At 71.6% G+C, this 57,671-nt stretch carries 44 protein-coding genes and 1 pseudogene (1 of these 45 running past the window's edge); 18 read left to right on the top strand and 27 right to left on the bottom strand.

Annotated features, from left to right (window positions below):
- Positions 1-395: the end of an aminoglycoside phosphotransferase family protein gene (locus ACFWYS_RS39415; protein ID WP_384780151.1), read on the top strand. It extends 754 nt beyond the left edge of the window; 395 of the gene's 1,149 nt are visible here — the last part of the coding sequence; its start codon lies beyond the left edge, outside the window; its stop codon occupies positions 393-395.
- Positions 396-712: 317 nt separating this feature from the next.
- Positions 713-2,611, top strand: a complete 1,899-nt coding sequence (locus ACFWYS_RS39410) for an N-acetylmuramoyl-L-alanine amidase (protein ID WP_384780148.1) — start codon at positions 713-715, stop codon at positions 2,609-2,611.
- Positions 2,612-2,624: 13 nt separating this feature from the next.
- Here the strand turns inward: ACFWYS_RS39410 and ACFWYS_RS39405 are convergent.
- Both ACFWYS_RS39405 and ACFWYS_RS39400 read right to left on the bottom strand, forming a co-directional pair.
- Positions 2,625-4,858: pseudogene (locus ACFWYS_RS39405) on the bottom strand (glycoside hydrolase N-terminal domain-containing protein).
- Positions 4,859-5,148: 290 nt separating this feature from the next.
- Positions 5,149-5,646: a hypothetical protein gene (locus ACFWYS_RS39400; RefSeq protein WP_272118777.1), complete on the bottom strand. Its 498-nt coding sequence runs from the start codon at positions 5,644-5,646 to the stop codon at positions 5,149-5,151.
- 171 nt (positions 5,647-5,817) lie between these two features.
- Here ACFWYS_RS39400 and ACFWYS_RS39395 point away from each other — a divergent pair, with 171 nt between their 5' ends.
- Positions 5,818-6,741 (top strand): phosphotransferase family protein, encoded by a 924-nt coding sequence (locus ACFWYS_RS39395; RefSeq protein ID WP_384780145.1) that lies wholly within the window; start codon positions 5,818-5,820, stop codon positions 6,739-6,741.
- A 38-nt stretch (positions 6,742-6,779) separates the two neighbouring features.
- Here ACFWYS_RS39395 and ACFWYS_RS39390 read toward each other — a convergent pair whose 3' ends face one another.
- The 6 genes from ACFWYS_RS39390 to ACFWYS_RS39365 form a co-directional block, all read right to left on the bottom strand.
- Entirely contained in the window at positions 6,780-7,685 is a 906-nt protein-coding gene (locus ACFWYS_RS39390) for a universal stress protein (protein WP_384780142.1), read from the bottom strand.
- 178 nt (positions 7,686-7,863) lie between these two features.
- On the bottom strand, positions 7,864-8,109 hold the full coding sequence (locus ACFWYS_RS39385) for a DUF397 domain-containing protein (RefSeq protein WP_384780139.1): 246 nt from the start codon (positions 8,107-8,109) through the stop codon (positions 7,864-7,866).
- Positions 8,110-8,227: 118 nt separating this feature from the next.
- Positions 8,228-9,394, bottom strand: a complete 1,167-nt coding sequence (locus ACFWYS_RS39380) for a thiolase domain-containing protein (protein ID WP_384780136.1) — start codon at positions 9,392-9,394, stop codon at positions 8,228-8,230.
- Entirely contained in the window at positions 9,391-10,440 is a 1,050-nt protein-coding gene (locus tag ACFWYS_RS39375; protein WP_384780133.1) for a thiolase domain-containing protein, read from the bottom strand. The genes ACFWYS_RS39380 and ACFWYS_RS39375 overlap by 4 nt, the downstream gene beginning before the upstream one ends.
- Positions 10,437-11,408: a Zn-ribbon domain-containing OB-fold protein gene (locus ACFWYS_RS39370; protein ID WP_384780130.1), complete on the bottom strand. Its 972-nt coding sequence runs from the start codon at positions 11,406-11,408 to the stop codon at positions 10,437-10,439. The genes ACFWYS_RS39375 and ACFWYS_RS39370 overlap by 4 nt, the downstream gene beginning before the upstream one ends.
- Positions 11,409-11,421: 13 nt before the next feature.
- Positions 11,422-12,222, bottom strand: coding sequence for a crotonase/enoyl-CoA hydratase family protein (locus tag ACFWYS_RS39365; RefSeq protein WP_384780127.1), 801 nt, complete (start codon positions 12,220-12,222; stop codon positions 11,422-11,424).
- Positions 12,223-12,401: 179 nt separating this feature from the next.
- Here ACFWYS_RS39365 and ACFWYS_RS39360 point away from each other — a divergent pair, with 179 nt between their 5' ends.
- From ACFWYS_RS39360 to ACFWYS_RS39350, 3 genes are all read left to right on the top strand, one after another.
- Complete coding sequence (locus tag ACFWYS_RS39360) at positions 12,402-14,048, top strand: acyl-CoA synthetase (protein ID WP_384780124.1); 1,647 nt, start codon at positions 12,402-12,404, stop codon at positions 14,046-14,048.
- A gap of 116 nt (positions 14,049-14,164) precedes the next feature.
- Positions 14,165-16,234: a sulfatase gene (locus ACFWYS_RS39355; RefSeq protein WP_384780121.1), complete on the top strand. Its 2,070-nt coding sequence runs from the start codon at positions 14,165-14,167 to the stop codon at positions 16,232-16,234.
- Between the two features lie 150 nt (positions 16,235-16,384).
- The gene (locus ACFWYS_RS39350; protein WP_384780118.1) at positions 16,385-16,846 is read left to right on the top strand and encodes an excalibur calcium-binding protein; all 462 of its coding nucleotides are present in this window, start codon (positions 16,385-16,387) and stop codon (positions 16,844-16,846) included.
- A gap of 64 nt (positions 16,847-16,910) precedes the next feature.
- On the opposite strand, the gene ACFWYS_RS39345 is transcribed toward ACFWYS_RS39350, so the two are convergent.
- The 3 genes from ACFWYS_RS39345 to ACFWYS_RS39335 all read right to left on the bottom strand — a co-directional run bounded on the left by ACFWYS_RS39345 (position 16,911) and on the right by ACFWYS_RS39335 (position 19,601).
- Entirely contained in the window at positions 16,911-17,636 is a 726-nt protein-coding gene (locus ACFWYS_RS39345; protein WP_384780115.1) for an alpha/beta fold hydrolase, read from the bottom strand.
- Between the two features lie 201 nt (positions 17,637-17,837).
- Complete coding sequence (locus tag ACFWYS_RS39340) at positions 17,838-19,109, bottom strand: cation:proton antiporter (protein ID WP_384780112.1); 1,272 nt, start codon at positions 19,107-19,109, stop codon at positions 17,838-17,840.
- Between the two features lie 6 nt (positions 19,110-19,115).
- A complete protein-coding gene (locus tag ACFWYS_RS39335; RefSeq protein WP_272118804.1) occupies positions 19,116-19,601 on the bottom strand; it encodes a cation:proton antiporter regulatory subunit in 486 nt (161 codons plus the stop codon).
- 240 nt (positions 19,602-19,841) lie between these two features.
- On the opposite strand from ACFWYS_RS39335, the gene paaK reads away from it, so the two are divergent.
- On the top strand, positions 19,842-21,137 hold the full coding sequence (paaK, locus tag ACFWYS_RS39330) for a phenylacetate--CoA ligase PaaK (RefSeq protein WP_384780109.1): 1,296 nt from the start codon (positions 19,842-19,844) through the stop codon (positions 21,135-21,137).
- Positions 21,138-21,153: 16 nt separating this feature from the next.
- Here the strand turns inward: paaK and ACFWYS_RS39325 are convergent, their stop codons facing one another.
- A complete protein-coding gene (locus ACFWYS_RS39325; RefSeq protein WP_384780107.1) occupies positions 21,154-22,665 on the bottom strand; it encodes an acyl-CoA synthetase in 1,512 nt (503 codons plus the stop codon).
- A gap of 120 nt (positions 22,666-22,785) precedes the next feature.
- On the opposite strand from ACFWYS_RS39325, the gene ACFWYS_RS39320 reads away from it, so the two are divergent.
- The 4 genes from ACFWYS_RS39320 to ACFWYS_RS39305 all read left to right on the top strand — a co-directional run bounded on the left by ACFWYS_RS39320 (position 22,786) and on the right by ACFWYS_RS39305 (position 31,096).
- Positions 22,786-25,233 (top strand): penicillin acylase family protein, encoded by a 2,448-nt coding sequence (locus ACFWYS_RS39320; protein WP_384780104.1) that lies wholly within the window; start codon positions 22,786-22,788, stop codon positions 25,231-25,233.
- A gap of 434 nt (positions 25,234-25,667) precedes the next feature.
- Complete coding sequence (locus ACFWYS_RS39315) at positions 25,668-26,954, top strand: cytochrome P450 (RefSeq protein ID WP_384780101.1); 1,287 nt, start codon at positions 25,668-25,670, stop codon at positions 26,952-26,954.
- A gap of 5 nt (positions 26,955-26,959) precedes the next feature.
- Positions 26,960-27,967 carry a (-)-alpha-amorphene synthase gene (locus tag ACFWYS_RS39310; RefSeq protein ID WP_384780098.1) on the top strand — a complete coding sequence of 336 codons (1,008 nt, stop codon included), beginning with the start codon at positions 26,960-26,962 and terminating at the stop codon, positions 27,965-27,967.
- 219 nt (positions 27,968-28,186) lie between these two features.
- Positions 28,187-31,096, top strand: a complete 2,910-nt coding sequence (locus ACFWYS_RS39305; protein WP_384780096.1) for an ATP-binding protein — start codon at positions 28,187-28,189, stop codon at positions 31,094-31,096.
- A 28-nt stretch (positions 31,097-31,124) separates the two neighbouring features.
- On the opposite strand, the gene ACFWYS_RS39300 is transcribed toward ACFWYS_RS39305, so the two are convergent.
- Positions 31,125-32,684, bottom strand: a complete 1,560-nt coding sequence (locus tag ACFWYS_RS39300) for an acyl-CoA synthetase (protein WP_384780093.1) — start codon at positions 32,682-32,684, stop codon at positions 31,125-31,127.
- Positions 32,681-33,790 carry a nitronate monooxygenase gene (locus ACFWYS_RS39295; protein WP_384780090.1) on the bottom strand — a complete coding sequence of 370 codons (1,110 nt, stop codon included), beginning with the start codon at positions 33,788-33,790 and terminating at the stop codon, positions 32,681-32,683. Before ACFWYS_RS39295 ends, ACFWYS_RS39300 begins: the two co-directional genes overlap by 4 nt.
- 167 nt (positions 33,791-33,957) lie before the next feature.
- Here ACFWYS_RS39295 and ACFWYS_RS39290 point away from each other — a divergent pair, with 167 nt between their 5' ends.
- Positions 33,958-35,745: a serine hydrolase gene (locus tag ACFWYS_RS39290; RefSeq protein ID WP_384780087.1), complete on the top strand. Its 1,788-nt coding sequence runs from the start codon at positions 33,958-33,960 to the stop codon at positions 35,743-35,745.
- A 50-nt stretch (positions 35,746-35,795) separates the two neighbouring features.
- Here the strand turns inward: ACFWYS_RS39290 and ACFWYS_RS39285 are convergent, their stop codons facing one another.
- From ACFWYS_RS39285 to ACFWYS_RS39270, 4 genes are all read right to left on the bottom strand, one after another.
- Complete coding sequence (locus ACFWYS_RS39285; RefSeq protein WP_384780084.1) at positions 35,796-37,373, bottom strand: phytoene desaturase family protein; 1,578 nt, start codon at positions 37,371-37,373, stop codon at positions 35,796-35,798.
- A gap of 81 nt (positions 37,374-37,454) precedes the next feature.
- Complete coding sequence (locus ACFWYS_RS39280; protein ID WP_384780081.1) at positions 37,455-39,695, bottom strand: tetratricopeptide repeat protein; 2,241 nt, start codon at positions 39,693-39,695, stop codon at positions 37,455-37,457.
- A 63-nt stretch (positions 39,696-39,758) separates the two neighbouring features.
- Positions 39,759-40,646 (bottom strand): oxygenase MpaB family protein, encoded by an 888-nt coding sequence (locus ACFWYS_RS39275; protein ID WP_384780078.1) that lies wholly within the window; start codon positions 40,644-40,646, stop codon positions 39,759-39,761.
- 46 nt (positions 40,647-40,692) lie between these two features.
- Positions 40,693-41,877, bottom strand: coding sequence for a PucR family transcriptional regulator (locus ACFWYS_RS39270; RefSeq protein WP_384780075.1), 1,185 nt, complete (start codon positions 41,875-41,877; stop codon positions 40,693-40,695).
- A 149-nt stretch (positions 41,878-42,026) separates the two neighbouring features.
- Between ACFWYS_RS39270 and ACFWYS_RS39265 the strand changes: the two genes are divergently transcribed.
- A complete protein-coding gene (locus tag ACFWYS_RS39265) occupies positions 42,027-43,514 on the top strand; it encodes a long-chain fatty acid--CoA ligase (protein WP_384780073.1) in 1,488 nt (495 codons plus the stop codon).
- On the opposite strand, the gene ACFWYS_RS39260 is transcribed toward ACFWYS_RS39265, so the two are convergent.
- Together ACFWYS_RS39260 and ACFWYS_RS39255 are read right to left on the bottom strand one after the other, a co-directional pair.
- Positions 43,511-44,689, bottom strand: coding sequence for an acyl-CoA dehydrogenase family protein (locus ACFWYS_RS39260; protein ID WP_384780071.1), 1,179 nt, complete (start codon positions 44,687-44,689; stop codon positions 43,511-43,513). The genes ACFWYS_RS39265 and ACFWYS_RS39260 overlap by 4 nt on opposite strands.
- Positions 44,690-44,825: 136 nt before the next feature.
- The gene (locus ACFWYS_RS39255; RefSeq protein ID WP_384780068.1) at positions 44,826-45,200 is read right to left on the bottom strand and encodes a ferredoxin; all 375 of its coding nucleotides are present in this window, start codon (positions 45,198-45,200) and stop codon (positions 44,826-44,828) included.
- Between the two features lie 106 nt (positions 45,201-45,306).
- Here ACFWYS_RS39255 and ACFWYS_RS39250 point away from each other — a divergent pair, with 106 nt between their 5' ends.
- Genes ACFWYS_RS39250 through ACFWYS_RS39240 form a run of 3 tightly spaced genes read left to right on the top strand, consistent with a single transcriptional unit; the run spans position 45,307 to position 47,564 of the window.
- A complete protein-coding gene (locus ACFWYS_RS39250; protein ID WP_384780065.1) occupies positions 45,307-45,672 on the top strand; it encodes a DUF6479 family protein in 366 nt (121 codons plus the stop codon).
- Positions 45,673-45,714: 42 nt separating this feature from the next.
- Positions 45,715-46,011, top strand: a complete 297-nt coding sequence (locus ACFWYS_RS39245) for a hypothetical protein (protein ID WP_384780062.1) — start codon at positions 45,715-45,717, stop codon at positions 46,009-46,011.
- A 41-nt stretch (positions 46,012-46,052) separates the two neighbouring features.
- Positions 46,053-47,564, top strand: coding sequence for a cytochrome bc complex cytochrome b subunit (locus ACFWYS_RS39240; RefSeq protein ID WP_384780059.1), 1,512 nt, complete (start codon positions 46,053-46,055; stop codon positions 47,562-47,564).
- Here the strand turns inward: ACFWYS_RS39240 and ACFWYS_RS39235 are convergent.
- From ACFWYS_RS39235 to ACFWYS_RS39225, 3 genes are all read right to left on the bottom strand, one after another.
- Positions 47,507-47,950, bottom strand: a complete 444-nt coding sequence (locus tag ACFWYS_RS39235; protein ID WP_384780056.1) for a cytochrome c oxidase subunit 4 — start codon at positions 47,948-47,950, stop codon at positions 47,507-47,509. The two genes, ACFWYS_RS39240 and ACFWYS_RS39235, sit on opposite strands and share 58 nt — an antisense overlap.
- The gene (ctaD, locus tag ACFWYS_RS39230) at positions 47,950-49,605 is read right to left on the bottom strand and encodes a cytochrome c oxidase subunit I (RefSeq protein ID WP_384780053.1); all 1,656 of its coding nucleotides are present in this window, start codon (positions 49,603-49,605) and stop codon (positions 47,950-47,952) included. Before ctaD ends, ACFWYS_RS39235 begins: the two co-directional genes overlap by 1 nt.
- A gap of 65 nt (positions 49,606-49,670) precedes the next feature.
- Complete coding sequence (locus tag ACFWYS_RS39225; RefSeq protein ID WP_384780050.1) at positions 49,671-50,042, bottom strand: hypothetical protein; 372 nt, start codon at positions 50,040-50,042, stop codon at positions 49,671-49,673.
- 127 nt (positions 50,043-50,169) lie between these two features.
- Here ACFWYS_RS39225 and ppk2 point away from each other — a divergent pair, with 127 nt between their 5' ends.
- On the top strand, positions 50,170-50,973 hold the full coding sequence (gene ppk2, locus ACFWYS_RS39220) for a polyphosphate kinase 2 (RefSeq protein WP_384780047.1): 804 nt from the start codon (positions 50,170-50,172) through the stop codon (positions 50,971-50,973).
- A gap of 3 nt (positions 50,974-50,976) precedes the next feature.
- Here the strand turns inward: ppk2 and ACFWYS_RS39215 are convergent, their stop codons facing one another.
- The 4 genes from ACFWYS_RS39215 to ACFWYS_RS39200 form a co-directional block, all read right to left on the bottom strand.
- A complete protein-coding gene (locus tag ACFWYS_RS39215; RefSeq protein WP_384780044.1) occupies positions 50,977-51,858 on the bottom strand; it encodes a universal stress protein in 882 nt (293 codons plus the stop codon).
- Positions 51,859-51,976: 118 nt separating this feature from the next.
- On the bottom strand, positions 51,977-54,376 hold the full coding sequence (locus tag ACFWYS_RS39210) for a glycoside hydrolase family 65 protein (protein WP_384780040.1): 2,400 nt from the start codon (positions 54,374-54,376) through the stop codon (positions 51,977-51,979).
- Positions 54,373-55,146 carry an HAD family hydrolase gene (locus ACFWYS_RS39205; protein ID WP_384780037.1) on the bottom strand — a complete coding sequence of 258 codons (774 nt, stop codon included), beginning with the start codon at positions 55,144-55,146 and terminating at the stop codon, positions 54,373-54,375. Before ACFWYS_RS39205 ends, ACFWYS_RS39210 begins: the two co-directional genes overlap by 4 nt.
- Before the next feature lie 494 nt (positions 55,147-55,640).
- On the bottom strand, positions 55,641-56,495 hold the full coding sequence (locus tag ACFWYS_RS39200; protein WP_384780034.1) for a LysR family transcriptional regulator: 855 nt from the start codon (positions 56,493-56,495) through the stop codon (positions 55,641-55,643).
- 194 nt (positions 56,496-56,689) lie between these two features.
- Between ACFWYS_RS39200 and ACFWYS_RS39195 the strand changes: the two genes are divergently transcribed.
- Positions 56,690-57,502 (top strand): DMT family transporter, encoded by an 813-nt coding sequence (locus ACFWYS_RS39195; protein ID WP_384780198.1) that lies wholly within the window; start codon positions 56,690-56,692, stop codon positions 57,500-57,502.
- Positions 57,503-57,671 lie beyond the last annotated feature (169 nt).

The raw sequence follows: 57,671 nt of genomic DNA, 5'->3' as shown, positions 1-57,671 counted from the left end.
TGCTGTCGAACATCCTGCTCTCACCGGCCGGTCCAGTGCTGGTGGACTGGGAGCACGCGGGCTGGTACCTGCCGGGCTACGACCTGGCGACGCTGTGGTCGGTGCTCGGGGACGCGCCGGTGGCGCGGCGGCAGATCAGCCAGATCGCGCAGTCGGCGGGCCCGGCCTCACGGGACGCGTTCCTGGTGAACCTGATGCTGGTGCTGACGCGTGAGATCCGTACCTATGAGACGGCCCTGCAGCGTTCCATGCACGACTCGACCCCGGCGGCACCGGGAGTGGCCCACCCGGGTGCTGCGCCGTCCGGCGAGGAACAGCGGCTTCTGCTGAGGCGGCTGCACGACGACTGCCAGCTGGCCCGCCGGGCCGTACGAGCGGCGGTCGGTACTCGCTGACGGGGACGAAGGCCCGCGGTACGCGCTGAGACAGCGACGTACCGCGGGCCTTCGTGTGTGCGTTCTCGTGCACGGCGGCGACGAGTTCCGCCATCTGGCCGTACGGCGCCCACAGGTGTACGCCACTGACGCCGCGCAGGCCCGGCGGCCGTCGCGGCGAAACTCCCGGGAATCACGGTTGACAAGGGAATTCTCCCGCCCCTTGGCATGATTGACGGATCGTCGGACAGCCGGTACCACTGACGCACGCCCGGCCCCGCACGGCTCATCGCGCCCGACCGTCCCAGGAGGCTGCATTGCGAGGATCCGTCACCGCCATGGCCGCCGCGACCCTGCTGGTCCCGCTGCTCGGCGCGGCCCCGTCCGACGCCCGGAACACCGGGGACCGTCTGCAGTCGGCCTTCGCGTCCGCCGCCGCCGAGTACCACGTCCCGCAGAGTGTCCTGCTCGGCGTCTCCTATCTGCAGTCCCGCTGGGACGCGCACGACGGGGCGCCCAGCGTGACCGGCGGCTACGGCCCGATGCACCTCACCGACGCGCGCACCGCGCTCGGCGAGCAGGTCCCGCACCACAGCGAGGGTTCGGAGGACCCGCGCGGCGACAGCGCCCGCCCGCCCCTGCACCCGAAGGCGGAGCCGCCGAAGAACTCGCAGCTGCCGGCCCGCCTCAGGACGCTGCCCAAGGCGGCCGAACTGACCGGACTGAGCGCGGAGCGGCTGCGCAAGGACCCGGCCGCCAACGTGGCCGGCGGCGCAGCCCTGCTCGCGGCCGAGCAGAAGGCGCTGGGCCGGCCGCTGAGCTCCGATCCGGCGGACTGGTACGGCGCGGTGGCCCGCTTCTCCGGCGCCGACGACACCGCGACGGCGGCAGCGTACGCGAACGACGTCTACGCCGTGCTGCGCACCGGCCAGAGGCGGCACACGGACGCGGGCCAACTGGTCGCCCTGGCCGCCCAGCCGCGCCTCTCCCCCGACACGGGGCAGTTGCGGCGGGCCGGACTGCGCACGCTGGACACCGATGAGACCGAGTGCCCGCCGACGGTGTCCTGCGAGTGGGTCCCGGCGCCGTACGAGCAGTTCGGGGAGGGCGACTACGGCAACCACGACCTGGGGAACCGTCCGGCGTCGCAGAACATCCGGTACATCGTCATCCATGACACGGAGGGCACCTGGGACGGGGTCCTCAAGATGGTGCAGGACCCGACGTATGTGTCGTGGCAGTACTCGCTGCGCTCCACCGACGGCCATATCGCCCAGCATGTGAAGGCCAAGGATGTGGCCTGGCACGCGGGCAACTGGTACATCAACGCCAAGTCGATCGGCCTGGAGCACGAGGGCTTCCTGGCGCGGCCGGACGCCTGGTACACGGAGGCGATGTACCTGTCCTCGGCCCGGCTGGTGACGTATCTCGCCGCCAAGTACGGCATTCCGCTGGACCGCCAGCACATCCTCGGCCACGACACCGTGCCGGGCGGGACCGCGTCGGCGGTGCGCGGCATGCACACCGACCCGGGCCCGTACTGGGACTGGCGGCACTACTTCGAGCTGCTCGGCCGCCCCATCGTGCCCACCGCGGGCCCGTACGGCGGCCTGGTGACGATCCGTCCCGACTACGCCGCCAACCGGCCCGAGTTCACGGGCTGTGTCACCGCGGGCGAGCCCTGCGCCGATCACGGTTCCAGCGCGGTGCGGCTGTACTCCGGGCCCGGCGAGTCGTATCCCCTGATCAAGGACGTCGGTCTGGGCACGACCCCGGGCAAGGGCGTGAACGACCTGTCCTCGCGGGTCTCGACCGGCCAGCAGTACGCGGTCGCCGGCCGGGAGGGCGAGTGGACGGCGATCTGGTATCTGGGCCAGAAGGCGTGGTTCAAGAACCCGCGGAAGGGCCCGACCGCGGTGAGCGCGGCCGGGCCGGTGGTGACGCCGAAGGACGGCGCGACCAGTGTCCCGGTGTACGGGCGCGCCTATCCCGAGGTCTCCGCCTATCCGGCGGACGTGCCCGCCCAGGAGGTGTCGCCGCTGCCGTACACCCTGCCGGCCGGGCAGCAGTACGCGCTGGGTGACAGGGTGTCGGGCCAGTACTACTACGCGGTGGGGTTCGACGATGCCTCTCACCGGGTCGTGATCGGCAAGGACCAGTACTACGAGATCCAGTTCGGTCACCGGGTGGCGTTCGTGCGGGCGGAGGATGTGCGGGTGGTGCCGTCGGGCTGGTGACGGCAGGTCCGCGTCAGTCCTCCCGTTCCCAGGTGTAGTGCCGCCCGGCGACCGCTCTGAAGGTGACGTCCCCGTCCTTGAACAGGTCGCTGCGGACGGTGAGTCGACGGGTGCGGGATGCCTTGAGGGTGATGCGGGTGGCCCGGCCGTGGGCCCACTCGATGTCGAGGGTGGCGCCGCCGCGGGCGCGCAGTCCGCGCACCGAACCGGCCGGCCAGGCGGTGGGCAGGGCGGGCAGCACCTCGATGACGTCGTGCTGGCTCTGCAGGAGCATCTCCACAATGCCGGAGGTGGCGCCGAAGTTGCCGTCGATCTGGAACGGCGGGTGGGTGTCCCAGAGGTTGGGCAGGGTGGAGGACTTCAGCTGCTCGCCGAGCATCTTGTGGGCGTGGTCGCCGTCGCGCAGCCGGGCCCAGAAGTTGATCTTCCAGGCCTTGGACCAGCCGGTGCCGCCGTCGCCGCGTGCGGTCAGGGAGACCTTGGCGGCCTGCGCCCACTTGCTGCCGGGTTCGATCTGTCGTCCGGGATGGAGGGCGAACAGGTGGGAGACATGCCGGTGGGTGTCGGCGGGGTCGTCCAAGTCCTCCTTCCACTCCTGGAGTTGGCCCCAGGAGCCGATGCGCAGCCCGGGGTCGAGCCGGTTCAGCGCCTCCTCGACGCGGCGGCGGAAGTCGGGTGTGTCGCCCAGGATCCGGGCCGCTTCGAGGGTGCTGGTGAACAGGTCGTGGACGATCTGCTGGGACATGGCGGCACCGGCCGTGAAGTCGCCGTGCTCGGGCGAGTAGCTGGGGGTGACGACCAGGGTGCCGTCGCGTGGGTCGGTGCGCAGGTTGTCGAGCCAGAACTCGGCGGCCTCCTTCATCGCCGGGTACGCGGTGCTGCGCAGGTAGTCGGTGGAGCCGCTGAACCTGTAGTGCTCGTACATCTGCTGGGTGAGCCAGGCCGCCGCCTCGGGGAACCAGAACGCGGTGGCCCAGTCGTGCACGCCGGTGAACCCGTACGGGTTGGTCTCGTTGTGCACGACCCAGCCGCGCGAGCCGAACATCTCCTGCGCGGTGCGGCGCCCGGGCGCGCGCAGGGCCTCGACGAAGCGGTCGTAGGGCGCTGTCGTCTCGGCGAGGTTCGCGGCCTCGGCGGGCCAGTAGTTCATCTGGATGTTGATGTTGGTGTGGTAGTCCGCCGACCACGGGGGCGAGGTGCTGTTGTTCCAGACGCCCTGGAGGTTGGCGGGCAGTGAGCCGGGGCGCGAGGAGGCGATGAGCAGGTACCGGCCGTACTGGAAGTAGAGGGCTTCCAGGGCGCGGTCCGCCGCACTCGTCCCGCCGGTGTACGAGGAGAGCAGCCGGTCGGTGGGTACGTCCGCGGGGAGTGACTGGCCGATGTCCAGGCCGACCCGGCCGAACAGGGCACGGTGGTCGCTCAGGTGCCGGGCGAGCAGTGACTCGTAGCGGTCACCCGCCCGCTGGACGGCACGGGTGACGGCGGCGTGCGGGTCGGGGCCGCGGTAGCCGGGGGAGGTGTCGGCGTAGTCGGTGCCCGCGGCCAGCACGAACCAGGCGCTGTCGGCCCCGGTCACGGTGACGGTGCCGCCGGCTTCGGAGGTCACGGTGCCGCCCTGGGCGCGGACCCGGACCTGTGCCTCGAAGCGCAGCCCGTTGTCGGCGAGTGCGCCCCGCACGGTCAGGGTGCCGTCGGCGGCGGTGGCGGTGAAGTCGGCGCGGGGTGAGGTGTGGCGCAGGGTGAAGGTGACGCTGCCGGGGCGGTCGGCGTGGAGTCGGCCGACGATCACGCCGTCGGGGTGGGAGGCGAAGAAGTCCCTTTGGTGGCGGACGCCTTGGTGGGTGTAGGCGACCGAGGCGACGGCGGTGTCGAGGTCGAGCGCGCGACGGTAGTCCTCCGGGGTCGTGGCCGGTGCGCCGGGCAGGTCGAGGTGGAGGTCGCCGAAGGTCTGGTGGGCGCCGTAGCCGGTCCGTGGCTGGCCGAGCCGGTCGGCCACGGACTCGGGGTCGAGGGTGGTCCGCGCGTCGAGGTCGTCCTGGACCGCGGTGACGCGCCGGGGCGGGGCTCGCGCCAGTTGCCGTGGTCGTAGCCCTGCGCGGAGCCGGGGCCGCCGGTCCAGAGGGTCTTCTCGTTGAACTGCAGCCGTTCGGAGGCGAGGGTGCCGAACACCATGGCGCCGAGCGCGCCGCTGCCGATGGGCAGGGCCTCGCGCTCCCAGTCGGCGGCCGGGGCGGCGTACCAGAGCACCGACGGTCTCGTCGACGCATCGGCCGACCCATTGACCGACACATCGGAGGAATCATCGGCGGCGGCTTCTACGACCCCTGCACCAAGGGCCAGCCCACCGGCTCCTCCGACGGCCCCGCCTACCGCCGCCTTTAACGTATTTCTTCGGGTGATCCCCTGCGACTCATGCGACTCATACGACATGACCCCTGACGCTAGAGATCCGATGACTCTGCGGCAAGGGTCATGACAACACAAACAAGGCCCCGATCAATCGGGGCCATGGCTGTCCGGGGGGGGTGATCGGCGGTTCAGCCCTGCTGGAAGAGCTCCGCGGGCAGCGGCTTCAACAGGGCGTACAGATCGTCGGTGATGGGGCGGTCCCAGGCCGCGATGGTGACCAGGACGTTGTCGCTGCGGTCGAACTGCACGCAGGAGATCCGGCTCTCGGAGAGCTTCAGACGGCGCACGATCAGGAGGTTGTCGCCCTGCATCACCGGCACGTCCTCGCTGCCGACGACGGTGATCTCCTCGTCGTTCTCCAGGGCCAGCAGCAGCTGCGCGACCTCGAACGGGATCTCGCCCTCGGTGACCTCGCGGGCCGGCGAGCCCTCCGGGAGGTTGCCGATGATCATCGCGGGGCCGCGGCCGCCGAAGAGGTCGTATCGCAGGAAGACCCCCTGACAGCTGCCGTCCGGGGCGGGAAGCAGCCCGGCGCCCAGATTACCCGGCCAGTCGCCCGGGTCCATGGCCAGTACGTCGAAGTCGGGCCCGGCGGGCGTGGCACTGCGGCGGCGGAGGAACGACATGCCGCCATGGTACGTGGCCCAACCTGCTCCATGACGTGCGGGCGGAGGTTCGGGCGTTGCTCCCCCGCCGCTCCCGCACCCGTGAGCGCGGGTGCTCGGGTGCTCCACCGCACGGCCGGAGGCCACGCAAATCCGTTGCCGCCCGGCAGGCGGCGCCCTACGGTCGCGATCATGCTGCCTCCGGTGGAAACGGACGAGGAATGGGACGCGGTCGTCCCCGACGAAACCGTCATGCGGCCCGGCACGGAGGACCTGTGCGCCCGCCTCGGTCTGGCCGGCATCCCGCTGAGCCGTTTCCCCGACGGCTCGCAGCCGGTGTACGCCGTGGGCGACGAACACGTCCTCAAGCTGTTCCCCGGCGCCGCCGCCCGGGACGGCGAGGCCGAGGGCCGGGTCCTGTCCCATCTCCAAGGGCTCCTGCCGGTACCGACGCCGCAGGTGCGCGACGCCGGCGTGTACGAGAACGGCTGGCGGTACGTGCTGATGTCGCGGCTGCGCGGCGAGAACCTGGCCGGCGTCTGGAACCGCGTTCCGCGTGCCGACCGTGAGCGCCTCGTGGCCGAGATCGGTGAGGCTCTGGCCGTGCTCCACACGGTCGATCCCGGGCCGCTCGAAGACGTCCTGGGGCCCGGGGACTGGGGCGTGTTCGTGGACCGGCAGCGCGCCGGGGCCGTCGAGCGGCAGCGTGGGCGCGGGCTGTCGGCCCAGTGGCTGGAGCAGATCACCGAGTTCCTCGCCTCGGTCCGGCTGCCGCGCACTCCGGGGCGTTCCTTGCTGCACACCGAGGTCATGCGGGAGCACTTCCTCGTCGATCCCGACGGCTGGCGGCTGACCGGCCTCTACGACTTCGAGCCGGCCATGATCGGCGACCGGGCCTACGACTTCGTCGGCGTGGGCGTGTTCGTCACGCGGGGCGATCCCCGGCTGCTGGCCCGCCTCGCCAAGTCGTACGGCACCGTCTTCGAGCCGGACCACCTGCTGGCGTACGCGCTGCTGCACGTGTACAGCAACCTGCCCTGGTATCTACGGGAGTTGGGCGCACCGGCCGACGGCACGCTGCCGTCGCTGGCCCGCGCCTGGTTCGGCACCGGCTGACGGGGCCGGGGCACTCGGCCGCCCGAGGGCCGGGCCGCTCACCCCTGTGGCGGAGCGGGCGGCACCACCGCGATCGGGCTCGCGGCGTGCAGCAGGACCGCGTGGGTGACCGAGCCCATCATGCGGGCGGGGGCCAGCAGGCGTCGCCGGTGCCGGCCCACGACGACGAGGTCCGCGTCCTTGGAGGCGGCGACGAGATGGCCCGCCGCGTCGCCCGGGACCACGTACGACTCGGTGTGGACCTCCGGGTGGCGTTGGCGGTGCGGGGCGAGGAAGCCTTCGGTGAGGGTGCGGGTCGCGGCCTCGACGGCGTCCTGGTCCTCGGACGGCTGCATGACCTGCGCGGTCACCGCCGTCCAGAGGTGCAGGGGCCACGGGTAGGCGGCGACGACCTGGAGGCGGGCGCCGCGCAGGGCTGCCTCGGCGAAGGCGAAGGACAGCGCGGCCTCGTCGGGGCTGTCGACCTGAAGGCCGACGACGACCCGCGGCCCCGGCTCGACGGGCATCCCGTCGTGGACCGGGCGCCCCGGCTTGGGCACCACGACGACCGGGCACTCGGCGTCTCGTGCGGCGGCCATGCCGTTGGAGCCGAGCAGCAGTCCGGTGAAGCCTCCCCGGCCGCGACTGCCCAGCACCAGCAGTTCGGCGATGGAGCTCAGTTCGAACAGCACCGCACCGGGCGTCCCCTCCAGGGCGACGTACTCCAGGACCGGCCGCTCGGTACGGCCCTCCAGATAGCGGCGTACCCGGTCGAGCACCGGATCGTCGTCCGGTGTGGGCCGCCCGGCGGGCAGGACCTCGGGCCCGGCCCAGGATGCGTACTGCTGGACATGGACCACCCGCAGCGGCGCCTTGCGCACCAGGGCGGTGTCGAAGGCCCAGTCCAGCGCGACGAGGCTGTCGTCCGAACCGTCGACCGCGGCGATGACCGGCAGGGTGCTCATGGGTTCCTCACCTCCGGAGTACGACCTTCCCGCTCCCGGGGCCAGCCTGGCTCAGGCGTCGCCCTCTGCGGGGTTCTCAGGGTCGCGTGTCCGGAAAAACGGGCGGAACACACCCGGATCGGCCCGATGGCGGCCGGCGCGCGGGGCGACCGCCCGCCGGCTCACCCGGGCCCGTGCGTCACGTCAGGTCGAACTCGCCCTCCCTCGCATCCGACACGAAGGCACCCCACTCGGCGGGAGTGAAGATCAGGGAAGGGCTCTCCGGGCGGCCGCTGTTGCGCATCGCGATGAATCCCTCGACGAAGGCGATCTGCACATCGCCCACGCCACGGCTGCTTGAGTGCCACTCGGCGCTGCTGAGGTCCAGCTCCGGCTTGTCCCAGCCCGCGAGCGGCGGCTGCTGCTGGATGGTGCTCTCGGCCACGTCCGTGCTCCTCCCGGTTCGTCGTCCGCGGCCAGCCTAGCGATCGGTCCCGAGTGCCAACAGGCCACGTGAGGGGGACCTTTGTGGAGGCGTCTCCACCGCCCTTCGGTGAAGGGGCTCAGGCGTCCGGGGGCGCCGAGCCCACGAGCCACATCGAGAAGAACTGGGACCCACCGCCATAGGCGTGTCCCAGTACCTTCCGGGCCCGCTCGACCTGGTGTTCCCCGGCCTGTCCGCGCACCTGGAGGGCCGCCTCCGCGAAGCGGATCATGCCGGAGGCCCCGATGGGGTTGGTGGACAGGACGCCGCCGGACATGTTCACCGGCAGGTCACCGTCGAGTTCCGTCACCCCTGACTCGGTGAGCTTCCAGCCCTCGCCCTCGGCGGCGAAGCCGAGGTTCTCCAGCCACATGGGCTCGTACCAGGAGAACGGCACGTACATCTCGACGGCGTCGATGTCCCGGCGCGGGTCGGCGATCCCGGCCTGCCGGTACACGTCCGCCGCGCAGTCCTTGCCGGCCTGCGGCGACACGGCGTCCTTGCCCGCGAAGAGGGTGGGCTCGCTGCGCATGGCGCCGCCGAGCATCCAGGCGGGCGGCCGGGGTGCACGGGCGGCTCCGGCCCGGTCGGTGAGGATCATCGCGCAGGCGCCGTCGGAGGAGGGGCAGGTCTCCGAGTAGCGGATCGGGTCCCACAGCATGGGCGAGGCCTGGACCTTCTCCAGGGTGATGTCGTGCTCGTGCAGATGGGCGTACGGGTTCTTCAGCGCGTTGCGCCGGTCCTTGTACGCCACCAGGGAGCCGACCGTGTCGGGTGCGCCGCTGCGCCGCATGTACGCGCGCACGTGCGGCGCGAAGAAGCCGCCCGCGCCGGCCAGCAGGGGCTGCTGGAAGGGGATCGGCAGGGACAGTCCCCACATGGCGTTCGACTCGGACTGCTTCTCGAAGGCCAGCGTCAGCACGGTGCCGTGCACCCGGGCCGCGACCAGGTTGGCGGCGACCAGGGCCGTGGATCCGCCGACCGACCCGGCCGTGTGCACCCGGAGCATGGGCTTGCCGACCGCGCCGAGCGCGTCGGCGAGGTACAGCTCCGGCATCATCACGCCCTCGAAGAAGTCGGGCGCCTTGCCGATGACCACGGCGTCGACGTCCGCCCACGTCAGCTCGGCGTCGTCCAGAGCCCGCCCGGCGGCCTCCCGGACCAGTCCCGCGATCGACACGTCCCGGCGCGCCGCGACGTGCTTGGTCTGACCGACGCCTACGACGGCCACGGGCTCCTTGCTCATCGCGGATCCCCTTCGAGTACGGCGACCAGGTTCTGCTGGAGGCACGGGCCGGACGTGGCGTGCGCGAGGACGCGGTCGGACTCGCCCCGGTGGACCCGGGCGGCGGCCTCGCCGATGCGGATGAGCCCGGCGGCCATGACGGGGTTCGCGGCGAGCGCCCCGCCGGACGGGTTGACGCGCACACCGTCGTCGAGCTTGAGCGCCTTGCGCAGGACGACTTCCTGCGCGGTGAAGGGCGCGTGCAACTCGGCGGTGTCCACGGGCCGTTCGAACGCGCCCGCCTTCTCGGCGGCGAGCCGGGTCGAGGGTGAGTCGGTCAGGTCGCGCACACCGAGACTGTGTGCCTCGATGCGGTGATCGATGCCGCGGATCCAGGCGGGCCGGTCGCACAGCTCGCGGGCCCGCTCCCCCGCCGCGAGGATCACGGCGGCGGCTCCGTCGCCGATGGGCGGGCAGTCACCGGTACGCAGCGGTCGTACGACGTACTCGCCGTGCGGCACCGAACCCCGCAGCTGGGCATGGGAGTTGTCGGCGGCGTCCGCGCGGCTGCGGGCGGCGACCGCGGCGAGGGCGGGTTCGTCGGTGTCGCCGGCGTCGATGAGGGACTGGGCCTGGAGGGCGGCGAGGGCGACGGAGTCGGGCCAGAGCGGGGCGACGTAGTAGGGGTCGAGCTGGCGGGTGAGGACGTCGCGCAGGGGGCCGGGTGAGGACTTGCCGTAGGAGTAGACGAGCGCGGTGTCGGCGTCCCCGGTCAGCAGCTTGGTCCATGCCTCGTACAGCGCCCACGCGCCGTCCGTCTCGACGTGCGACTCGGAGATCGGCGGCCAGGCGCCGACGCCGTCGAGGGCGAGGGTGAAGGAGAAGGCGCGGCCGGCGAGGTAGTCGCTGGAGCCGGAGCAGGTGAAGCCGATGTCGGCGGTCTTCAGGCCGGTCTGCGCCAGCACCTCGTGCAGCACGGGCATGAGCATCTCTACCTCGGAGAGCTCCTCGCTGGTGCGCCGGTGGTCGGTCTGTGCGAAGGCGACGACGGCGATCTCGCGGTTCACAGCAGCTCCCGGTAGGTGTCGTAGTCCGCGTCGGGCTCGCCCGTGGGCCGGTAGTGGTCGGGGTAGCGGGCGCCCTGTGTCCACACCGGTTCGACCCGCAGGCCCATCCGCACCTGGTCGTAGGGGATCCCGCCGATCCGGCCGTGCAGGGAGAGGCCGGCGCCGTCGAGGGCGATGTGGCCGTAGACGTAGGGCACTTCGATGTCCAGGTTCTTCGCCTTGATGTTGACGATGCAGAACGTGGTGACTGTGCCGTGGGGCCCCACTTCGACCTGTTCCGATGTGGCGAGGCCACATGTGGGGCACGCACCCCTCGGCGGGACGTACACCTTGCGGCAGGACGGGCAGCGCTCGCCGACGTTGCGGTGTTCGGCCAGCGCGTTGATGTAGGCGGTCTGGGCGCGGCCGGGTGAGTAGGTGTAGTCGAGACGGGCGGGGGCGATGATGCCGGTGACCGGGTCCTCGAACTGGCCGGTGTGACGGGCGGGTTCGGCCACGCCGCCACCGCTTCGGCCGTCGTTGCCCAAGCCGGCGTCGTACGGCTCGAAGCAGGCGATGTCGGTGATCGCGCCGACGCGTTCCCCGGCCCAGCGGATCCGGACCCGCATGCCGGCGTGCACGGCGTCGGGGCCGGGAGCGTCGAGGGCGTGCAGGAGGGCGGTGTCGGCGCCGTCGAGGCGGACCAGGACCCAGGCGAAGGGCGTGTCGAGGGGCTGGTCGCGGCGCGGGGCGTGGTTCCAGGCCCAGGTGGTGACCGTGCCGGTGGGGGCGACCTCGACCAGGTCTCGGATCTCCTCGGCGGTGACGGGGTCGTACTCGACGGGTGGGACGAGGGTGCGGCCGTCGCGGGTGCGCACCCCGAGGACGGCGCGTTCGCGCAGGCCGGTCAGGAAGGCGCTCTGGACGGGGCCGAGGGAGCGGGTGAAGGGGAACTCGACGACCAGGGGGGCTTTGAGAACGTCCGGCACGGTGGCTCCCTCGTCAGGCTCGCTTGTAGTCGGGTGACCGCTTCTCCGCGAAGGCGCGGGCGCCTTCCTTCGCGTCGGCGGTGTCGAAGATCGGCCAGCCGCGCTTCAGTTCGGCGGCGAGACCGTCGGTCTCGGTCATCTCGGCGGTCTCGTACACGGACGCCTTCACGGCCTCCACGGCGAGCGGTCCGCAGGCGTTGACCAGGTCGGCGATCTCCAGGGCCTTGTCGAGGGCCGTGCCGTCGGGGACGACATGGCCGATCAGACCGATGCCGGCCGCCTCGCGAGCGCTGTAGGGGCGGCCGGTGAGCAGCATCTCCAGTGCGTGGGTGCGCGGGATCTGCCGTTGCAGGCGGACCGTGGAGCCGCCGATCGGGAACAGCCCCCGCCTGACCTCGAAGAGCCCGAAGGTGGCCGACTCACCGGCGACCCGGATGTCCGTGCCCTGGAGCATCTCGGTGCCGCCCGCGACGCAGTGCCCCTCGACGGCCGCGATCACCGGCTTGCGCGGGCGATGGTGGCGGAGCATCGCCTTCCAGTGCAGGTCGGGATCGGCCTTGAGCCGGTCGCGGTACTGCTGGCCCGTCATGCCGTTGCCGGCGAGGGCCTTGAGGTCCATGCCCGCGCAGAAGCAGCCGCCCGCTCCGGTGAACACGATCGAGCGGACCGAGTCGTCGGCGTCGGCCTCGACCCAGCCGTCGTGGAGACCCACCAGCATCGGCAACGAGAGCGCGTTCTTCGCCTCGGGCCTGTTGAGCGTGAGCACCAGTGTGGCGCCCTCGCGTCGCATCGTGAGGTGTTCCGTCCCACCCATGAGCCCTCTCCCCTCTGACAGAACGAGAACAGGTTGCAGTAGGCGGCAGAGCACTTCAAGGGTTTTCTGACAGACAGTCAGATTCTTTTGCGCGGAGGCTTCACAGTTGTGCCGCCCTTTGCTCTGATGACCGGCGAACCGTCGGAGAGCCAGGCCGTGACCGAGGTCCAGGAGGAACGGTGGAGTACAACCTTGCCGACCTGTTCGAGTCGGTCGTCGACGCGGTTCCCGACCGCGAGGCACTCGTGTACGTCGACCACCCGGGCACGGGTGCGGAGCGCCGTCTGACGTACGCGGAGCTGGACGCGGCCGCCAACCGGATCGGCCATCATCTGATCGACAGCGGGATACGTCCCGGCGAGCACCTCGGGCTCCACCTCTACAACGGCGTCGAGTATCTGCAGACGGTACTGGGCTGCCTGAAGGCGCGGATCGTTCCGGTCAACGTCAACTACCGCTATGTGGAAGAGGAGTTGGTGTACCTCTACCGGGACGCCGATCTGGTGGCCCTGGTCTTCGACGCCGAGTTCACGGAGCGGGTGGCGGCGGCGCTGCCCCGGGTGGACCGGCTGCGGCATCTGGTGCGGAAGGGCGAGGCTGCGCCGGGTGCGGCCGATGCACCGGGCGCGCGGGTCGGGCCCTCCTTGCCTGCCGTCGCCTTCGCGGACGCCGAGGCCGCCGGGTCGCCCGAGCGCGGGTTCCCGGCACGGTCCGGGGACGACCAGTTCATCATCTACACCGGCGGCACCACCGGGATGCCCAAGGGTGTGATGTGGCGCCAGGAAGACCTGTTCTTCTCGGGGCTGGGAGGCGGAGCGCCGACCGGTGAGCCGGTGCAGAAGCCGGAGGAGCTCGCCGAGCGGGTGGCGGCGGGCGGCGACGGGATCACCTTCTTCCCCACCGCCCCGCTGATGCACGGGACGTCCACCCTGACCGCCTTCATCGGCTTCAACTTCGGCCAGCGTGTGGTGATCCACCGCAAGTACGTGCCGGAGGAGGTCCTGCGGACGATCGAGAAGGAGAAGGTCACCAGCATGTCGCTGGTCGGCGACGCGATGCTGCGGCCGCTGGTCGACGCGCTCAGCGGGCCCATGAAGGGCACGGACTGCTCGTCGATGTTCAGCGTGTCGTCGTCCGGCGCGATCATGTCCGACACGGTGCGCCGGCAGTTCCAGGAGCTGGTCCCCAACGTAGTGCTGCTGAACAACTTCGGCTCCTCGGAGTCCGGCTTCAACGGCACCGCGACCGAGGACTCCGGCCCGAAGCGCGGCTTCCGCATCCGCGTCAACTCCCGTACCCAGGTGGTCGATCCGGCCACCCACGAGCCGGTCGCGGTGGGCGAGGTGGGCCGGGTCGCGCAGTGCGGCCATGTGCCGCTCGGCTACTACAACGACCCGGGGAAAACCGCCGAGACCTTCTTCGAGAAGGACGGTGAGCGATGGGTGTTGCTCGGCGACATGGCCACGGTCGACGAGGAGGGCGTCGTCACCGTGCTGGGCCGTGGCTCGCAGTGCATCAACACCGGGGGCGAGAAGGTGTACCCGGAGGAGGTCGAGCAGGCCCTCAAGTCCCATCCCGATGTGTACGACGCGCTGGTGGCCGGGGTACCGGACCCCAGGTGGGGACACCATGTGGCGGCCGTGGTGCAGCTGCGGGCGGGTGCGGCGCGGCCTTCGCTGGCGGACATCCAGACGCACTGCCGCTCCCATCTCGCCGGGTACAAGGTCCCGCGCCAGCTGGTGCTCACCGAGGCCATTCGGCGCTCGCCCAGCGGCAAGGCGGACTACCGGTGGGCGCGTGAGGTGGCGGCGGCAGCGGACGGATGAATTCCGGGCAGCTCTCATTGAACCTAAGGTGACGTGCGGACGTACTCGTGGTGGCAGGCTCGGTCATCGGGCGCTGTTCGCCATGCCATCGCAAGACCGCACGGGAGGTCCTCCGGGTGTCACAGGAGGCAACAGAGGAAGCAACGCAGGACACGGAAGAGACGGAGACGAAGGAAGCGGGGGCGAAGGAAGCGGGCGGGGCGGGCGGAGCAGCCGCCGCGGGTGGGACGGCCAAGGCGGCTGAATCGGCCAAGACGGCTGCGACGGCCGACGGAGCCGACGCGTCCGACGCGGCTGAGACGGCACAGGCAGTCGAGTCGGACGATGTGGACGAGGCGGCCGAAGCGGCCACGGCGGGCGATGAGGCTGAGGCAGGCGAGGCGGCCAAAGCGAGCCATGAGGGCAAGGCAGGCCAGGCGGTCGCAGCGGGCGATGAGGCTGAGTCGAGCGAGGCCGCCAAGGCGGGCGATGACGCTGAAGCGGGCGACGAAGCCAAGGCGAGCCCTTCCGAGGAGCCGTCCGGCTCCCCCTCCCCCGGCTGGTTCGGGTGGCGGCGTCGCTACCCCCGTACCGCTCGCGGCGTCAGCGTGGGGACGACGGTCCTGGCCGGCGCGCTGGTGCTCTTCGCGCTCCTCGTGCCGAACCGTCTCGAACGGCTCACCCCCGATGCGTTCTTCCGCCTCCCCGCCGAGGGGATCCTGCTCGCGGGCCTGCTGCTGGCGCTGCCGACGCGGTCCCGGCGGCTGATGGCGGTGGTGTCGGGCGCGCTGCTCGGTCTGCTCACCGTGCTGAAGTTCGTCGACATGGGCTTCTACCAGGTCCTGGCCCGCCCGTTCGACCTGGTCCTGGACTGGATCCTGCTCGACGACGCGGCGGAGTTCGTCCGGGAGTCGTTCGGGCGCACCGGTCAGGTGCTCGCGGTGGTCGGGGTGATCGTCCTGCTCGTCGCCGTGCTCGTACTGATGACGCTCGCGATGGTGCGGGTCACGAACTTCATGGTCCGGCACCGGCCCGTCGCCGCCCGTACGACGCTGATCCTCGGTACCGCGTGGATCACCTGTATGACCCTCAGCATCCAGATCACCGGCGTCCCGCTCGCCACCAAGGGCAACGCCGAGTTCCTCAACAACCGTGTCGAGCAGGTGCGCGCGGGCCTGAGGGACGGGCGGGTCTTCCAGAAGCAGGCGGCCGTGGACGCCTTCGCGAAGACGCCGCCGGACCAGTTGCTGACGGGGCTGCGCGGCAAGGACGTGCTGTTCACGTTCATCGAGAGCTACGGCCGGGTCGCGATCGACGACCCGGCGATGGCCCCGCAGATCGACGCGACGCTCAAGGAGGGCACGAACTCGCTCAAGGCGGCCGGGTTCCAGTCACGCAGTGCCTGGCTGCGGTCGCCGGTGACGGGGGCGGGCAGCTGGCTGGCCCACTCCACCTTCCTCTCCGGCCTCTGGATCAAGAACCAGCAGCGGTACCGGAGTCTGACCACCAGCGACCGCGCGACGCTGAACAGCTACTTCCGCAAGACCGGCGCCTGGCGCACGGTCGGTGTCGTGCCCGGCGTGCGGCGGGCCTGGCCCGAGGGCAAGTTCTTCGCCCTCGACCACATCTACGACTCCGAGCACCTCGGCTACCAGGGCCCGTACTTCAGCTGGACGCCCGTGCCCGACCAGTTCAGCCTGGAGGCCTTCCAGCGCCTGGAGCACGGCAAGAAGGACCGCGAGCCGATCATGGCGGAGATCATCCTGGCCTCCAGCCACAACCCCTGGTCGCCCATCGCCCGCATGGTCGACTGGGACGACCTCGGTGACGGCTCGGTCTTCCATCAGATCAAGAAGGAGGGCACCGACCCCAAGGAGGTCTGGAAGGACCCCGAGCGCGTGCGCACCGAGTACCGCCGTGCCATCGAGTACTCGATCCACAGCCTCACCGAATGGGTCCAGCGCTACGGCACCGACGACACGGTCCTCGTCTTCCTCGGCGACCACCAGCCCGTCCCGACGGTCACCGCCGGCAGCACCAGCAAGGACGTCCCCGTCACGATCGTCGCCCGCGACCAGAAGGTCCTGGACCGGATCGCCGACTGGAACTGGACGGACGGCCTCAAGCCTGCCCAGAACGCCCCGACCTGGGGCATGGACAGCTTCCGGGACCGGTTCATGACGGCGTACGGGCCTCACGCGGGCTGAGTGCGCGCATTGCGCCGTACGGGCGTCACCGATGGGCGGTGACCTCGTGCGGCGTAATTCGTACGGCGTAACCGGACGCGACGGTGAGCGGGGGCGTCCCTACGGTCGCAGTGAGGGTCGTGGAGACCTCAGGACCGAAAGGGAACGTCCGTGAACAGACGCATACCGGTGCTGTGCGCGACCGCGCTCACCGCTCTCGTCACAGCCGGCCCGGTGGCTCCCCTGGCCTACGCCGCCCATGCCCGGACCGACCTGGACTGCCGGGACTTCGCCTTCCAGGAGGACGCGCAGGCGGAGTTCAACCGCGACCTCGGCGATCCCCACCGCCTGGACGAGGACCAGGGCGTGGACGACGGCATCGCCTGCGAGATCCTGCCGCGGCGCGGAGTGACGGTGCCGTCGCCGCCTCCCACGCTCTCACCGGCCACACTGTCACCGACCACAGTCCCGCCGGCCACCCTCTCGCCGGTTCCCACGCAGGGAGTGAGGGGTGGCCTGGGCGGTGCCACGGGGCCGGCGGACTTCGAGGTTGCTCTGGGAACCGGCCTCGCCGTCGGCGCGCTGGGGCTCACCGCCGGTTATGTCCGGTACCGGCGCCGGGCCGGCCGCTGAGGCGCACCCGGCGCCCTCGCCCGAGCCTCGCAGCCTCGCAGCCTCGCCCGCAGGCCTGCTGCCGTTACCCCGCCAGAAACTCCTCGACGGCCGCCAGGAAGTCCTCGGGCCGGCTCTCGTGCACCAGATGCCCGGCGTCGATCGTCACCACCCGGGCGTCGGGGACGAGGCCGGCAAGTACGGCGATCTGGTCCTGCGGGATGAGACTGGTGGGCCCACCCCCGATCAGCAGCGTCGGCATGGTGATCCGCCCCATGTGGTCCCACCACACAGGATCAGGGGCGTTGCGCTCCATGTCGGTCGCCAACACCATCGCCCAGTCGAACGGCAGCTCACCGTCGGGCCGTTCGGCGGGCGGCCGGGGCGGATCGAGCGGGATCGGGGCCGGTACGTCCTCCAGGACCAGCCGTCGTACGAGCTCCGGCGACTGCTGCGCGAGGAGGTAGGCCACCGCACCGCCCAGTGAGTGGCCGATGACATCGACCCGGTCGAGTCCGAGGGCGGTGAGGAAGGCGCGTATGTCGTCGCGCATCACCTCGTACCGGTACACCTCCGGTCCAGAGCCAGGATCCGTGCCCGGCCAGTCGCTGCGCCCGTGCCCCCGCAGATCGGGGGCATACACCCGGCGGGGCCGCGAACCCGTGGCCAGCGCTTCCGCGATCCGCGCCCAGTCCGCGCCGTCGGCGCCGCGGCAGTGCAGCAGAAGCACGGGCGGCGCGTCCTCGGGGCCCCAGGTGCGGTAGGCCAGGGTGATGCCGTTGGCTTTTACAGTGCGGGGTTCTCTGTCCACAACGGCACGGTACCCGGACGGTGTTGGGCCCCGCTGGCGGGGCGGGAAGCGGGCGGCGCGCAGGACGCGGGTCACGCGCAGCAGCAGTGCAATGCCATGCCGTGCCGCTCCGTCGTGCCGTGCCGTGCTGGCAGGGATCAGGGCGAGGACGGTGATCCGCCAACGCGCGCCCGGTCCGCCCATGCGCGCCCTGTCCAGCCGTCAGGGCCGACCGACCACGTCCTGCCCCTGCACCGCATCGTGCGCCACGTCCACCGACGGCTCGGCCTCACCCTCACCCCGGCCCACCGCCGGGCTCCGCGATGCCCGCCTGCCCAGACGCTCCGTCACTCGGGTCGCCACGGGCTCGGTGTAACGGGCTGTCAGCGGACCGAGGATCACCAGGATCAGCACATAGGCGGTGGCCAGCGGACCCAGTGACGGTTCGATGCCGGCGGTGACGGCGAGCCCGGCGATGACGATGGAGAACTCGCCGCGGGCGACCAGGGTGCCGCCCGCGCGCCAGCGGCCCTTGGCGGAGATTCCGGCCCGCTTGGCGGCCCAGTAGCCGGTGGCGATCTTCGTGAGCGCGGTGACGGCGGCCAGGGCGAGGGCGGGCAGGAGGACCGGCGGGATGCTCGCGGGGTCGGTGTGCAGCCCGAAGAAGACGAAGAACACCGCGGCGAACAGGTCCCGCAGCGGCGCCAGCAGGTTGTGCGCGCCCTCGGCCACCTCGCCGGACAGGGCGATGCCCACCAGGAACGCGCCGACGGCGGCGGAGACCTGGAGCTGCTGCGCGAGCCCGGCCACGACCAGGGTGAGGCCCAGCACGACGAGCAGCAGCTTCTCGGGGTCGTCGCTGGAGACGAACCGCGAGATGTGGCGGCCGTAGCGCACGGCGAGCAGCAGGACGAGTCCGGCGACGCCGAGCGCGATGGCGAGGGTGACGCTGCCCGCGGCGAGACCGGCACCGGCCAGCAGGGCCGTGACGATCGGCAGGTAGACGGCCATGGAGAGGTCTTCGAGGACCAGGATGCTGAGCACGACCGGGGTCTCGCGGTTGCCGAGCCGACCGAGGTCGCCGAGGACCTTGGCGATGACGCCGGAGGACGAGATCCAGGTGACGCCTGCCAGTACGACGGCGGCGACCGGGCCCCAGCCGAGCAACAGGGCCATACCGGCGCCCGGCAGCGCGTTCAGCGCGGCGTCGACGAGTCCGGCCGGGTACTGGGTCTTGAGGTTGGAGACGAGATCGCTGGCCGTGTACTCAAGGCCGAGCATCAGCAACAGCAGGATCACGCCGATCTCGGCGCCGATGGCGACGAACTCCTCGCTGGTGCCCAGGGGAAGCAGCCCGCCTTCGCCGAAGGCGAGCCCGGCCAGGAGGTACAGGGGTATCGGTGAGAACTGGAAGCGCGCGGCGAACCGGCCCAGCAGGCCGAGGCCGAGGATGATCGCGCCGAACTCGATGAGGAAGACCGCGGAGTTGTGCATCGCGGCTCACTCCCGTCCGAGTATCTCGGCGGCAGCCTCCACGCCCTCGCGCGTGCCGATGACGATCAGGGTGTCGCCGCCGGCCAGCCGGAAGTCGGGCGCCGGGGAGGGGATCGCCTCGGCGCGGCGCAGCACGGCCACGATGGACACGCCTGTCTCGGTGCGCATCCGGGTCTCGCCCAGCAGCCGTCCGTTCCAGTGCGACGTGGCGGACAGCTCGATCCGCTCGGCGACGAGGCCCAGTTCGGTGGTGGACAGCAGGTTGGGGCTGTGGTGGGCCGGCATCAGCGCGTCGATCAGTGTGGCCGCCTCCCCGGAGGTGAGGCGTACCGACAGCGCGCACGCGTCCGGATCGTCCTTGCGGTAGGCGCTCAGTGCCCGGGATCCGTCGCGGTGCGCGACCACCGACAGTCGGCGTTGTTCGCGCGTGGTGAGGTCGTAGCGGACCCCGATGCCGGGCAAGGGTGTGCTGCTCAGGCGTGGTGCGCCCACGGTTGTCCCCCTGTCTCGTTCAGGTGTGCGGTGCGGCGTTCTTTGCCAAAACCTTAACGAGCGCCGAGAGTCCGGACGCAGGCGGCCCGTCCCCGCAAGGCCGACGCCGGGCGACCCGGTGCGGGAAAAGTGCGGCCCGCCCCCTTGCCCGATCAAGCACCGCCTGAATTACTGATCCCGAACACCCGGACCGAATGATCGGTCGTCCGGATTGACGCGGTTGGTGAGGGAGAAGCCCCCATGGCGGACACGACGGAGCTGCTGGATTCGGGGGAACGGCTCGACCCGGAGGCACTGCGGGCGGTGCAGCTGGAGCGGCTGCGGAAGTCGCTGCGGCACGCGTACGACAACGTGCCGTTCTACCGCCAGTCCTTCGACAAGGCCGGAGTACGGCCCGACGACTGCCGTTCGCTCGCCGATCTGGCCCGCTTCCCGTTCACCACCAAAGCCGACCTGCGCGAGAACTACCCGTACGGGATGTTCGCCGTGCCCCAGGACCGTATCCGCCGCATCCATGCCTCCAGCGGCACCACCGGCCGCCCCACGGTCGTCGGCTACACCGAGGGCGACCTCTCCCTGTGGTCCGACATGGTGGCCCGGTCGATTCGCGCGGCGGGCGGCCGGCCCGGGGACAAGGTCCATGTGGCGTACGGCTATGGGCTGTTCACCGGTGGGCTCGGCGCACACTATGGGGCCGAACGACTGGGCTGTACGGTCATCCCCGCATCCGGCGGGATGACGGCCCGCCAGGTCCAGCTGATCCAGGACCTCAGGCCCGAGGTCATCATGGTGACGCCGTCGTACATGCTCACCCTCCTCGACGAGTTCGAGCGGCAGGGTGTCGATCCGCGCGGTACGTCCCTGCGTGTGGGCATCTTCGGTGCCGAGCCCTGGACGGAGCAGATGCGCCGGGAGATCGAGGAGCGGTTCGCGATCGACGCCGTCGACATATACGGACTGTCCGAGGTGATCGGGCCGGGGGTGGCGCAGGAGTGTGTGGAGACCAAGGACGGGCTCCATGTGTGGGAGGACCACTTCTTTCCGGAGATCGTGGACCCGATCAGCGGTGAGGTACTGCCCGACGGCGCGGAGGGCGAGCTGGTCTTCACCTCGCTGACCAAGGAGGCGATGCCGGTCGTCCGGTACCGGACCCGGGACCTGACACGGCTGCTGCCGGGCACGGCGCGGGTGTTCCGCCGGATGGAGAAGGTGACCGGCCGCAGTGACGACATGGTGATCCTGCGCGGGGTGAACCTCTTCCCCACCCAGATCGAGGAGATCGTGCTGCGCACACCGGGCGTCGCACCCCACTTCCAGCTGCGGCTCACCCGGGAGGGCCGGCTCGACGCGCTCACCGTGCGGGCGGAGGCCCGCCGGGACGCGGCACCCGAGACCCGGGACGCCGCCGCGCGGGCCATCGAGGCGGCGGTGAAGGACGGCATCGGGGTGTCGGTCACCGTGGAGATCGTCGAACCGGAGTCACTGGAGCGCTCCGTCGGCAAGATCCGGCGGATCGTGGATCTGAGGCCCCGTTAGTCACCGTCAGTATCCGTCAATCACCGGAGAAAGTCCCGGCGAACCGGTCCCGCAGCTCCCGCTTGAGGATCTTTCCGCTGGCATTGCGCGGCAGCTCGTCCACGAACACCACCCGCTTCGGCGCCTTGAAGTGGGCGAGCTTCTCACGGGCGTGGTCGATCAGTTCGGTCTCGGTCACCTCGCCGCGCGGCACGACGACGGCCGTGACGGCCTCGATCCAGCGCTCGTCGGGCAGGCCGATCACGGCGGCCTCGGCCACGCCCTCGTGCGTGTACAGCGCGTCCTCCACCTGCCGTGAGGCGACCAGTACGCCACCGGAGTTGATGACGTCCTTCACCCGGTCGACGATGGTGAAGTAGCCGTGCGCGTCGCGCACCGCGAGGTCACCGGAGCGGAACCAGCCGTCGCGGAAGGCCTCGGCGGTCTCCTCGGGCTTGTCCCAGTAGCCCTCGCACAGCTGCGGGGAGCGGTAGACGATCTCGCCGGAGGTGCCGTCGGGCACGTCCTCGCCGTGCTCGTCGACCACACGGGCGTCGACGAAGAGCACGGTACGGCCGCAGGAGTCCATCCGGCCCTTGTGCTCGTCCGGGGCCAGCACCGTGGCCAGCGGGCCGATCTCGCTCTGGCCGAAACAGTTGTAGAAGGCCAGCTTCGGCCATCGCTCACGCAGCCGTTCCAGAACCGGCACCGGCATGATCGAGGCGCCGTAGTAGGCCTTGCGCAGTCCGTCGAGGTCACGGGTCGCGAAGTCGGGGCGGCCCGCGAGGCCGATCCACACCGTGGGCGGGGCGAACAGGCTGTCCACGCCGCCCGTCTCGATCAGGTCGAGGAGCCGGTCGCCGTCGGGTGCGTCGATGATCGTGTTGGTGGCGCCGACGGCGAGATACGGCAGCAGGAACACATGCATCTGCGCCGAGTGGTACAGCGGCAGCGAGTGGACGGGGCGGTCGCCCGCACTCAGGTCCAGGGCCGTGATCGCGCTCAGGTACTCGTGGACCAGGGCGCGGTGGGTCATCATCGCGCCCTTGGGCAGGGCCGTGGTGCCCGAGGTGTAGAGCAGCTGCACCAGATCCTCGCTGCGCGCCTCCGGGCCGTCGTAGGCAGGCGCGGTCGCCTGTCGCGTCAGCAGCGAGTCATCTGCGTCGCGCAGGGGCAGCGTACGGACGCCGCCCGGGAGTCGATCCGCCAGGTCCGGATCGGTGAGGACCAGGGAGCTGCCGGACTGGCCGACGATGTACGCGAGGTCGTCGCCGGTGAGGTTCTGGTTGACCGGGACATGGACGAGGCCCGCGCGGGCGCAGGCGAGGAACGCGATCAGATAGGCGTCCGAGTTGTGGCCGTAGGCGCCGACCCGGTCGCCGGGGGTGAGGCCCTGACCGAGCAGGACGCTCGCCGCACGCGAGACGGCCTGGTCGAGTTCCTCGTATGTCCAGGAGCGGTCGCGGTAGTCGACCGCGACGCGCGCGGGGGTGCGCCGGGCGCTGCGTCGCAGCACCCCGTCAACCGTGCTGCCGTGTCCAGGCGTCATGTCACATGATCCTCGGTGCGTCGCACGGACAGGTCAAGCACGACGCGCAACACCGTGCCGGGGACACATACCCGTTGGTACGCTCAACGGCTCCTTCCCTCAATGACGTTGGGAGGCACGATGCGCACCCGCCCCAGACGGCTCCTCGTCGCGGCCGTCGCCCTGCTCACCGCCACCGCCGCACTGCCCGCGGCCGCGGCCGAGCCGCAGGACCGGCAAGAACGGCAGGACCTGCAAGAACAGCTCTCGCACGGCGGCATGTCCGCCGTCGTCCGCTACACCGAGTACGGCATTCCACACATCGTCGCCGGGGACTACAAGTCCCTCGGTTTCGGCACCGGTTGGGCGCAGGCCGCCGACCAGGTGTGCACGCTCGCCGACGGGTTCGTCACCGTACGCGGCGAGCGTTCACGCTTCTTCGGGCCGACCGCGGCGACCGACTTCTCCCTCTCCTCGGCCACCACGAACCTCTCCAGCGACCTGTACTTCCAAGGCGTACGTCGGGCACGCACGGTGGAGAACCTGCTCACCGAACCGGCGCCGCGCGGCCCGAGCCGTCAGGTCAAGGACCTCATAGGGGGCTTCGCAGCCGGGTACAACGCCTGGCTGAAGCAGAACCGGATCACCGACCCCGCCTGCAAGGGTGCCGCCTGGGTACGGTCGGTCACCGCCCTGGACGTGGCCGCCCGCTTCTACGCCATCGCCGTGCTCGGCGGCCAGGGCGGTGCCGTGGACGACATCACGTCCGCCCAGCCGCCCACCGGATCCGCCGCCCGCGCCAAGGGCACGGCAGGTGCGGCCGGCGGCCCGGACGCCGAGGCACTGATCCGGGCCGTGCGGGAGCGGACCGCCGAGTCGGCGGACATGGGCTCGAACGCGGTCGCCTTCCGCGGTGACACCACCGCCAACGGGCGCGGTCTGCTGCTCGGCAACCCGCACTACCCGTGGCACGGCGGACGTCGCTTCTGGCAGGCGCAGCAGACGATCCCCGGCGAGCTGAACGTCGCCGGCGCGTCGCTGCTCGGCTCGCCGACGATCTCCATCGGTTACAACGCCCATGTGGCGTGGAGCCACACCGTGTCGACCGGTGTCCCGTTCAATCTGCACCGGCTGACGCTGGATCCCGCCGACCCCACCGTCTATGTGGTGGACGGCAAGCGCAACCGGATGACCAAGCGGACCGTGACCGTCGCGGTCAAGGACGGCGCACCGGTGACCCGCACCCAGTGGTGGACCCGCTACGGTCCGGTCGTCGCCTCCACCGACGGCGAGCTCCCGCTGCCCTGGACCGCGACGACGGCGTACGCGCTGGGCGACCCCAACGCGTCCAACATGCGCTTCGCCGACACCTCGCTGGACTTCGGCAAGGCGCGCGGCACAGCCGACGTCCTCGCCTCTCTCGCCCGGCACCAGGGGCTCCCCTGGGTGAACACCATCGCCGCGGACTCCTCGGGGCATTCCCTCTACACCCAGTCGCAGGTGCTGCCCCGGATCACGAACGACCTCGCGGCGCGGTGCTCGACCGACCTCGGCAAGGCCACCTACCCGGCGGCAGGTCTGGCGGTCCTCGACGGCTCCCGCGGCGACTGCGCGCTCGGCAGCGACGAGGACGCCGTACAGCCGGGGATCTTCGGACCCGCGCGGATGCCCACCCTGCGGGACGCGCCGTACGCGGAGAACTCCAACGACAGCGCCTGGCTGGCCAACGCCGACCGGCCGCTCACGGGGTACGAGCGGGTCTTCGGCAATATCGGCACGCAGCGCTCGATGCGCACGCGGGGCGCGATCGAGGACGTGGCGGCGATGGCGGAACGGGGCGGGCTGACCGTACGGGACCTGCAGCGGCAGCAGTTCATGAACCGGGTGCCCGCCGGTGACCTCGCCGCGGCGGACGTGGCGAAGGCGTGTGCGGCGCTGCCGGGCGGGACGGCGACAGGCAGTGATGGCAAGGCCGTTGACGTTGCCGGGGCCTGTCCGGTGCTGGCGGCCTGGGACCGCACGGCGGACACCGGCAGCCGGGGTGCCCTGCTCTTCGACCGGTTCTGGCGGAAGCTGTCCGCGAAGGTTCCGGCCGCCCAGCGGTGGAAGGTGCCGTTCTCGGCGGCGGACCCGGTGCGCACCCCGAACACCCTCAACACCGACGCCCCCGGCTTCGCCACGGCCCTCGCGGACGCGGTCGCGGAGCTCCGGGCGGCCGGCATCGCGCTCGACTCCCGTCTCGGCGAGCACCAGGTCGTCGTACGGAACGGGCAGCGCATCCCGGTCCCCGGCGGCACGGAGGGGCTGGGTGTGTGGAACAAGGTCGAGCCGGTCTGGGACCAGGCGCGTGGCGGCTATACGGAGGTGACGACGGGCTCCAGCCACATCCAGGCCGTGGGCTGGGACGGCGGCCGCTGTCCGGAGGCCCGTACGCTGCTGACGTATTCACAGTCCGCGAACCCGAATTCGCCCCACTTCAGCGATCAGACCCGGTTGTTCTCCGGTGAGAAGTGGGTGACCGCACGCTTCTGCGAGAAGGACATCCTGGCGTCCCCCGCGTTGAAGGTCGTGTACGTGCGCGAACGCTGAATCGGTGTGGTCCCGTCCCCCAGGGGGCGGGACCACATGGGGCGGGACCACATGGGTTGAGGCCACATGAGGCGGGACCACTCTTGAGTGGCTCCTGAGTGACCAGTGGGCATCGCGGTCCATGCATGATGCATCAACGACCGTTCCCGAATGCTTCTTGCGCTTCTTTTGCTTCCCCGATGCTCCTGTGCGCCCCTTTGGAGAAAGGATTCGGGAAACCCGGCGCCGCCCGGACTGGGCAGGACTTGTCACAAGTGTCAAGTCCGTGGCACGTTCACCGACTTCACGTGCCGCATTTGAGCGGGAGGTTTCTCATGAGCCGTGCCGCACCTGAACAGGAACAGGCATGGACGACTGGTACTGCTCCGGGCATATTCCCACTGCTTGGTCACGGTATCGCGTTGTTCCGGCGCCCGCTGGAATTTCTCAATTCTTTGCCCGCGCACGGGGACCTGGTCGAAATTCGGCTCGGCCCCCAGCGCGCCTGGATGGTGTGCCATCCGGAACTGGTCCACCGGATGCTCAAGGACACGCGCACCTTCGACAAAGGAGGTCCGCAGTACGACAGGCTCCGGCTGCTGATGGGCGACGGCGTGGTGACATGCCGTCACGCCGAGCACCGGCGGCAGCGCAGACTGCTGCAACCCGACTTCCGCCCCTCCCGCGTGGCCGATCACACGGAGTGGATGGGCGAGGAGGCCGAGGCGGTGTGCCGTGACTGGCGGCCCGGGCAGCGGGTCGACGTCAGCGCGGCCACGATGGCGTTCACGACCGGGGTCGTCAGCCGCGTCCTCTTCTCCGACTCGATGGACGCCGCGACATCCACCGAGGTGCGGCACAGTCTCGCCGCGATCGTCCGCGGCCTGTTCGTGCGCACGGTCGTGCCGGTCGAGGCCCTGTTCCGGGTGCCCACACCCGCGAACCGGCGTTACCGGCGCGCGGTCGACAGTGTGCACGCCATCATCGACGCGGCCATCGCCGAGCGCCGCCGGGGCACTCCCCGGGACGACCTGCTGGGGACGCTGCTGGAGGCCACGCGTGACGACGGCTCGGCGGGCGCGATCACCGAACAGGAGGTCCACGACCACCTCGTCTCGCTGCTGCTCACCGGGTCCGAGAGCCCTTCCATGGCCCTGGCCTCCGCCTTCAGCCTGCTGGCGGAGCACCCGGAGACGGAGCGCCGCCTGCACGCCGAGGTGGACGCCGTGCTCGCCGGCGGGCGCCGCCCCGGTCCCGACGACCTGCCGCGGCTCGTCCACACCCGAGCCGTCGTCATGGAGACGCTGCGCCACTCACCGCCCGGCTGGCTCTTCACCCGCGTCACCACCCGGGAAACGGAGTTCGCCGGCCGCCGTCTCCCCCAGGGGGCGACCGTCCTGTACAGCCCCTATCTGATGCACCACGATCCCGCGTCGTTCCCCGATCCGGGCCGATTCGATCCGGGGCGCTGGCTGCCGGGCGGGTCCGCCGACGAGCAGCACGGTGCGACGATCCCGTTCGCCGCGGGCAGTCGCAAGTGCATCGGCGACGTGCTCTCCATGGCGGAGATGACCGTGGCCCTCGCCACCGTCGCCGGCCGTTGGCGCCTGCGTCATCTGCCCGGCCCGGTCGAACAGCCGCGTCCCGGCGCGACGTTGGGACCGAGGTCATTGGTGATGATCTGCGAGCCGCGTACATCCCCTACCACCGCACCCCGCACACACATCCCGAATGGCAGGTGACAACGGTGTGGACGACGCATGAGGAAGTCGCGTTCGCCGCTCAGGGCGGAACTGCGGCCTCCGATCTCAGGGAACTGATCGACGCCCATCTGTACATGCCTTTCCCGTTCCTCACCCATCCCGATACGGACGACGCGGCCGCCGGTGTCGACATCTGGTTACGCGAGTGCGGACTGACCGAGGAAGCCGGCGTGGCTGCGATGATCGCCTTCACCCGGCCGGCCGAACTCGCGGCCTACAACAGCCCGACGGTGGACTTGGACATTCTCCAGATCGTGTCCAATCAGATCGCCTATCAATTCGTCTTCGACGACAGGGCGGAGGAGATCGGCCGACGGTCTCCGGAGCGGCTGCTCCCGATGCTGTGCGAGAGCATCGGCATCCTGCGCGACGACGCCGCGCCCACCACGGCGCTGGGAGCGGCGCTGGCCGATCTCCACCGGCAGGTCCGGGAGCGGTGCACACCCGCGCAGGCCGCGCGCTGGGCGTGGAAGAGCCGCGAGTACGTACACGGCCTGCTGTACGAGGCCGTGGCCCAGGCCCATCCCCTCCCCCCGCGCCTGGGGCTGAGCACGTCGATCCGTTCGCTCACGGCGGGCGTGGAGCCCTTCTACCCGCTGGCCGAAGCGGCGCAGCCGTGCGAGCTGGCGTCCGAGGAACTCCATCACCCCGTCATGGAGCGCCTGGGCCGGCTGTCGGCCGACGCGGCCGTGTGGATACCCGACCTGTTCTCCGCGGTGAAGGAGCAGCGGGCGGGCGGAGTGATCAATCTGGCCCTCGCCCACCAGCGGGCCCTGCGGTGCTCACTGCCGATGGCGGTCATGCTGGCCATCCGCCAGATCAACAGCACGATCAGCGAGTTCGAGCGGCTCTACGAGGAGATAAAACCGGGGCTGAGCCCGGCCGGGATCGGCTATGTGGAGGGCATGGCCGGCTGGATCCGCGGCTGTTACTACTGGTCCCGCACCGTGCCGCGCTATGCCGACGCGACGCTGACGTCGGCTCTCAGCTGAGCCATCGTGCGCCCGCCGTCGCCGCGCGGCGGGCGCACGGCTCCCGGGAACGGGCGTCATTCGGATTTTCTTACCCGATGGGTGGACGAGCGAACCACTTCGGCACGGGATTCATCCTTCTCTGTCATCCTGGCCCCCTAATACGACCATCAGGCCCCCACCAGAGGCGTACTCTCTGCGCTGTCCTCCGAGGATCAACGACAGGAAGCGGTAGGGCAGATGGCGTATGGGCCGTGGCAGTCGAACACCGAACCCCGCCCGTTGCTTGAGCGCCAGCGCGAACTCAGAGCGCTCGACTCCGCGTTGTCGGACCTGCGCGACGCCGCCGACGGCATGCAGCGGGCTCGGCCCAGCGGGCTGCTCGCCTTCACCGGTCCGGGCGGGCTGGGCAAGTCGACGCTCCTCACCGAGGCACGCGCCCGCGCCGCGGAGCTCGGGTTCACGGTGCTCTCGGCCCGGGCCGGTGAGAAGGACCAGGAGCTGGCGTTCCGTCTGGTGCGTCAGCTCTTCCAGCCCGTCCTGGCCACCGTGGAGGAGGCCGAACGCCGTGCCTTCCTGGGGAGTTGGTACGACATCGTCGCCGCCGCGCTCGGTCTGGAGGCGACGGACACCGCGCACACGCCGGACCCGACCGGGGTGCGCGACGGCCTCGACTGGGTCATGACGCGCCTGGCCGCGATGAAGGCGCCCCTCGTGCTGCTCCTGGACGACCTGCAGTGGGCCGACCTCGAATCGCTCGGCTGGCTCGCCTCGTTCGCTCCGCGCACCGCCGACCTCCCGCTGCTGATCGTCGTCGCCTACCGGCCCGACGAACTGCCGTCCGAGGCGGCCGCCTTCCGTACGGTCGTCGAACGGCACGGGAACCGCCCCTACCCGCTGGCCCGGCTCAGCGCCGCCGGGGTGGCCCGGATCGTCCGGCACGAACTGGGCGAGGAAGCCGAGGACGAGTTCTGCGACGAGTGCTGGTCGGTCACCGGCGGCAGCCCGTTCGAGACCGTCGAGCTCGCCATCAGGCTCGGCGAACGGAACCTGAAGGGCGCACCGCACGAGTTGCCCGCGATGCGGGACCTGGCGGCGGCGGTCAAGGGCCCGGGACTGATCGAGAGCCTGCACCGGCTCGGCACGGCCACCGTCCGTTTCGCCCAGGCCGCGGCCGTGCTGGGTCCCCCGGTGTCGCGGGAGCTGGCCGCCGCGCTCGCGGTGATCGGCAGCGAGGAGGCGGTGGAGGCGACCGAGAAGCTGCGCACCGCCCGGATCCTGGCCGACACACCCGAGTCCGGGGACGGGCTGGAGTTCGTCCACCCGCTGATCGCGACGGCGATCTACCGGTCCATCCCCGCCGGTCTGCGGGTCGGCCTGCACGACCGGGCCGCGGAGGCCGTCCGTGCGGCCGGGTTCGGGCCGGTCTTCGCCGCCCGGCATCTGCTGGAGGTGCCCTGCGAGGGCAGGTCCGAGGTCGTCGCGTGCCTGCGCGATGCCGCCCGTGAGCACCTGCGCGCCGGGGCTCCGGAGGCCGCCCGGCGCGCCCTGGCCCGTGCGCTGCAGGAACCGCCCCGACCGGAGGACCGCGCCGCGCTCCTGCACGAGCTCGCGGGCGCGACCTTCCTGATCGAACCCACGGCCACGGTGAGCCACCTCCAGGAGGCGCTGGCGGAACCCGAGGTGGATCCCCAGCTGCGGGCCTCCATCGTCTACCGGCTGACCCAGGCGCTGGCCCACACGGACCGGCTGGCCGAGGCGGCGACCGTGTCCGCCGACGAGGCGCGGCTCGCCACCCATCCCCGCATCCGGCTGCGTATGCAGGCCGATCACTTCGTCTGGAGCGCCTTCCGCGCCGACGAACCCGACTCGTTCGCCCGCTCACGCAGGCTGACCCGGCTCGCCGAACGGCTGGCCGGCCGCGGTCTGGAGGAGCGCTACATCCTGGGTTCGCGGGCCTGGGACGCCATGGTGCGCGGCGAACCCCGGCAGACCGTCCTGCAGTGCGCGGAGCAGGCCCTGCGCGGCGGACTGAGCTGGACCGACGAGAACCGGGGCTTCGAGGTCCCCGTCTCGGTCGCCCTGACCTTCATGTACGGCGACCAGCCGCGACGTGCCGAGGAACTGTTCACCGACGGCATCGCCGAGTGCACGGGCAAGGGCTGGCGCGGCTCCCATCTGGCCCTCGGGCAGACCCTGTACGGCTACATCCGCTACCGGCGCGGCTGCCTGAGCGACGCGGAGCAGCTGGTCCGGGAGGGGCTGCGCATCGCCGACCGGGTCGAAGGCGCGGTGCCCGCCCAGTGGTTCGCCATCGGCATCCTCATCCAGACCCTGCTCGCCCGCGGCCGCACCGCCGCCGCGCGTCGTCTCGCCGACTCCTACGGGTACGGCGAGATCGTCCCGAACGCCGTCATCTACCCCGACCCGCGCACGGTGTACGCCGAACTCCTGCTGGCCGAGGGCCGGCACTCCGAGGCGGAGCATCTGCTGTCCGCCGTCGGGGACTGGCTGGACGCACGGGGCTGGCGCAACCCGTCCTGGTGCCCTTGGCAGCTGCACCTGGCGTCCGCTCTCGCTCCCACCGACCCGGACAAGGCGGCCGGTCACGCCCTGGACGCCGTCAAGCGTGCCCGGGACTTCGGCGCCGCCTCCACCATCGGCCAGTCCCTCCACACCCTCGCCGAAGTGACCGGCGGTCCTGCGGCGGTCAGCCTGTACGCGGAGGCCGTGGAACACCTGGAGCAGTCGCCCGCCTCCTACGAGCTCGCCCGCGCCCAGATCGGCCACGGTGCCGCCCTGTCCCGCCACGGCCGCCTCCAGGAGGCCGCCGACCGGCTCTACCAGGGACTGGAAGGCGCCGTGCACTGCGGGGCCGAGGCGCTCACCGCCCGGGCCAGGCAGGAGCTCGCGGCGGCCGGAATGCGCCCGCTTCCGCTGCGGTACACGCAGGCGGACACGCTGACCGCGCAGGAGCGCCGTACCGCCGAACTGAGCGTCCAGGGGCACCCGGTGGCGGTGATCGCCAAGGAACTGCGCCTCACCGAGCAGGGCGTGCGGCAGTTGCTGTCCTGCGTCTACCGCAAGGTCGGCACCGATGCCACGGGCCTCGCCAAGGCCCTGGAGACGTTCCCCCGCACGCGCCCTTGAAGCCGCCCGGCCCCGTACCGGGCGGCGCTCACATGGGTCGCGTACGACCCTCCCAGTACGGGTCCCGCAACCGCCGTTTGTACAGCTTGCCGTTGGGATCGCGCGGCATCTCCGCGATGAAGTCGACGCTCTTGGGCCGCTTGTAGCCGGCGAGCCGGTCGGCGCAGTGGTCGAGGATCGCGGCGGCCAGCGCCGGGCCCGGCTCGTGACCGGGGGCCGGTTCCACGACGGCCTTGACCTCCTCGCCCCAGTCGTCGTGCGGGATGCCGAAGGCGGCGGCGTCGGCGACGGCGGGGTGGGCGAGGAGCGCCGACTCGATCTCGGCCGGGTAGATGTTCACCCCGCCGGAGATGATCATGTCGATCTTGCGGTCGCGGAGGAACAGATAGCCGTCCTCGTCGAGATAGCCGAGGTCGCCGACGGTGAAGAAGTCGCCGATGCGGTTCTTCCTCGTCTTGGCCTCGTCCTTGTGGTAGGCGAAGCCGCCGGTGTTCATCTTCAGGTAGACGGTGCCGAGTTCGCCGGGCGGGAGCCGGTTGCCGTCGTCGTCGAAGACGGCGAGTTCGCTGATGGGCCAGGCCTTGCCGACCGTGCCGGGCTTCTTCAGCCAGTCCTCGGCGGTGGCGAAGGCGCCGCCGCCCTCGCTGGCCGCGTAGTACTCCTCCACGCAGGGACCCCACCAGTCGAGCATCGCCCGCTTGACGTGGTCGGGGCAGGGGGCGGCGCCGTGGATGGCGTGCCGCATGGCGGAGACGTCGTAGCGGGCCCGTGTCTCCTCGGGCAGGGCGAGCAGGCGGTGGAACTGGGTCGGGACCATATGGGTGTGGGTGCATTTCTCGCGGTCGATCAGCCGGAGCATCTCCTCGGGCGTCCACTTGTCCATCAGCACCAGCCGGTGGCCGATGTGGAGCGACGCGCCCGCGAACTGGAGGACGGCGGTGTGGTAGAGCGGCGAGCAGACGAGGTGCACGTTGTCGTCGAACGGGCGGATGCCGAAGATGCCGAGGAAGCCGCCCAGGTATGCCTCCTCGGGGCGCTTGCCGGGCAGCGGGCGCCGGATGCCGCGGGGGCGGCCGGTGGTGCCCGAGGTGTAGTTCATGACCCAGCCGAGGGTGCGGTCGGCGGGCGCCGACTCCGGTTGTCCGTCGACGAGTTCGGCGTACGGCCGGAATCCCTCGACCGTGCCGATCGCGTACCGGTGGGTGGCGGGCAGGCCGGCCTCGTCGGCGGCTTGGCGTGCGGGGGCGGCGAAGCGTTCGTGGGCGAGGAGGACCTTGGCGCCGGAGTCGGCGACGATCCAGGCGATCTCGGGGCCGACGAAGTGGTGGTTGATGGGGACCAGGTAGAACCCGGCCTGGCTGGCGGCGAGGTACGCGACGAAGAACTCGGCGCTGTTGGGCAGGACGACGGCGAAGGCGTCGCCGTGTTCCAGGCCGGCCGCGCGCAGTCCGTGGACGAGCCGGTTGGTGGCGGCGTGCAGCCGGCCGGCGGTCCACTCCTCGCCGTCGGGGGCGACCAGGACCGTGCGGTGGGGGTCGGCCGCGGCCTGCGCCCAGAAGCCTGCCGGGGGTGTACTCGTGCTCGTCACTCGCCGCTCCTTCCGGCTATGCGGTTGATGCGATCGACGGCTTGTTCGAAGCCGCGGGTGAGGTCGTCGAAGACGGCCCGGACGCTGCGTTCGCTGTTCATCCGGCCGACGATCTGGCCGACGGGGGTGCCGAGCAGCGGCGCGACCTCGTACTTCTGGATCCGGGAGACCGCCTCGGCGACCAGCAGGCCCTGCAGGGGCATGGGCAGGGTGCCCGGGCCGTGCGTGTCGTCCCAGGCGTCGGTCCACTCGGTGCGCAGCTGGCGTGCGGGCTTGCCGGTCAGGGCGCGGGAGCGCACCGTGTCGCCGGAGCCGGCGGCGAGCAGTTTGCGGGTCAGGGCGGGAGAATGCAGATCGGCTTCTGTGGTGGTCAGCCATATGGAGCCCAGCCACACACCCTGGGCGCCCAGGCTGAGTGCGGCAGCCACCTGCTGGCCGCTGCCGATGCCGCCGGCCGCGAGCACGGGCAGCGGGTCGACCGCCTCCACGACCTCCGGTGTCAGCACCATGGAGGCGATCTCACCGGTGTGCCCGCCCGCCTCGTAGCCCTGCGCGACCACGATGTCGATGCCGCGCTCCTTGTGCTTGACGGCGTGCCGGGCGCTGCCCGCGAGCGCGGCGACGAGGACGTCCCGGTCATGGGCGCGCTCGACCACGTCGGCGGGCGGTGAGCCGAGGGCGTTGGCGAGGAGTCTGATCGGGTAGTCGAAGGCGACGTCGAGCTGGCTGCGGGCGACCTGCTCCATCCAGCCGGTGATGCGCCAGCCGGACGCCTCCCCCTCGGCGAGTTCGGGCACGCCGTACTGGGCGAGGGTGTCCTTGACGAACTGCCGGTGCCCTTCCGGGATCATCGCCTCCACGTCGGCCTCGCTGACGCCTTCCACCTTCTTCGCGGGCATGACGACATCGAGGCCGTAGGGCCTGCCGTCGACATGGGCCTCGATCCAGTCGAGGTCGCGTTTGAGGTCGTCGGGGGCGGTGTAGCGGACCGCGCCGAGCACTCCGAAGCCGCCGGCCCGGCTGATGGCCGCGGCGACGGCGGGGAACGGCGTGAAGCCGAAGACGGCGTGCTCGACTCCCAGTTTCTTGCTCAGCTCCGTCTGCATGGGCGCAGGATGCCGCACTCCTCCGGAGGACGGAAGAGGTTATCTGATACACCGTCAGGTTCAGGGCAGGGTCGGCCGGCCCTGGTTCCGGGTAGGTCTCAGATCTCCAGTCGCATCAACTCGTACCAGCGCGGCGTATCAACCCGTATCGACGAAGGGACTTCCCGGTGGCCGAAGACCTGGCGGGCAGAACGGCGACGGCATACGGGCTGACACGACGTCGACTCGGCAGGGGCGCCCTGGCCCTGGGCGGAGCACTGACGCTGGCCTCGCTCCCCGCGGGACCGGCCGCCGCCGCTCCCTCCGGCAACCGCACCCTGCGCCACGGCTCCCCCGAGCGCGCCGGCCTGCTCCCCGCCCACCTGCGCCAACTGGTCACCGACGCCGAGGCGTTCCTGGGCCCCTCCCCCAAACACCCCTGGTACGCGGGCGCCGTCCTGCTCGCCGGGCGCGGCGGCACGGTGGCCCTGCACCAGCCCATCGGGACCGCGGTGCGCTACCGGGCCTACGACGAGAGGACCGACACCGGCGTCGAGTTACCGGCCGACCAGCAGATCCCCATGGCCGCGGACACCGTCTTCGATCTGGCCTCGGTGTCCAAGCTGTTCACCTCGATCCTCGCCGTGCAGCAGATGGAGCGGGGCGCGCTCGGGCTGGAGGCGACGGTGGCCTCCTACCTCCCGGACTTCGGCCGCGCGGGCAAGCAGGACATCACGATCCGTCAGCTCCTCACCCACACCTCGGGGTTCCGCCCCTGGATCCCGCTGTACAGCGCGCCGACGTACGAGGAGAAGCTGGAGCTCATCTGGAACGAGGCGCCCCTCAACCCGCCGGGCACCAAGTACCTCTACTCGGACCTGAATCTGATCTCCCTCCAGCTGGTCCTGGAGAAGATCACCGGCCGGACGCTCGACGCCCTCCTGCACGACGAGATCACCGCCCCGCTCGGCATGCGCCGCACCGGCTACAACCCGCCCGCCGACTGGAAGCCGCAGATCGCGGCCACCGAGGACGCACGAAAGCCCTGGTCCGGTCTGGACCGTGGGCTCGTGTGGGGCGAGGTGCACGACGAGAACGCCTTCAGTCTGGGCGGCGTCGCGGGCCATGCGGGCGTGTTCTCGAACGCCTGGGATCTCGCGGTCCTCGGCCGGACCCTGCTGAACGGCGGCGCTTACGGCCGCGTCCGCATCCTGGAACCGGAGTCGGTGGAGCTGATGTTCACCGACTTCAACACGGCCTTCCCGGGCGACGAGCACGGCCTCGGCTTCGAGCTCTACCAGCACTGGTACATGGGCGCGATGGCCACCCCGCGCACCGCGGGGCACACCGGCTTCACCGGTACCTCGCTGGTCCTCGACCCGACGACCGACTCCTTTCTCGTCGTCCTCGGCAACTCGGTGCACCCGGTGCGCAGTTGGCGCTCCGGTTCCGCGCCCCGCGTCGCCGCCGCCAACAACATGGCGCGGGCCGTGCCGGTACGGCCACGGCACGGTCGTACGGCATGGTTCTCGGGCATGGCGACTGCCACGACCGCGACTCTTGCGCTCCCCGCGCTCGACACGTCCGGCGGCGACACCCGGCTGTGCTGCGCCCTGTGGTGGGACACCGAGCCGCAGGCGGACGTACTCGCTCTGGAGACGACCACCGACGGGGGCGCCACCTGGCAGCCGCTGCCCTTCACGACGACCCGCCACGGCGAACAGCCGCAGGACCACCCGGCCGGCACGGTCACCGGCTGGTCGGGCCGCGTCTGGCACCGGCTCACGGCCGAACTGCCGGCACACCGTCAGCTGATGCTGCGCTGGCGGTACGCGACGGACCGGCTGTACGTGGGCCGTGGCGCGTACGTCGACGGTCTGCGCGTCGAGGCGGCGGACGGCGTCCTCTTCGACGAGGCCCGGCCGGCGGACGCGGCGCGGATCAGCGCGAGCGGCTGGACCGCCTCGGCGGACTGACCGCCCGGCCGTACGCAGGTCCTGTCGGTCGCCGGACCGCTCAAGTCCCGTCAGTCGCCGGACTGCTCCAGCACCGCCATCGCCGCGTTGTGCCCCGGCACCCCGCTCACCCCGCCCCCGCGCACCGCGCCCGCCCCGCACAGCAGCACGTTCGCGTGCCGTGTCTCCACGCCCCAACGCCCGGTGTCCTCCTGGGCGTACGGCCAGCTCAGCTCGCGGTGGAAGATGTTGCCGCCGGGGAGGCGCAGGTCGTGCTCCAGGTCGAGCGGGGTCTTGGCCTCGATGCAGGGGCGGCCGTCGGCGTCGGTCGCCAGGCAGTCGGTGATCGGTTCGGCGAGGTGGGAGTCGAGCTGGGCGAGCGTGGACTTGAGGAGTTCCTCGCGTACGGCGTCGTTGTCGCGTGCGAAGAGCGCGGCCGGGGTGTGCAGACCGAAGAGGGTGAGGGTCTGGTAGCCCTGTTCGACCAGGGCAGGGCCGAGGATCGTCGGGTCGGTCAGCGAGTGGCAGTAGATCTCGGACGGCGGGGCGGCGGGGAGTTCCCCGGCGGCGGCCTGGGCGTGGGCGGCGGCCAGTTGGCCGTAGCCCTCAGCGACGTGGAAGGTGCCGGAGAACGCCTCGCGGGGGTCGACGGAGCCGTCGCGCAGCCGGGGCAGCCGCTTGAGCAGCATGTTCACCTTGAGCTGGGCGCCCTCGGCGGGGGCCGGCGGTGTGTCGCCGGTGAGGGCGGCCAGGGCCTGCGGGGAGGCGTTGACCAGGACGTGCCGGGCGGTGGCGACGCCCTCGCCGTCCGCCGTGCGGTAGGTGACCTCGGCCGTACGGCCGTCCGTGTCGATGCGGACCGCCTCGTGGCCGGTGACGATGTCCGCGCCCGCCGCGCGGGCCGTCGTGGCCAGCGCGCCGGTGAGGGCGCCCATGCCGCCGACGGGGACGTCCCAGTCGCCGGTGCCGCCGCCGATCACGTGGTAGAGAAAGCAGCGGTTCTGCTTCAGCGACGGGTCGTGGGCGTCGGCGAAGGTGCCGATGAGGGCGTCGGTGAGGACCACGCCTCGTACCAGGTCGTCGGCGAAACGGTCCTCGATCGCGACGCCGATCGGCTCCTCGAAGAGGGTCCGCCAGGCCTCCTCGTCGTCCACCCGGCGACGCAGTTCGTCGCGGCTCGGCAGGGGTTCGGTGAGCGTCGGGAACACCTTCTTCGCGATCTCGCCGGTCATGCCGTAGAAGCGCTGCCAGGCCGCGTACTCGCGCTCCGCGCCGGTCAGCCGGGCGAACGCCTCGCGGGTGCGCCGTTCGCCGCCGCCCACCAGGAGGCCGGTCGGGCGTCCGTCGCGTTCGACGGGCGTGTACGAGGAGACGTTGCGGGTGCGGACCCGGAAGTCCAGGCCCAGGTCTCGCACGATCTTCTTCGGCAGCAGGCTGACCAGGTAGGAGTAGCGGGAGAGGCGGGCGTCGACCCCGGCGAACGGGCGGGTGGACACGGCGGCGCCCCCGGTGTGGTCCAGCCGCTCCAGGACCAGCACGGACCGGCCGGCCCGGGCCAGGTAGGCGGCGGCGACCAGGCCGTTGTGGCCTCCGCCGACGATGACGGCGTCGTACGTACGGTGTCGCGGGTGTCCCTCGTTGGCAGCCATGGTTCTTCGTAACACGTGATGATCTAGGTCGGCCAGAGGTGGCGCGGGAGTCAGGGGCCCGCCGCCCGTCCGGCGCCGCACTCACCCGCCTCCGGCCGCCCGCTGCTGGCGCAGCACCGCCACCCTCCGGTACAGCTCGACGGCCTCCGCGCCGCGCCCGAGCTGTTCCAGGCAGTGCGCCTCGTCGTTGCGGCTGGCGAGGGTGTCGGGGTGGTCGGCGCCGAGGACGCGTTCGCGGGCGGCGGCCACCCTGCGGTACTCGGTGAGCGCGTCCGGCCAGCGGCCCAGCCAGCCGAGGCTCACGGCGACCTCGCGGCGGCTGACGAGGGTGTCCGGGTGGTCGGGGCCCAGCACCCGCTCGCGGATCGCGCACACGTCGCGGGACTCGGCGAGGGCCTCCTCCCAGCGGCCGAGGCGGCCGAGGTTGACGCCGAGGCCGTGGCGGGCGCGCAGGGTCTCGGGGTGGGCGGGTCCGTGGACGCGGGTGCGGTCGTCGATCAGGTCGCGGTAGAGCTGGAGCGCCTCCGCGCTGCGGCCGAGGCGGCCGAGGCTGATGCCGACCTCGTAGCGGGCGGCGAGGGTGTCGGGGTGGTCGGGGCCGAGGGCCTGGGCGCGGGCGTCGGCGACCTCCCGGTAGGTCTGCAGGGCCTCTGACCAGCGGCCCAACTGGCCGAGCGCGTAGGCGACTTCGTAGCGAGTGACCAGGGTGTCGGGGTGGTTCGGGCCGAGGACTCGGGCGCGCGCGGCCGCGACCTCGACGGCCATGCGGTACGAGTCCTCAAGGCGGCCGAGTCTGCTGAGGTTGAAGGCGAGGTTGTGGCGGCAGCGCAGGGTGTCCGGGTGGTCGGCGCCCATGGCGCGCTCACGGGCGATCAGCACCGATGTGTAGACCTGGTGCGCGTCGAAATGGCGGCCCAACTGGCCCAGCACGTACGCCATTTCCTGGCGGGCGGCGAGCGTGTCGGGATGGTCGGGGCCGAGGGCGAGGCTGCGGGCGCGGGCGACGTGCTTGTACTCGCGCAGCGCGTCGGCGGCGCGGCCGGTGCGGCTGAGGGTGAAGGCGACCTCGTAGCGGCTGGCGAGGCTGTCGGGGTGGTCGGGGCCGAGCAGGTGCTCGCGCTCGGCGGCGACGGCCCGGTGCACCTCGCCCGCCTCCGTCCAGCGGCCGAGGCGGCCGAGGCTGAGCCCGGCGTTGTGCCGTCCGGCCAGCGCGGCGAGCAGGGCCGCGGACGGGGCGGCCGGTTCGTCCGGTACGCCGGTCTCCTCGGGCCGGCCGGTGGCCGGGCGGGGGATCCACTCGCCGGTGAGGCCGGCCGCGGCGTCGGGGGGTGTGGTGCGCAGTCCTGCGCCGGTGGCCTTGTGGCCGGTGGTCATGCCGCGGGTCCAGGACGGCAGGCGGGTTTCGCGGGGCGCGGGCTCGGGGGGCCGCAGCACCGGCTGCGGGGTCACCACGGTCGGCACATACGTCGGTGTCGTACGGCCCAGGCCGATCCGGCGGCCCAGCTCGCGTCCGTCGTGCGGGCGTTCCTCGGGCCGTTTGGCCAGCAGGTCGAGGATGATCCGCTCGAAGTACTCGGGCAGCTCGGCGCGATGGCTGCGTGGCGCCCGGGGCGGGGTGTCACGGTGGCCGACGAGGATCGCCCAGGGGTCGTCGAGGTCGAACGGCGGTACCCCGGTGGCGATCTCGTACAGCACGCACCCCAGCGAGTACAGGTCGCTGCGCTGGTCCACCTCCTCGCCGCCGATCTGCTCCGGGGACATGTAGTGCGGGGTCCCCATCGCGATGCCGGTGCCGGTCAGCCGAGAGGTGAAGCCGATGTCGTGGCCGAGGCGCGCTATGCCGAAGTCGCAGATCTTCACCGTGCCGTCGGGCAGCCGCATGATGTTCGCGGGCTTCAGGTCGCGGTGCACGATGCCCTGCTGGTGGGTGTAGGCGAGGGCGGCGGCGACCTGGTCGGCGATCTCGACGACGTCCGGGACGGGCAGCGGGTGGTGTTTGTTGTCCTCAAGGAGCTGGCTGAGGTTGCGGCCGTCCAGCAGCTCCATGACCAGGAACAGGATGCCGTCGGACTCGCCGAAGTCGTGGACGACGGTCACCCCGCGGTGCTGGAGCGCCGCGGCCACCCGGGCCTCGCGGCGAAACCGCTCCCGCATGACCCGCGTGAAGGAGTGGTCGTGGTCCGGTCCCAGCGGTTTGAGGCACTTCACGGCGACATGCCGGCCCAGCGACTCGTCGCGCGCACGCCACACCTCGCCCATACCGCCGCGCCCGATCAGATCGAGCAGCCGGTACCGGCCCTGGATCAGCCTGCTCTCCCCCATCTCCCGCGATCGCCCCCCGTCACGGTCCGCCCCACCCTCCCCCGGCCCGTCCAGTATGGCGAGCTATCGTCCGAGTTTGTACGGTGCCGGACGTGAGCCCGGGCCGAGTCGCGCCATGGCGCGCAGGATGTGTTTGGGCGGGAGTTGCCAGCGCAGACGTGCGGGAACACAGCGCAGCAGGGTGCCCGTGGCACGCAACTGACGGGTGACGGTGGCGGGTTTCGGGGCCGGTCTGCCGTACAGCTCGTGGGCGTACGGCGGCAGGGCGGCGTACGCCAGATGCGCCACGCGCCGCCACAGCACCTCGCGCGCCGGTACGAGCAGGGGATGCGTCGGCGGCCGGAGGAGGAAGTCGTCCACCGCGCGTGCCCCGGGTCCGCACGCGAGCTCGGGCCGCACCTTCTCGAAGTACTCCGCCATCTCCCGCCCGTTCGCCGGTACGGCGTCGGGGTCGAGGCCCACCAGACGGGCGCTGACCCGCTGTTCGGCGATGTAGCGGTCGGCCTGCGCGTCGGTGAGGCGGAACCCGGAGCGGCGCGCGACCTGGAGGTAGGAGTCGATCTCGGCGCAGTGCACCCACAGCAGCAGTGCGGGCTCGTCGACGCCGTACCGCTCCCCCGTGTCCGGGTCGGTGGCGCCCAGCATCCTGTGGATCTTCCGCACCCGGGCACCGGCCTTCTCGGCCGCCTCGGTGGTGCCGTACGAGATCGTCCCGACGAAGTTCGCAGTGCGCAGCAGCCGGCCCCAGGCGTCCTGGCGGAAGTCCGAGTTCTGCATGACGCCGCGTACGGCACGTGGGTGCAGGGCCTGGAAGTAGAGCGCCCGGACTCCGGCGACCCACATCATGGGGTCGCCGTGCATCTGCCAGGTCACGGAGGAGGGTCCGAAGAGCCCGGGGTCACCGCTGTGCGCGGCCGGCCGAGGACTCTCGCCATGTCCGTACAGATTCATCGATCTCCCCGCCCCGCACCGGAGAAGCCTGTCTGGCTCCTACAACTTACTGAAGGGCGCCGCCGAGTGACACGCCCGCCCGGCGGACCGCCAGGAGCGCCGCGCCGATGTCCGCCGTCGCCCGCGGATCGGACAGGGAGCGGCCCGTCAGCTCCTCGACGCGGCGCAGCCGGTAGCGGACGGTGTTGGGGTGGACGAAGAGACTGCGCGCCGCGTCCGCGGCGGAGCCGGCGGCGGCGTACCAGTGCTCCATGGTCTCCAGAAGACGGGAGCGCTCCGCGGCCGGGAGATCGAGCACGGGTCGGAGGACCACCTCCACGAGGTGCGCCGCCTCGGCCGGGGCGGCGGCGACGATCATGGCCAGCGGGTTGTCGTCGAACCGCGCGACGCCGGGGCCGGTGCCCTGGAGGCCGGCCAGCGCGAGACGGGCGAAGCGCAGGGCCTGCGGGGTGTCCCGCAGCGAGTGGAAGCACGGGCTGACGCCTACGCGGGCGCCCGCGCGGCGCAGGATGCGCAAAGAGGTGCTCTCCGCCGTCGCCGTGGGCAGGGCGGCCAGACCGATCTGCTGGTCGGGCAGCAGCCGCCAGGCGAAGGGGATCTGGGCCTGCCGCAGCGCGGCTTCCGTCCCCGCCAGCGGCTCCTCGCCGGGAGCGTCGGCCGCCGCCGCGGCGACCAGGTAGGGCCCCCGGTCGGGCAGACCCAGCTCGCGGGCGGCCTCCCACAGCGTGCGGTCGGCGATGACGCCGGTGAACAGCGCCTCCACCAGTGCCGAGCGGCGCGCCTGTCGCCGCGAGGTCAGCTCGGCGGTGGTCTCCCGGTAGGCCGCCGCCACCGCCTCCGCGTAGCGGCCGAACAGGGCCCAGATCTCCGCGGACTGGGACACCAGTTGGGCGTCGGTGACCTCGGGATGGGTGCGTGCCTCGGCGAGGATGTCCGTCCACAGCAGCTCGAAGCCGATCCGGTACGCGTGCAGGGTGTCCGCCAGCGGCACGCCCTGCTCGGCGCGCAGACGGCCGGTCTCGCGGGCCGGGCTCGGGTCCTTCGCGCCCGCCCGGCCGAGCTGCTCCAGGAGCAGGTCCGCGTTGGCGGTGCACGAGCTGCGCAGCGAGTCGAAGGGGATCAACGCCTCGTCCTTGTAGGCGTCGACGTCCGAGCGGATGCGCTGCGCCATCCGCTCGCCCAGTTCCGGCAGCCTCGCATGAAGTTCCGAGACCACGCCTGAGAGGTTCATTCCCGCAGCGTAACGCCCCTGTTTTGTTCTGCGGAACAATCCGGGAGGGCGGACGGTGTCATGCCGCACATAGGCCGTCGCCACGGCCATCTGCACGATGTCGTCAGTGTGAACAGCGGATTTCGACGGCGACGTTCGTGGAGGCGGTCATGGCCAATCTGGCTCAGTTCCTGGTGGAGACGGCACGGCGGCAGCCGGAACGCCCCGCGTTGCGGCTCGGGGACCAGGTCACCAGCTACGCGGAGCTCGACGAGCGCAGTGCCCGCGCCGCCGCGCTGCTGCGGGCCGGGGGCGTACGGCCGGGAGACCGGGTCGCTCTGATGCTGCCCAACGTTCCCGAGTTCGTCGTCCTGTACTACGGCGTGCTGCGCGCCGGAGCGGTCGTCGTGCCGATGAACCCGCTGCTGAAGAGCCGGGAGACCGAGTATCACCTGCGTGACTCGGGCGCGGAGATCCTGTTCGAGTGGCACCAAGCGCCGGGCGAGGGCGCGCAGGGCGCGGCCGCCGCCGGTGTGCGGCACATGGCCGTCGAGCCCGTCACCTTCGCGGGCCTGCTGGCCAGTCATGAGCCGCTGCCGGAGGTGAGCGAGCCGGACGGCGGGGACGTGGCCGTGCTGCTGTACACCTCCGGCACCACCGGCCGCCCCAAGGGCGCCACCCTCACCCACGCCGGGCTGCGGCACAACACCGAGGTCAACGCGGTCGATGTGCAGCGGATGACGGCGCAGGACGTGGTCGTGGGCTGTCTGCCGCTGTTCCACATCTTCGGTCAGATCTGCACGATGAGCGTGGCCGTCCGCGCCGGTGCCTCGCTCACCCTGATCCCCCGGTTCGACCCGCAGACCGTGCTGGACGCCATCGCCCGCGACGGGGCGACGGTCTTCGAGGGCGTACCGACCATGTACGCGGCTCTGCTCCAGCACCCGTCCGAGGCTGACGTGTCCACGCTGCGGATGTGCGTCTCCGGCGGGGCCTCGCTTCCGGTGGAGATCCTGCACGGCTTCGAGCGCCGCTTCGGCTGCGTGGTGCTGGAAGGCTTCGGCATGTCCGAGACCAGTCCGGTGGTCACGTTCAACCACCCCGACCGGCCGCGCAAGGCCGGGTCCATCGGCACCCCGATCAAGGACGTGGAGGTGCGGCTCCTCGACGACAAGGGCCAGGACGTGGCTCCCGGCGAGATCGGCGAACTGGCCGTGCGCGGGCCGAACGTGATGAAGGGGTACTGGAACCGCCCGGAGGAGACGGCGGCCACCATCCCGGACGGCTGGCTGCGCAGCGGTGACCTCGCGCGCCAGGACGAGGACGGCTACTTCTACATCGTCGACCGCAAGAAGGACATGATCATCCGCGGCGGCTACAACGTCTACCCGCGCGAGATCGAGGAGGTGCTCCACGAGCACCCGGCCGTCGCGCTGGCCGCGGTGGTGGGCATGCCCGACGCACACCTGGGCGAGGAGATCGCGGCCGCGGTGGTGCTGCGCCCGAAGGCGCAGGCCACGTCCGACGAGCTCCGGCAGTTCGTCAAGGAGCGGGTGGCGGCCTACAAGTACCCGCGCGAGGTGTGGCTCGTGGACACCCTGCCGACCGGTCCCAGCGGCAAGATCCTCAAGAGGGAGATCAGCGCGCCTGCGGGCTAACGCCGCACTCTCGGCATCCCCAGTCCGATCCACGAGATGATCTCCCGCTGGATCTCGTTGTTGCCGCCGCCGAAGGTGAAGATGACGGCCGAGCGGTAGCCGCGTTCCAGTTCGCCGTGCAGTACCGCCCCCGCCGAGCCCTCCTTCAGTGCCCCCGGCGCGGCGACGATCTCCATCAGCCAGGCGTAGGCGTCCCGGCGCGCCTCGGAGCCGTACACCTTGACGGCGGAGGCGTCCTGCGGGGTGAGGGTGCCGTTCTGGACGGCGCCGACCATCTGCCAGTTGAGGAGTTTGAGGGCGTCGAGCCGGGTGTGGGTCTGGGCGAGGCGGCGGCGTACCCAGGGCAGGTCGATGACTCGGCGGCCGTCGGCGAGCTTGGTCTCCATGGCCCAGCGCTGGACGTCGTGCAGGGCGCGGATGGCCATGGTGCCGTGGGCGGCGAGGGTGACGCGCTCGTGGTTGAGCTGGTTGGTGATCAGCCGCCAGCCCTGGTTCTCGGCGCCGACGCGGCGGGAGACGGGGACGCGGATGTTCTCGTAGTAGCTGGCCGTGGTGTCGTGCGAGGCGAGGGTGTTGATGAGGGTGCAGGAGTAGCCGGGGTCGGTGGTCGGGACGAGCAGCATGGTGATGCCCTTGTGGGGCGGGGCGTCCGGGTCGGTGCGGGTGGCCAGCCACACCCAGTCGGCGGTGTCGCCGTTGGTCGTCCAGATCTTCTGGCCGTTGACGACGTACTCGTCGCCGTCGCGTACGGCGCGTGTCCTGAGGGAGGCCAGGTCGGTGCCCGCGTCGGGCTCGCTGTAGCCGATGGCGAAGTCGATCTCGCCGGAGAGGATCTTCGGCAGGAAGTACGCCTTCTGCTCGTCCGTGCCGTACTGCATGATCGTCGGGCCGACGGTGTTGAGCGCCATCAGCGGCAGCGGTACGCCGGCCTGGGCGGCCTCGTCGAAGAAGATGAACTGTTCCATCGCGGTCAGGCCGCGTCCGCCGTACTCCTCGGGCCAGCCCACGCCGAGCCAGCCGTCGGTGCCGAGCCGCCGGATGGTGCGGCGGTAGTGGCGCTTCTGGGCGGCCGGGTCGGTGAAGCCGGTGCGGTCGAGGTCCGGCTTCAACTGGGCGAAGTAGTCGCGCAGTTCACTGCGCAGCCGCTGCTGCTCGGGCGTGTATTCGAGATCCACGGCGCCTCCAGGCTCCCCAAGGCCGGTCCTGACGGCGCACACCGTAGAACGTGTTTCAGAAATTTGGAATGGCGAGGAGAGGAAGCGGTCCGCAGCCGCGAGGGCGCCACGAGCCCATCAGGGCATTCACAGGCCCTCAGCCGAGCGTGCCCATGAAGTCCGTGCAGGCCCGTGCGCAGTCGCGGCACGCCTGCGCGGCCTTCTCGGCGTCCGAGTGCCGGTCGAAGACATGGGCGCACTCCAGGCACACCGCCCGGGTCCACTCCAGCTGGACGCGGATGGCGGTCTCGTCCAGCTGGTTCTGCTCGGCCAGCACATGGCAGGCAGCGTCGCACACCTCGGCGCAGAGGATGCCCCTGCGCCGCAGGACTTCCTGCTCCTCACCGCCGTCCGGATCCCACAGGCTCGCGCGCAGGGCACAGGCACGGGCGCATTCGGTGCAGGCCTGCGCGCACGCGAAGCGGTCCTCCAGGAACTGGACGGGCTGTTTCTGGGATGTCGTCGAGGTCACACGGGGCGGGTAGCCGCGGCCCGGGGCGCCAAACCCCGCGTTCCCGGGCGTTCTGGCCGGCCCCGGTGGACGGGTTCACGCATGGTGCCACGGGTACTCGCGGGCCATGGATACCGCTTGGATGGACATCGCCGCAGCACGGGGCGCACTCGTCATCGGACTGTTCGTCGCCGGTGTGGCCGTCGTGGCGCTGCTCGTCGGCGCCTTCGTCCTGGGCGTCCGCGTCAGGCGCCGGGAACCGCGCCCGCCCCGCCCCGAGGAGCAGCCCAAGCCGCCGGCCGGGGGCCCGGTCGGCGAGGTGCGGGAGCACCGGGAGCCCGCCGAGATGCCCCGGAGCGACCGCCGCATCACCCCGCACGAGCTGCCCGCCCACGGCAACATCCCCTCCCGGCCGAGCCCGTCGAAGCACCGGCGTCGCTGGAAAGACGGCGACAGCGGGGCGTTCGGCAGCGGCGGCCCAGGCGGTGCGTGACGCCTCCGGCCCGGTCCGGGGCCCGACTACGACCACCTGCCGATGGGCGGGCCGGCGAGCCGTATCCGGTCGCCGACCTCCCACGAGGTGCAGGATCTGCTGGTGTACGAGCAGGCGCACGCCGACCGGCTTGCGGTGACCGAGGTGCTGGCCACCCAGCTGGAGCAACTCCAGGCCGGGGCCGAGCCGGCCTCCGGTGACCCCGGCGCGCTGCGCCCCGAGAGCGGCGCCCGCCGGGCGGGCTTCCCGGTGTCCCCCGCGACCTCGCCGCAGCCCTTCGGTCCGCCGCCGCACGGCACCCCCGACCAGCGGGGGAAGCCGAAGGGTGATCGTACGTGACCCTCCGTTTCCCGGGACGGGCGCGAGGGCAATCGTGATCCGTGCTGTGGAGGAGGACAAGGGCCCGGGCCGGCGCCCGGGCCCGACGCGCGACCGAACGTGCCGCGGACTACGTCGACGGGCGGCTGCCGCTCTACGACGGCGGCGGCGGGCTCCTGCGCAAGGCGTTCCCCGACCACTGGTCCTTCCTGCTGGGCGAGATCGCCCTCTACAGCTTCGTCGTGCTGCTGCTGACCGGCGTCTGGCTGACGCTGTTCTTCCACCCGTCGATGACGGAGGTCGTCTACCACGGCTCGTACACCCCGCTCAACGGGGTGCGCATGTCGGCCGCGTACGAGTCGACGCTGGACATCAGCTTCGACGTGCGCGGCGGTCTGCTGCTCCGTCAGCTGCACCACTGGGCAGCCCTGGTGTTCCTGGCCGCGATCGGCCTGCATCTGCTGCGGGTCTTCTTCACGGGCGCGTTCCGCCGGCCCCGCGAGGTCAACTGGCTGATCGGCGTGACCCTGTTCCTGCTGGCGCTGGCGGAAGGATTCGCCGGCTACTCGCTGCCGGACGACCTGCTGTCGGGGACGGGCCTGCGGATCGCCCAGGGCATCATGCTGTCGATCCCGCTGGTGGGGACGTATGTGAGCATGTTCGCCTTCGGCGGCGAGTTCCCCGGTGAGGAGCTGATCCCCCGGCTGTACAGCCTGCACATCCTGCTGATCCCCGGCCTGCTGCTCGCGCTGGTCACCGTGCATCTGATCCTCGTCTTCCACCTGAAGCACACCCAGTGGGCGGGCCGCGGCCGCACGCAGCGCAACGCGGTGGGCAAACCGATGTTTCCGCGGTTCACGGCCGCTTCGGGCGGTCTGTTCTTCATGGTCTTCGGCGTCCTGACGCTGCTGTCCGGGGTGGCGCAGATCAACCCCATCTGGGCGTACGGCCCCTACCGCGCCGACATCGTGTCGACGGGGTCGCAGCCGGACTGGTACGTCGGCTTCCTGGAGGGCTCGCTGCGTCTGGTGCCGCCCTGGGAGACGACGGTGGCCGGGCACACCGTGATGTGGAACGTGCTGCTGCCCGCGGTCGTGCTGCCGGGCATCCTGTTCATGGTGCTGTACGCGTACCCGTTCGTCGAACGCCGGGTGACCGGCGCCCGGGCGGAGCGCCATCTGTGCGACCGGCCCCGTGACCACCCCGTGCGCACGGGACTCGGGGTCGCGGCGCTCAGCTGCTACGCCGTCCTGCTCGCGGCGGGCGGCAACGACATCATCGCCGACACCTTCGCGATCTCGGTCAACGCGCTGACCTGGGTGTTCCGGATCGCGTTCCTGGCACTGCCGCCGCTCGCCTTCATGGTGACGAGGCGTGTGTGCGGGGCGTTGCAGGAGGCGGACCAGAAGCGGCTGACGGAGGGCGAGGAGACCGGCGAGGTGCGGCAGACCCTCGCGGGCGGGTTCGAGGGGAGCCACGAGCCGGTCGACGAGGAACGGCGGTATGTGCTGAGGGGCTACGGGTATCGCGTCGAGGAGGAACGGGAGCCGTCCGCAGGCGAGTTGGAGCGCTGACCGTCCCGGTCCGTGTACTGGAAGACCATGCCGCACACCCCGTGCCCGAGCACACCGAGGCCGATCAGGAAGAGCCACAGGCCGAACACGACACCGAGGGCCGCCAGGACGGATCCCGCGGCGATGGTGATCGGCCAGGGGCTGTGCGGCGGGAAGAAGTCGAGTGGGCCCGCGGTGTCGGCGACCTCGGCGTCCGCACGGTCCTGGGCGCGCAGGCCGCGCCGTCGGTACTGCATGTGCAGGAAGAACGCGACCAGCGCGGCCATCAGGAAGGCGATGACCAGTACGGCCGTGCCGGTGGGTTCCTCTGAGCTGTAGCCGTAGCCGACGGCGGTGACCAGGAAGAACACGGCGACGCCGATGAACAGCCGGGATTCGGTCCGCATCAGCCCTCCTTGGCGATGTCCGGGTGGTGCAGGTCGAACGCCGGGGACTCGGAGCGGATCCGGGGCAGTGCCGTGAAGTTGTGGCGCGGGGGCGGGCAGGAGGTGGTCCATTCGAGGGAGCGGCCGTATCCCCAGGGGTCGTTGCCGGTCGCCCGCCGCCCTTGCTGGGCGGTGCGCCACACGTTGTGGAGGAACGGCAGGGTGGACAGGCCGAGCAGGAACGCGCCGATCGAGCTGATGGTGTTCAGGAGAGTGAAGCCGTCCGTGGTCAGGTAGTCGGCGTAGCGGCGGGGCATGCCCCGTTCGCCGAGCCAGTGCTGGACCAGGAACGTGGTCTGGAAGCCGACGAACAGGGTCCAGAAATGGATTTTGCCGAGGCGTTCGTCGAGCAGTCTGCCGGTGAGTTTGGGCCACCAGAAGTAGAAGCCGCCGAACATCGCGAAGACGACGGTGCCGAACAGCACGTAGTGCAGGTGGGCGACGATGAAGTACGAGTCGGTGAGGTGGAAGTCCAGCGGCGGGGAGGCGATGATGACGCCGCTCATGCCGCCCAGCAGGAACGTCACCAGGAAGCCGCAGGACCACAGCATGGGTGTCTCGAAGGACAGGGAGCCCCTGATCATCGTGCCGATCCAGTTGAAGAACTTCACCCCGGTCGGCACCGCGATGAGGAACGACATCAGGGAGAAGAACGGCAGCAGCACCGCCCCGGTGGCGAACATGTGGTGAGCCCACACGACCGCGGACAACATGGTGATGGCGATGGTGGCGCCGATGAGGCTGACGTAGCCGAAGATCGGTTTGCGGCTGAAGACCGGGATGATCTCGGAGACGATGCCGAAGAACGGCAGCGCGACGATGTACACCTCGGGATGCCCGAAGAACCAGAACAGGTGCTGCCACAGCAGTGCTCCGCCGCTCGCCGCGGCGTAGATGTGCGCCCCGAACTGCCGGTCCGCCTCCAGGGCGAGCAGGGCGGCGGTGAGCACGGGGAAGGCGGGCAGGATCAGGACCGAGGTGAACAGCACGTTCCAGGTGAAGATCGGCATCCGGAACATGGTCATTCCGGGGGCGCGCAGACACAGGATCGTGGTGATGAAGTTGACCGCGCCGAGGGTGGTGGACACGCCGGTCACCACCAGGCCCATGGTCCACAGGTCGCCGCCCACGCCGGGGCTGCGCACCGCGCTGTTGAGGGGCGCGTAGGCGAACCAGCCGAAGCTGGCGGCGCCCCCGGGCACGACGAAGCCGGAGACGACCATCAGGCCGCCGAACAGGTACAGCCAGTACGACAGGGCGTTCAGCCGGGGGAAGGCCACGTCCGGGGCGCCGATCTGCAGCGGCATGACGGCGTTGGCGAACCCGGCGAACAGCGGGGTCGCGAACAGCAGCATCATGACCGTGCCGTGCACGGTGAACAGCTGGTTGTACTGGTCGTTGCTGAGCAACTGCAGTCCGGGGCGGGCGAGTTCGGCCCGCATCAGCAGCGCGAGGACCCCGCCGAGGAGGAAGAAGCCGAAGGCGGTCGTCAGATAGAGGTTGCCGATCACCTTGTGGTCGGTCGTCGTCGCCCACCGCACCAACGCCCGGCCGAGCCGTCCACGCGACCGGGGCGGCGCGGCGCGCGTGGGCCCGGTTCTGCTGTCCACCGCCATGCGCCGCTGGGTACCCGGACGGCGCTGCCGACAGTCCTCCCGTCCGGGGCATTCACCCGTGCGCCTCAGCCGCGGTCGGCGAATCTCCGCGCGAGGTCCCGATGATGCTCCGCCACCTGGCCCGCCTGGGCCCCGGTGACGACGGCGCCCGGCATGGATCCCAGCCGCGCGATCTGCTCGGCGAGGCGGAGGTGCTCGGCGCGGCCGTGCTCACGGCAGGCCAGACAGGTGACGCTCTCGGGCCGCGCCGAGGTCATCGCGTACGGCACCCGCCGACCACAGCCGGTGAGGGCCGTCTCGGGCAGGTCGCCGACCAGTCCGAACGTGCCGGCCAGGAGGCCCCGCACACGGGCGTCGCCACGTGTCACGCCCTGCTCGACGTGGATGTGCGGATCGACACCGTCCATGAGGTCGTCGTTCATGAGGTCATCGCCCATGGGACCATCCTGCCCCTCCGCCGGCCGTCCCCCTGTGCGAGGTCGCGAGGCCGCACCCGGGGTGCAGCGCCCGGCCCGGGTCAGTACGGTGCAATTGCGGTGTTCGGGTGCGGCTGTGGGAGGCGGCATGACCGGCAACAAGGCGGAGAAGCTGCCGCGCAGGACGTACGAGAAGGAACTGCTGCGTCTGCAGACGGAGTTGGTGCGGCTGCAGGAGTGGGTGCGGGCCGAGGGCGCCCGGCTGGTCGTGGTCTTCGAGGGGCGGGACGCGGCCGGCAAGGGCGGCACCATCAAGCGGGTCACAGAGCACCTGAACCCGCGGGTGGCCCGGATCGCCGCCCTGCCCAAGCCGACCGAGCGCCAGCGCACCCAGTGGTACTTCCAGCGGTACGTCGAGCATCTGCCGGCCGCCGGGGAGATCGTGCTGTTCGACCGCAGCTGGTACAACCGGGCCGGTGTCGAGCACGTCATGGGCTTCTGCAGCAAGCAGGAGTACCAGCTCTTCCTGCGCCAGTGCCCCCTCTTCGAGCGGATGCTGGTGGAGGACGGGATCCTCTTGCGCAAGTACTGGTTCTCGGTGAGCGACGAGGAGCAGCAGGAACGCTTCCGGCGCCGCCTGGAGGACCCGCTGCGCCGCTGGAAGCTGTCCCCGATGGACCTGGAGTCCGTCACCCGCTGGGAGGACTACTCCCGGGCCAAGGACGAGATGATGGTGCACACCGACATCACCGAGGCGCCCTGGTACGTCGTGGAGAGCGACGACAAGCGCCGGGCCCGGCTGAACATGATCGCCCATCTGCTGGGCTCCGTGCCCTACCAGGACGTGCCCCCACCGGTCCTGGACCTGCCGGAACGTCCGGAGTCGACCGGCTACCGGCGCCCGCCGCGCGATCTGCAGAACTACGTCCCCGACCACACCGCGGACCTCTGAGATTCACGCCTCCCCGGTCCGCACCACCGCCACCGGGCACTGCGCGTGATGCAGCACCGCCTGGCTGACCGAGCCCAGGAGCAGTCCGGCGAAGCCGCCCCGCCCGCGCGCCCCGACCACCACGAGCCCGGCGCCGGCGCTGGCCTCGATGAGGGAGTGCCGGACCCTGCCGCGCACCAGCCTGCGGTCCACCACGACGTCGGGATACCGGTCGCGCAGCCCGCCCAGCGCCTCGGCGAGCACCCGTTCCTCCTCGTCCTGCAGCCGGCCCTCGTCGTACGTCACGAAGGGCGGGTCGGCGGGAGCCTCGTAGGCGCGCTCGGTCCGGGCGCTCCAGGCGTGCAGCGCCACCAGCCGCGCCCCGTGCAGGGAGGCGTGGGCGAAGGCGAACTCGACCGCTCCGCGCGCGGCGGGCGACCCGTCCACGGCGAGGAGCACCGGCCCGGCCGGGTCGGGCCTGCGGCGGACCACCAGCACCGGGCAGGCGGCATGGGCGGCCAGGTGGCCGGCGGTGGAGCCGAGCAGCAGCGCGCCGAACCGGCTCAGGCCGCGGCTGCCGACGACGGCCAGGGACGCGGAGCGCGACTCGATCTCCAGCACCGTCAGCGGGTCGCCGACGACGACCTCGCGCAGGATCTCGATGCCGGGGGCCGTGTCGTGCCCGCGCCGCTCCGCCTTGAACAGCGTGCCGTCGATCAGCTCGCGCAGCCCGGCGCCGCTCGGCTCCCAGGGCCGCCCGCCGGCCGGTATGTGCGCGGCGGGCAGCCCGAAGGCGTGCACCAGCCGCAGAGCCACGCCCCGCAGCCCTGCCTCGCGCGCCGCGACCTCCACGGCCGCCAGGCTCGACGGCGAGCCGTCCACCCCCACGACAACCGGGCCGTTCATCGCGCTCCCCTTCCGTGCGGGATTGCGGGATCCGCGGGTCTTTGCCACCGTCCGGTGGCCTGTGCCCTCCCAGCCTCGCCCCGCCGGCCGCGTCCTGCACAGGGCCGGACCCGGCCGGTCACTCGGGCAGGACCAGTCGCCCCGTCTCGCCCGGCTGGAGCGACACCTCGCGGCCGGGCAGCCGTACGTCGATCGGTGAGACGTCGTGGGACGGGACCGCGATCTCCAGCAGTCCGCGTTCCAGGCGCAGCCGGACGCCCCAGTTGCCCTGGTAGCGCAGGGCGAACCCGTACGAGGACAGCTCGGGCAGCGGCACGGGGTCCAGCCACAGGGCGCCGCCCCGGGTCTCCAGGCCGGTCAGCCCGCGCTGGACGAGGTCGAGGGTGCCGGCCATGGCGCCCAGGTGGATGCCCTCGCCGGTGGTGCCGCCCTGCACGTCGGCGATGTCGCCCTGGAGGGCCTCCTGGCAGAACTTCCATGCCTCCGAGCGCCGGCAGCGGGCCAGCACCCAGCCGTGGACCAGGCCGCTGAGGGTGGAGCCGTGGCTGGTGCGGTGCATGTAGTAGTCGACGGTGCGCCGCCACACGTCCTCGTCCATCCGGTAGCCCAACCGGTGGAACAGGCCACCCAGTTCGGCCGGTGCGAAGAGGTAGCCGAGCATCAGCACGTCGGCCTGTTTGGAGGCCTGGTAGCGGTTGACGGTGTCGCCCTCCGCCTCCAGGATCCGGTCCAGCCGCCGGATGTCGCCGTACCGGCCGCGGTAGCCGTGCCAGTCGAGCTCGGCGAGGTCGCCGTAGCCCGCGAACTGGCTGATGACGTCGTCGTGGAAGGGGACGTGCAGCGTGCGCGAGACGTCCTCCCACCGTTCGAGCTCGCCGCCGTCCAGGCCGGTGCGTTCGACGAGCTCGCGGCGGCGCGGCTCGGGCAGGTCGGCGAGCAGCTCCAGGGTGCGGGCGAGCACCCAGGCCGCGGTGACGTTGGTGTAGGCGTTGTCGTCCAGGCCCGGTTCCTCGGCGTCGGGGTACGCCTCGTGGTACTCGTCGGGGCCGACGACTCCCTTGATGCGGTGGCGGCCCATGCCGTCGTCGTAGACGGCCTTGCCCGCCCAGAAGCGGGCGATCTGCAACAGCATCTCGGCGCCCTTGGTGTGCAGGAACTCCATGTCGCCGCTGGCCTCGCAGTACTGCCACACGTTGTACGCGATCGCCGAGCCGACGTGGTGCTGAAGCCGGGAGTGGTCGGGCAGCCAGCGTCCGGAGCGCGGGTTGAGATGGAGCTGCTGGGTCTCCTCACGCCCGTCGCTGCCGCTCTGCCAGGGGTACATCGCGCCCTGCCGGCCGGCTGCCGCGGAGCTGGTGCGGGCCTGTTCGAGGCGTCGGTGGCGGTAGTGGAGCAGGGCGCGGGATACCTCAGGGAAGTGCAGGTTGAGGAAGGGCAGGACGAACAGCTCGTCCCAGAAGACATGGCCGCGGTAGGCCTCGCCGTGCAGTCCCCGGGCGGGCACGCCCACGTCGAGGTCGGCGGTGTGCGGGGAGAGGGTCTGCAGCACATGGAAGAGGTGCAGCCGCAGGATGCGGCCCGACTCGCCGGGCACGTCGAGTTCGGCACGGCGCCAGAGCTGGCCCCAGGCGCTGCGGTGCGATCCGACCAGCGCGTCGAAGCCGGGAGCCCGGCCGACCCGGTCGACGGCTGCGTGCAGCGGGTCGCTGATGGCCGGGTCGCGGGAGGTGTGCAGGGCCACTGTCTTGTCGACCGTGACGGTGTGGCCGGGCACCATGTCGAGCGTCAGCCGCTGAATGGCGTACGGCGATTCATGGCGGGTCGTGATGGGTGCGTCGGCGGTGAGCCGGGCCGCGATCCCGATCCGGGTGTCGGAGGTGCGGGTGCGGCAGCGCAGCCAGACCGTGTCCGGGGCGGCGGTGCCGGTGTGCACATGGGTCAGATGGCGGCCGTCGAGATCCCGGTAGCGCGGCACCCCGGAGTTGGTGACCGAGCCGTCCAGGGCCGCCTCCACCTCAAGCGGGCCGGAGAACCCCTCGACGGTGAACTCGGTGCGCAGCGCGGCCAGATGAGGGTCGGCCATGTGCACCATCCTCAGCTGACGCACCGTCAGCACCCGGTCGCCGCCGAGGTCGTACCGCGTCCTGCGCTCCAGCAGCCCGGCGGACAGGCGCAGCAGTTGCCGGTGGGCGAGCACGGGTGTGGAGTCGGGGACGATCCAGTTCCCGTCGGGGAGGCGGAAGCGCAGGGGCAGCCAGTTGGGGACATTGACCATGTCCTCGTTCTCCACATGGCGGCCCGACACCTTGGAAATGAGCCGGTTGTAGATGCCGGCCACATAGGTCCCCGGGTAGTGGATCTCGTCGGCGGCGCATTCGGGAAGCGCGCCGCGCGTGGCGAAGTAGCCGTTGCCCAGCGTGCACAGCGACTCCCGGAGGCGTTCGTCGGCGGGCGCGTAGCCCTCGTACTCCCAGCTCCAGCCCGTCGCCTCACCCCCCGGGCTCCGGTCGTCGGTCACTTGGGCGCTCCTCCCGCGCAGAGTTCTCCGAGGTCACGTACGACGAGGTCGGCGCCGTGCCGCAGCAGCCGCGCCCCGGTGTCCGCGCCGGCCGCCCGGTCCACGCCGACCACCAGGGCGAACCCGCCGCGCCGGCCCGCCGCCACGCCGGCCAGGGCGTCCTCGACGACCACGGCCCGGCCGGCGGGGACACCGAGCCGGCGGACCGCCTCCAGGAACAGGTCCGGCGCCGGCTTGCCCGCCAGGCCCAGCCGGGCCGCCTCGCCGCCGTCCACCAGGGTGTCGAAGAGGTCGAGCACCCCGGCCCGGCTCAACAGCTCACCGGCGTGCCGGGAGGCGGAGGCCGCGGCCCGGGGCACTCCCGCCTCGTGCAGCGCCTTCACCAGCCGTACCGTCCCCGGGTAGGCGTCCACGCCCTGCTCGCGCAGCCGCTCGGTGAAGAGGCGCTCCTTGTCCGCGGCGACGGCCCGTACCGTCTCGGCGGATGTCTCGATGCCGCGGGCGGCGAGGAAGGCCTCGGCTCCGTCGAGGCGGGACTTGCCGTCGACGTGGCGCAGATAGTCGTCGTGCTCGTCGAAGGGGCGGCGCCGGTCGGGGTCCTCGGGCGGGTGGGCGAGCAGGTGGGCGTCGAAGGCCGACTTCCAGGCGGCGGCGTGCAGCCGGGCCGAGTCGGTGATCACCCCGTCGGTGTCGAAGACGACGGCGTCCAGGTCGCGCAGGACGGGGGCGAGGGCGTCACGGGACCGGTCAGGGATGGGGCTCGGATGCATCGGTCGACCTCACCTCCACTCGACGGCTCGCCCGTCCACTCGACTGCTCACCCGCGCCCGGCGGGATCCGCTCATGGGTACCCGCCAGGGCCGCCCTGTCACCTTCGGGCACCGCCCCCGGGTCTCGCCAGGGCCGTACGGCCCTGGCGTATCCGCCGAGCACATGGTGTGCTGGAGGGGACGGGAAGGACCCATAGCGACGCGGAGAAGCGGCTGACGGCCGTGCACCGCGCAATCCGGATCCGCGAGAAGTGGATGGGGCCCTTCCCGCCCCATGCCGGAGCGCGTACGCCGGGGCTCGCATGCCAAGGCGGACGTGCCGGAGCCCGGATGCCGGAGCCCGTGTCGTCACCTGCCGTTTCCCGGGCGCCGCGCCACACGCGCCCTGGTCTCGCCGCGCGTACTGCTCCGTGGCCGCGCACCTGGCTTCGTCGCCGCGCACACCTCTCATGACACGCCACCGAGGCCCTGCGCGCATCCCCGACGGCGGGGTGTCAGTCGCCCCGGTACAGCGCGGTGAGCAGTTCGATCGCCGCCTGGGTGGCGGGGTGCGGGTCGTCGCGCCACCAGGCCAGTCGTACGGCGATGGGTTCGGCGTCCCGCACCGGCCGGTAGACGACGCCGGGGCGGGGGTACTGATGGGCGGTGGCCTCGGCGGTCACGCCGACGCAGCGGCCGGCGGAGATCACCGTGAGCCAGTCGTCGACGTCGTGCGTCTCCTCGATCCCGGGGCGCGAGTCGGGCGGCCACAGGTCCGCCGTGGTGGTCCCGGTGCGGCGGTCGACGAGAAGGGTACGGCCGCTGAGGTCGGCCAGCCGGACCGAGCGGCGCCGGGCCAGCGGGTCGTCGGCGGCGACCGCGCACAGCCGCCGCTCCAGTCCGACGATGGCGGAGTCGAACCGCCGGTCGTCCACCGGTCGGCGTACGACGGAGAGGTCGCAGGCGCCCTCGGCGAGGCCGGCCGTGGCCGAGTTGACGCGCACGAGCTGCAGATCGGTCCCGGGGTGCGCGGTGGCCCAGCGGCGCTGGAAGGCCGGGGTGTGCCGGCCGAGCGCCGCCCAGGCGTAGCCCATCCGCAGCCGGTCGTGCCCGGAGGCGGCCTCCCGGACCAGGTCGTCCACCTCGCCGAGCACCCGCCGGGCGTGCGCCAGGACGCGCAGGCCGGTGCCCGTCGGGGTCACCTCGCGGGAGGTCCGCCGCAGCAGCCGTACACCCAGGGCGCGTTCGAGCGAGGCCAGTGAACGGGAGACGGCCGCCTGGGAGACGCCGAGGGCGAGGGCGGCGTCGGTGAAGGTGCCCTCGTCGACGATCGCGACGAGGCAGCGCAACTGCCTCAGCTCCACATCCATGACTCAAGCGTATAGATGGGGCCGCCAACGCATTTTGCGCAAGGGTGGACCGGCCCCACGCTGGGCGCATGCGCACCCGCCCCGCAGCCGCGCCCGTCCCCTCGGTCGCGCCCGCAGCCGCACCCACGGCCCCGCTCACGGACCCGCTCACCAGCCCCGATCCGACCCGTGGCCGGCTCGCCGGTGTGGCCACGATGGCCGGCAGTGGCCTGTCGAACCAGACGGGCGCCGCGATCGGTTCGCTCGCCTTCCCCGTCCTCGGCCCCGTCGGTGTCGTCGCCGTGCGTCAGTACGTCGCCGCCCTCGTCCTGCTGGCCGTCGACAGGCCGAGGCTGCGCACGTTCACCTGGCGCCAGTGGTGGCCGGTGACCCTGCTGGCCCTGGTGTTCGGCACCATGAACCTGTCGCTGTACTCCTCGATCGACCGTGTCGGTCTGGGCCTGGCGGTGACCCTGGAGTTCCTCGGCCCGCTCACCATCGCCCTGGCGACCTCCCGGCGCCGTGTGGACGTCTGCTGCGCGGTGATCGCCGCGGCCGGTGTCGTCACCCTGATGCGTCCGCGGCCCTCGGCCGACTACCTCGGGATGGGCCTGGGCGTGCTGGCCGCCGTCTGCTGGGCGTCGTACATCCTGCTCAACCGGACCGTCGGCCGACGCATCCCCGGAGCGCAGGGCTCGGCGGCCGCGGCCTGTCTGTCCGCCGTGATGTTCCTGCCGGTCGGCATCGTCGTCGCCCTGCGGCAGCCGCCGACCGCCGGCGCCGTCCTCTGCGCGGTCGCCGCCGGTGTGCTCTCCTCGGCCGTGCCGTATCTCGCGGATCTGTTCACCCTGCGCCATGTCCCGGCCCGGGCCTTCGGCCTCTTCATGAGCGTCAACCCGGTCCTCGCGGCCCTGGTCGGGCTGATCGGTCTGGGGCAGGACCTGGGCGCGCCGGAGTGGGCGAGCATCGGCGCGATCGTGGTGGCCAATTCACTGAGCATTCTGACGTCACGCACGCGCACGGCCTGACGGCACGGACCCACGCGACCGGGGGGCGTGCCGAACTCCTCGACGGCGGCGCGGAGTCCGGGCCCACGGACGGCGGGGGGTGCCTCTATGTCTTTCGTCAAGCGAGGCGTGGGGTTCGGGGTTCGTAGAAGGTGCCGTCGCGGAGCATGGCGAACAGCACGTTGATCCG

Source organism: Streptomyces sp. NPDC059010 (genome assembly GCF_042740355.1).
GTDB lineage: Bacteria > Actinomycetota > Actinomycetes > Streptomycetales > Streptomycetaceae > Streptomyces.
The sequence above is the reverse complement of the archived record's forward strand: the minus strand, read 5'-3'. Positions and strand labels throughout refer to the sequence as shown.

Bases quoted from the DNA above. Each gene is read 5' to 3' on its own strand.
- ACFWYS_RS39410 (WP_384780148.1), top strand. From the start codon at position 713: ATGGCCGCCGCGACCCTGCTGGTCCCGCTGCTCGGCGCGGCCCCGTCC.
- ACFWYS_RS39400 (WP_272118777.1), bottom strand. From the start codon at position 5,646: ATGTCGTTCCTCCGCCGCCGCAGTGCCACGCCCGCCGGGCCCGACTTC.
- ACFWYS_RS39395 (WP_384780145.1), top strand. From the start codon at position 5,818: ATGCTGCCTCCGGTGGAAACGGACGAGGAATGGGACGCGGTCGTCCCC.
- ACFWYS_RS39390 (WP_384780142.1), bottom strand. From the start codon at position 7,685: ATGAGCACCCTGCCGGTCATCGCCGCGGTCGACGGTTCGGACGACAGC.
- ACFWYS_RS39380 (WP_384780136.1), bottom strand. From the start codon at position 9,394: ATGAGCAAGGAGCCCGTGGCCGTCGTAGGCGTCGGTCAGACCAAGCAC.
- ACFWYS_RS39365 (WP_384780127.1), bottom strand. From the start codon at position 12,222: ATGGGTGGGACGGAACACCTCACGATGCGACGCGAGGGCGCCACACTG.
- ACFWYS_RS39340 (WP_384780112.1), bottom strand. From the start codon at position 19,109: ATGCACAACTCCGCGGTCTTCCTCATCGAGTTCGGCGCGATCATCCTC.
- paaK (WP_384780109.1), top strand. From the start codon at position 19,842: ATGGCGGACACGACGGAGCTGCTGGATTCGGGGGAACGGCTCGACCCG.
- ACFWYS_RS39325 (WP_384780107.1), bottom strand. From the start codon at position 22,665: ATGACGCCTGGACACGGCAGCACGGTTGACGGGGTGCTGCGACGCAGC.
- ACFWYS_RS39320 (WP_384780104.1), top strand. From the start codon at position 22,786: ATGCGCACCCGCCCCAGACGGCTCCTCGTCGCGGCCGTCGCCCTGCTC.
- ACFWYS_RS39305 (WP_384780096.1), top strand. From the start codon at position 28,187: ATGGCGTATGGGCCGTGGCAGTCGAACACCGAACCCCGCCCGTTGCTT.
- ACFWYS_RS39295 (WP_384780090.1), bottom strand. From the start codon at position 33,790: ATGCAGACGGAGCTGAGCAAGAAACTGGGAGTCGAGCACGCCGTCTTC.
- ACFWYS_RS39285 (WP_384780084.1), bottom strand. From the start codon at position 37,373: ATGGCTGCCAACGAGGGACACCCGCGACACCGTACGTACGACGCCGTC.
- ACFWYS_RS39280 (WP_384780081.1), bottom strand. From the start codon at position 39,695: ATGGGGGAGAGCAGGCTGATCCAGGGCCGGTACCGGCTGCTCGATCTG.
- ACFWYS_RS39275 (WP_384780078.1), bottom strand. From the start codon at position 40,646: ATGAATCTGTACGGACATGGCGAGAGTCCTCGGCCGGCCGCGCACAGC.
- ACFWYS_RS39270 (WP_384780075.1), bottom strand. From the start codon at position 41,877: ATGAACCTCTCAGGCGTGGTCTCGGAACTTCATGCGAGGCTGCCGGAA.
- ACFWYS_RS39265 (WP_384780073.1), top strand. From the start codon at position 42,027: ATGGCCAATCTGGCTCAGTTCCTGGTGGAGACGGCACGGCGGCAGCCG.
- ACFWYS_RS39250 (WP_384780065.1), top strand. From the start codon at position 45,307: ATGGATACCGCTTGGATGGACATCGCCGCAGCACGGGGCGCACTCGTC.
- ACFWYS_RS39245 (WP_384780062.1), top strand. From the start codon at position 45,715: ATGGGCGGGCCGGCGAGCCGTATCCGGTCGCCGACCTCCCACGAGGTG.
- ACFWYS_RS39235 (WP_384780056.1), bottom strand. From the start codon at position 47,950: ATGCGGACCGAATCCCGGCTGTTCATCGGCGTCGCCGTGTTCTTCCTG.
- ctaD (WP_384780053.1), bottom strand. From the start codon at position 49,605: ATGGCGGTGGACAGCAGAACCGGGCCCACGCGCGCCGCGCCGCCCCGG.
- ACFWYS_RS39225 (WP_384780050.1), bottom strand. From the start codon at position 50,042: ATGGGCGATGACCTCATGAACGACGACCTCATGGACGGTGTCGATCCG.
- ppk2 (WP_384780047.1), top strand. From the start codon at position 50,170: ATGACCGGCAACAAGGCGGAGAAGCTGCCGCGCAGGACGTACGAGAAG.
- ACFWYS_RS39215 (WP_384780044.1), bottom strand. From the start codon at position 51,858: ATGAACGGCCCGGTTGTCGTGGGGGTGGACGGCTCGCCGTCGAGCCTG.
- ACFWYS_RS39205 (WP_384780037.1), bottom strand. From the start codon at position 55,146: ATGCATCCGAGCCCCATCCCTGACCGGTCCCGTGACGCCCTCGCCCCC.
- ACFWYS_RS39200 (WP_384780034.1), bottom strand. From the start codon at position 56,495: ATGGATGTGGAGCTGAGGCAGTTGCGCTGCCTCGTCGCGATCGTCGAC.
- ACFWYS_RS39195 (WP_384780198.1), top strand. From the start codon at position 56,690: ATGGCCGGCAGTGGCCTGTCGAACCAGACGGGCGCCGCGATCGGTTCG.